We start from the raw sequence: 57,671 nt of genomic DNA, 5'->3' as shown, positions 1-57,671 counted from the left end.
GTCAGACCGGAGGGTAACCTGAAGGCCCAGGAGGTAATGGATGAGGTCTTCTATATCACCGAGAGGGAGTGGAGGGGATTCCCGACCATACCCGACTCTGTATATGAGATAAGGGATGAGTTCTCCCAGTACAATGCAAGGGAGAAATTCGATATAGAAGTTGACGAGGTTGTTGACACACCTTCAGGGTGTATCTGCGGAGCAGTCCTCCGCGGTGTTGCAAGGCCAGAGGACTGCACACTCTTCAGGGACCCCTGCACCCCCACCAACCCTGTAGGCGCATGCATGGTTTCAAGGGAGGGGACCTGTAACATAGCCTACCGTTACAGTTCCCTCTGAGGTGCGTCAGGTTGAAGGCCGTTGCAGTGGACATCGATGGCACGATAACGGATACTGCCAGGAAGCTCTGCCCGGAAGCATTAAAGGCCATAAGGATGCTTGAATCCAGAGGTATACCGGTGATACTCGCCACAGGGAACATCCTCTGCTATGCAAGGGCGGCCTCAGTACTTATAGGCACCAGCGGAGGCATCGTGGCGGAGAACGGTGGAGTCATATACGCTGATGAGGAGGTAAGGGTCCTCGGGAACATCCAGAAGGCGCTGGATGCATATGGGCACCTAAGGCGCTTATACCCTGTCAGGAAGGTTCAGTTCTCTGAACTGAGGGTTTCTGAGGTCGCCCTCACCCGTGAAGTGCCTGAGGAGGCTATAAAGGAGGCCCTCAGGGACTTTGACGTCGAGGTCTATGATACAGGGTTTGCCATACACCTCACCGACCCTGCCGTCAGCAAGGGGTCCGGCCTTGAGATGGTGGCAGCTTCAATGGGGCTGGATGCCTCCAGGATAATGGCCATCGGTGACAGGGAAAATGACATTGAATTCCTTGAAGCGGCAGGGTTAAAGGTGGCTGTTGCAAACGCGGACCCTGAGCTCAGGGAGGTGGCTGATTACGTGACAGCTGCACCCTACGGGGATGGTGTGGCGGAGGCCATCCATAAATTTATACTTAAGGGGTGATCTGATGTTCGAAATCGGAGAAAAGACTCTTAGATTAGCTTTAAGGGATGCTGAAATGGCTGAGGTCTACATTGAAAGGGAGGACGCGGTTGAACTGCAGGTGCAGCGTGAAAGAATAGACTTTGCAAAGACAGAGACCATCACGGGTATCGGCGTGAGGGTCATAAGGGATGGGAGGATGGGCTTCGCATACACCTCGGACCCCTCCGGTGTGGATGAAACGGTAAGAAGGGCCATCGATAACCTCGGCATAGGAGACCCCGATGAAAACTTCGGCATCTCAGAACCATCAGATTACCCCTCGGTTAAGGGGGTCTTTGACGGCTCATTCAGGGACCTTCAGGTTGATGACTACGTGGATGTGGCGCGGAGACTTGTGGACAGGGTCCTTGAGGATGGCTGCGCCCCCACAAGCGGGGGGTTCTCAGCGTCACTGCTTGAAACATTCATCATGAACTCGGAGGGTGTTGAAGCATCATCCAGGTCAACGGGCTTCTCAGCCCACATATCCGTGAATGCAGAGAAGGGCGGTGTGAAGACAACGGCCTATGAATCTGATTCATCATGCAAATTTGACCTTGACCCTGAATGGATAGCCGGGAGGGCCTGCAGGATAGCATGGAACTCACTGGGGGGTGAAGCCATTGAAACAGGGGACATGCAGGCCGTTCTTGATTACCATGCAGCAGCAGGCTTACTCGGGACCTTTGCAGAGTCCTTCAGCGCAGAAAACGTGCAGAGGGGAAGATCCATCCTTGCAGATAAACTTGGATCCAGGATAACATCATCGGGACTCACGGTGTATGATGACGGCACCCTCCAGGGGGGTCTTCGATCAGGACCCTTTGATGGTGAAGGGACGGCCTCCCAGCGAACTGTGCTTGTAGATGAGGGTGTTCTTGCCGGTTACATCCATAACATCTACACCGCGTCCCGTGCATCAGCAGAGAGCACTGGTAACGGCCTCAGGGATTACTCTGACATACCCGGGGTATCGCTTACAAACTTCATCCTTGACTTTGATGATGCTGAACCCCTTGAGGATTGCGGGGGGATATTCGTAACCGATGTCCTGGGGGCCCACACGGCAAACCCCATATCCGGTGACTTCTCTGTGGAGGCAAACAATGCCTTCCTACTGGATGGAGGGGAATACAGGCCGGTTAAGAAGGCCATGATATCTGGGAACATCTTCAGTCTAATGGAGGGGGTCTCATGCATTGAAATGGAGGAGAGGCAGATAGGCCCCTTCATACTGAAACCATTACTTGTTGAGGGTGTGCGCGTGACCGGTTGAGGTGGATTAACCTGTTCCCGTCACTGATTTACGGTCAGCTGCAGGTCTGGTTGAGTGAAATGTCTGTTAGGAGGGTGCTCGGTCACTACTTTGCGGTGAGGGATAACCTTAAGGAGGCAAGGTTCCTTGTTGCAGCAAGGACACCTGCATCATTCAATCCAGATTCGGGTCTTGAAGAGCTCTGGCTTGAACATGAGAGGATAGCCCGCGGGAGGAGGTGCGATGATAACTGCACAAGGTCATTCCTCGACCTTAAAATTGAGATAGCCCGACGAATTTTCAGTAAATGCTCCCTGTGCCCATGGATGTGTGGCGTTGACCGTTCGGTGGGCAGGGGGCACTGTGGTGTTGGAGACCCCCACGTGGCATCCGAGTTCCTCCACCATGGTGAGGAGGAGCCCCTGGTGCCAAGCCACACCATATTCTTCGCCGGATGCACCATGGACTGCGTCTTCTGTCAGAACTGGGACATATCATGGGACCCATCAGCCGGGAGATACATACCGGAGGATGAACTCGCATCAGTCATAGAGGAGAGAAGGCGTGATGGATCAGCTAACGTCAACTTCGTTGGCGGAGACCCCACCCCCGCCATCCCTTACATACTCAGGGTCCTCTCGAGGGTATCGGTCAATGTCCCGGTGGTATGGAACAGTAACATGTACATGTCAGGGGATGCCCTGGGGCTCATCCTGGTGGTGGCTGACCTCTACCTTACCGACTTCAAGTTCGGTAACAGTGACTGTGCAGAGAGGCTTGCAGGGGTCAGGGACTACTTTGAGGTTGTCTCAGGGAATCACCTCATGGTATCATCGGAGGATATGATAATAAGGCACCTTGTACTCCCCGGGCACCTTGAATGCTGCACAAAGCCCATACTCTCATGGATAGCAGAGAACCTAGGGGAGGAGACGGTTATAAATATCATGGCCCAGTACCGGCCCCTCTACCGTGCAGCTGAACACCCTGATATTTACCGTTACCCGTCAATGGCTGAGATAAGGGAGGCCCGGAGATGGGCGCTGAAGCTTGGCTTTGAGAACATTCTATGATGTTTCAGTGTGTATGGAGGTTTCTCTGTGAAGATTGTAATCACCGGCAGACATGGTAGCGGGAAGAGCACGCTGGTTTGGAGGATAAGGAGTTACCTTGAGGAGACCGATAGATCCACAGGGGGTATCATAACACCTGAAATCAGGGAGGGATCCTCCCGGAGGGGATTTGAGATTGTGGATATTAAATCAGGGAGGAGGGCTGTTCTTGCAGCATTAGATATCAGGGGGCCCCGCGTTGGAAGGTATGGTGTCAGTGTGGAGGCGGTTGATGAAGTGGCTGTACCCGCACTGAGGAGGGCCATGGAGGAGGATGAATACGTTATCATTGATGAGATAGCCCCAATGGAACTTAAGAGTGAGGAGTTCAGGGGGCTGGTTGATGAGCTCTTCTCATCAGGGGTTAATGTCATCGCAGCCGTCCACAGGGGCCTCGTTCAAAGTATAAAAAAGAGGGGGACATAAAGTTATTTGTAATAAACCCTGAAAACCGTGATGATATTTACAGGGAGATAATCGATTTACTCGGGTGATGCTCATGGAATGCTCTGATTATGGACTTACAAGGACCCTTGAAAGGGATAATCTCAACCTGAACCCGCTTCAGCGTGGCGGTGTCCTGCCAGCCGCGGCAAGGAAGGCGCTGTATGAGTTTGGTGATGGTTACAGTGTCTGCGATTACTGTGAGGGCCGCCTGGACCAGATCCCAAGGCCGCATGTTAACAGCTTCCTTGATGACCTTGCAGATTTCATAAAGGCGGATGCGGTCAGGACGGTCCACGGTGCCAGGGAGGGAAAATTTGCAGTCATGCACGCCCTCTGTGAGGAGGGGGACACAATCGTGGTTGATGGCAACGCCCACTACACCACCCACCTGGCTGCTGAGAGGAACGGCCTTGAAATTGTGGAGGTGCCGTCAACCGGGCACCCTGATTATGAGATAAAACCTGAAACCTACAGGGAGGTTCTTGAGGAGACCCTTGAGGAGACTGAGGTTAAACTGGCTGTACTCACCCATGTTGATGGGAACTACGGCAACCTCACCGATGCAGCTGCTATTGCGGGTATATGCAGGGAACTGGGGGTCCCCCTGCTCCTGAACTGCGCCTACTCCATGGGCCGCATGCCGGTGGAGCTTAAAACCCTGAAGGTGGACTTTGTTGTTGGCAGCGGACATAAGAGCATGGCGGCCTCCGGGCCCATAGGGGTCCTGGGGATGGGTGCTGAATGGGAGGATCTTCTCCTTAAGAGGTCCCCAAGGCATGAGAAGAAGGAGGTTGAGCTCCTTGGCTGCACCAGCAGGGGGGCGCCCCTCGCAACCCTCATGGCATCCCTCCCCTATGTACGGGAGAGGGTTTCACGATGGGATGAGGAGGTTGAGAGGACAAGGTACCTGGTGTCTGAACTTGAGAAGATGGATGGTGTGAGGCAGATAGGTTTAAGGCCCAAGGAGCATGACCTTGTCAGGTTCGAAACCCCTGTATTCCATGAGATAGCATCTTCACATCCAAGGAGGGGCTTCTTCCTTTACGAGGAACTTAAAAAGAGGAGGATAGTCGGTATAAGGAGGGGTCAGACCAGGTGGTTCAAGTGCAGTGTATACGGGATGACTGACCGGCAGGTCCAGTACATCATAGACTCATTCAGGGAGATCGTTGAGGAAAACAGGGACTGACTGCCGACGCACCTGAAAAGGGAGGGGTTACAGGACCACTGGGAACTGCACTTCCCTTGTCTTTTCATGGTAGATCTCCCTTGGAGCACCTATAACATCAAGTTCATTCTCTTCAACGTAATTTACAAGTTCTTCATATGCACTCTCCCTGTCCTTGGAGTACTCTGTTGAGATAACGGTGTGGCCGGGTACCGTCACGATCTTCACCCTTCCGTCACCTGTGGCTTCTCCCTTCACAGGGAACCCAACATCGTATCTTCCTTCATCCTTCAGGGGTGCTGTGTAGAATATTACGGTGGGATCACCGTCCACAGCGAGTTTCTCTGACTCTATGAACTCTGAGACTTCCTCCAGGAGTCCTTCTGCTTCAACAAGCTTACCTGTGAATGTTATGAGTGCAAGTTTTTCATCATCAATCCTTTTTTTGCTTATCATATCCATCACCATCATCATCCTACAACCATTATAGGGGTCTCCGCTGATCTGAGGACCTTCCTGGTAACGCTCCCGGATATTATCCTGTCAAGGCCATGCTTTCCGGAGCTCCCCATCACGACAAGATCAACCTCCTCGTCCTCCATGACTTCGAGGATGACCTCTGCAGGGTTACCCTCAAGTATACGGGTCTCCAGGCTGCAGCCCACCATGTGGCCTTCCCTCTGCATGGACTTAAATTTATCCATGAGGGTTTTCACAGCATTCTCTGCCTGATTCCTCAGTATCTCCTCGAGCCTTGCATTAACGTTATCTTCAAGTAATTTACGGTAGGATGTGTCAACAACACTTATACCGAGTATCTCTGCATTGCTGTACCCTGCAAGGGTGAAGGCATGGTCTGTTGCCTTTTCAGCGTCCCTGGAGCCGTCGGTGGGTATCATTATCTTCCGGTACACCGCTATACACCTTCACTTTCAAGTATTATTGAGTCGTCCGCCGAGTTCTGCAGGGCCACGCTGAATCCTGGCTCCGCCCCTATTACTATGGTTTCCTTACCGTTCTCCTTTGCTATGTTTATGAGGGGGAGGAAATCCGCGTTTCTTGTCATAAGGGCAACCACATCAATGTTGGGGTTGTGTATCAGTTCAAAGGCCTCCACGGCGAGCTGCACATCAACGTCACCTGCAACTATCATGGGGGAGAACCCCTGGTTTACAACTGCCTCTATCAGTTTGTCTGAGGCGTACTGGTTCAGGAGGACCTTACCTATCTTCAGGTTTCCCCTGTCAACTAGGAGGTTCTTCACCACGTCAAGGTCTGAGCAGAATTCCTTTCTGAGCATGTTCGGGCCGTCCACTAGGAGCCCGAGGTTTTTCATGTCCTTTATACTGTTATGGATTATCACGTATTCTCCGAGTTCATCATGAATCTTCATTTTTTTTCCTCACTTAGATTAGATTTACTTTTAATACCTTTATGTATCTAAAAGTTTATATACTTAAGTCTGTCCAGGGGTTCTTTATGGGCTGACGGTACATTCTGGCGGTACCGTGTTTGAGAACCGGCTGTTATCTTCCATGGCAGGGGGGATATCTGATAAAATTCAGGTCCCTGCGTCCCTATACCTTTTCCCTGCTCCCGGGTCTGAGTGCTGCTTCAAGAAAGAGTTCAAGGTCATCCCAGAACCTGTCCATGGGGATGTTCCTGGCCTTAAGCACCATCTTTGATGGGAGGTCAAGGTTAAGTGCATTTATGGTCAGTGTATGGATGTATATTGATAGCGCCACAGGGTCCAGGTCACTGCGGATGCTCCCATCCTGCATTCCCTCCATTATGGCCTCCACCATGATCCTCCACATCCCTGTCCTGAGGTCCACGATCTCCCTTGCATCGGGGCTTTCACTGAGCTCAAACCTTTCTGTACCGCTGTAACAGTAGATTCGGAAGTAGTCAGGGTGTTCCTTTGAGAAGTCGTAGAGTGCCTTGGTCATGGCCCTGACCTTACCGTATCCGTCGGTGTCGAGCCTTAAACAGTCCCTGTACATGTCGTGGAGTATCCTGACACCGTAGAGGTTCACTGCAAAGAAGAGGGCCTCCTTGTTTTTAAAGTAGTAGTAGAGGAGGGCCTTGTTGACTTCTGCCTCCCTGGCTATCTCGTCCATGGTAACCCTGTCGTATCCCTTTGCAAAGAAGACCTTCTCTGCAGCCTTTATGATTTCCTTTCGCCTTTCTTTTCTTTCACGTTCTCTCCTGGAATTGGTGGACATGCCCGGATTTCACCTCTATGCTGCTGTTCTATGGTATATTCTAATTCTTTTAAAACACTTATTGCATCGAAAACCTTATATAGGATTAACTCCAAGTTAAACTTTAACCATTAGTTAAAATTTAACTGGTGGTTAAATAGGAGGTATTTCTATGGTCAACAAAAGGGAGGTACCAGAGGAATGGCCCCACATAGTTGGAGATTACGAGGTTGGCGACTCAGAAAGCCCGGTTGCAGTTGTAACCCTCGGGTCCCATATGGGTGATTCACCTGTAAAGGCAGGAGCAGCCATTGCAGGACCACTACACACCGAAAACCTTGGCATAGAAAAGGTTGTCGGGAATGTTGTTGCAAATCCAAACCTCAGGTTCCTAGTCGTGTGCGGTGCTGAGGTCCAGGGCCACATAACAGGTCAGAGTATAAAGGCGCTCCATGCCAACGGTGTTGACCCTGAAAGCGGAAGGATAATCAATGCAACCGGCGCCATCCCCTACATAGAGAACATGCCTGATGAGGCAATAGAGAGGTTCCGCCAGCAGGTGGAACTTGTTGACATGGTGGATGTTGAGGACATGGATGCTATCAGCTCAGAAATAAAGGAATGTGTAATCAAGGATTCCGGGGCCATGGAAGAAGAAACCCTGATACTGAAAATCAAGGAAGATGATAAGGATAAAAAGGTGGAGCAGAACACCTAGACCTATTTTTATGGGGTCCGGCCGAATCACTGGTCGGCCTCTTCCTCCTTTAATTGGCCTGATGTCTTATTTTTAACCGTCATGGAATCATAACCAGAACATGATACTGCCTTATAAATCTGATTTTTTACGCCGGGACTGGGATTTGAACCCAGGAGGAGCAAAGCTCCACAAGATTTCCAGTCTTGCGCCTTACCTGGCTAGGCTATCCCGGCACAGGGGAGCATGTTAAACAGTTCAGAAAAAGTTTTAAACGCCGGGACTGGGATTTGAACCCAGGCGGAGAGAATCTCCACGGGATCTCAAGTCCCGCGCCTTACCTGGCTAGGCTATCCCGGCACTCTCGGATAAAAGAGATTGATAAACAGTATCTTATATACTTTTTGGTTTTTTTGGGGTAATTTAGTTATAGGGGGTTTAACCCCAGTTAACTTTTGAGTTCAATTTCAATACTGACATTGTCAGGCACATTCACCTTCATAACCTGGCGCATGGCCCTCTCATCAGCCTCTATACCCACAAGCCTCTTGTGGATCCTCATCTCCCATTTTTCCCATGTTGCGGTTCCCTCACCATCAGGTGACTTCCTTGTCGGGACCACAAGCCTCTTTGTTGGGAGCGGTATCGGGCCTGACATGTCAACGCCTGTCCTCTCAGCGATCTTCCTCAGCTGGTCGCAGACGTATGCCAGTTTTTCAGGGTCTGTCCCTGTGAGTTTAATCCTTGCTTTGTGCATTTAAATCCTCCTAATAAAAAATGGGAAGGGGGTTTATTTTGCTGGCACAAGGTCTATACACATTCCAGCAGCCACTGTCTGGCCCATGTCCCTTATGGCGAACCTTCCCATGTGTGGGATGTCCTTTATCTTTTCGATTACAAGTGGCTTGGTTGGTTTGACCTTCACGACAGCAGCGTTACCTGTTTTGAGGAAGTCAGGGTTTTCCTCTTCCACCTGACCGGTTGCAGGGTTCATCTTCTGCACCAGTTCAAGGAAGGTACATGCAACCTGTGCTGTGTGGCAGTGGAATACAGGTGTGTAACCCACGGTTATAACACCTGGATGCTGGAGGACGACTATCTGTGCTGTGAACTCCTTGGCAACCTTTGGTGGGTTGTCGAGGTGTCCTGCAACGTCTCCCCTTCTTATGTCGTTTTTACCTACACCCCTGACGTTGAAACCTATGTTGTCACCGGGTTCGGCCTGGTCGATCATCTCGTGGTGCATTTCAATGGATTTAACTTCTCCACTGACACCTGCAGGCTCGAATATAACGTTTTCACCCTTCTTGAGGACACCTGTTTCAACACGTCCCACAGGAACAGTACCCACACCTGTGATGGAGTACACGTCCTGGATCGGGATCCTCAGTGGGAGGTCCACTGGTTTTTCAGGTGCTTCAAGGTCGTCAAGTGCTTCAACGAGTGTTTTGCCCTTGTACCATGGGGTGTTTTCACTCTTGCTTGTTATGTTGTCTCCTTCGAAGGCTGAGAGTGGTATGAATTCAACTTCACTTGGCTTGTAACCCACTGTCTTGATGAGTGCTGAGACTTCATCCTTGAGTGCGTTGAATTTTTCTTCATCGTAGTTAACAAGGTCCATCTTGTTGATGGCGACTATGAGCTGGTTTATACCGAGGGTCCTTGAGAGGAAGACGTGTTCCTTTGTCTGTGGCATTACACCGTCATCAACTGCAACAACCAGTACTGCTGCGTCTGCCTGGGATGCACCTGTTATCATGTTCTTAACGAAGTCACGGTGTCCTGGGCAGTCCACAATTGTGAACTCGTACTTGTCTGTTTCAAACTTGGCGTGTGCAAGGTCGATTGTAACTCCCCTTTCCCTTTCCTCGGAGAGCCTGTCCATAACAAACCTGAACTTGTCTTCACCGTCAGCTAACTGCTGTTCGGCGATTGCTCCGGCCTGCAGGAGCAGGTGTCCCACTAATGTGGTTTTACCGTGGTCTACGTGTCCAATAAACGCCAGGTTCATGTGTTCTTTTTCTTTAGCCATTAATATACCTCCATTTTGTATGTGATTAGCCTGATTTCAGTCCAGCACAATGGGTGCTGTTTGTCTAAGGTAATCTCCTATATTGTTTTTAATTATATAAGTTTAATGGGAGGGTTAACCCAGGTAGTGATCTGCCTTGTATGGCTCTGGGCTGAGACCCTTCCTTGTCCTCACTTCTCTTATGATTGTGTGCTGGAGTTCGTTTGGCAGTTTCTCAAATCCAGCGTTCTCTGTTGACCATAGGCATCTTCCTTCTGTGGCTGATCGGATGTCGCCTGCGAATCCGAACATCTCTGCAACAGGCACCGTTGATTCCACCGTTACCATGTCACCCTCCTGGGTCATGTTAACGATCTGTCCACGCCTGTTCTGTATTTCACGTGTCGCGCTTCCCATGTAGTCCTGAGGAACGTTGATGAACACCTTCTGTATTGGCTCGAGTATGGTGGGCTCTGCAGACATCATGGCACCGAAGATACCCTTCCTTATGGCGGGCAGCACCTGTGCCGGACCCCTGTGGACAGCGTCCTCGTGTATCTTGGCGTCCATGAGCTTTATCTTAACACCCATGACCTTTTCCTTTGCGATTGGACCGTTGTCCATGGCGCTCTCAAACCCGTCCATGAGGAGTTCCTTGATCTCGTCAAGGTACTGGATACCACGGGTCATGTTGATGAAGAGGTTTTTCTCATATACATCCCAGACCCTTCTGGCCTCCTCCTTATCCATACCCGCCTCTATAAAGGTCTTGGCCATCTCTTTACCTTTAACACGGCCTTCCTTTATTTTACCTTCCTGTATGGCCTTCATAACAGATTCTTCAACGGGTTCGATTTCTATGTAGAAGCGGTTGTGCTTGTTGGGTGATTTACCCTCAACAGGACCTGCGGTGCCTGAGACAGTCTCCCTGTAGACAACGATTGGCTCTGAGGTTTCTATCTCAACACTCTTCTCATTTATCCTGTAGGCTATGATCTCCAGGTGCAGTTCACCCATACCTGATATGAGGTGTTCGCCTGTCTCCTCATTGATCTCAACCCTGACGGTGGGGTCCTCCTTACCCACCTGTCTAAGCACCTCTATGAGTTTTGGCAGGTCCTTGGTGTTCTTGGCTTCAACCGCAACTGTAACAACGGGTTCTGAGATGTGTTCAAGACCCTCGAAGGCTTTTATCTTCCTTCCGACGTCGCAGATGGTCTCCCCTGCAACGGCATTCTTTGCACCTGTTATTGCAACGATGTTACCTGCAGGGACCTTATCCGTGTTAACCCTTTCAGGCCCCATGTAGACTCCGACCTGCTGTACACGTGCCTTGCTGTGTGAACCCACAAGGAAGACTTCGCTTCCCTTCTCTATGGCACCACCGTAGACACGGCCTGTTGCAACTTCCCCTGCGTGCTTGTCAATACTTACGTCTGTCACCATCACTGCAAGGGGGCCATCAGGGTCTGTTTTGAGCATGGCCTGACCTTCCTCACTTTCAAGGTCACCGGACCATATGATGGGCACCCTGTAGGCCTGGGACTCTGCAGGACTTGGGAGGTGCTCAACGACCATTCCAAGGAGGACCTGGTGCAGCGGGACCTTCTGGGCCAGTTCTTTCTGGTTATCCTCCTTACAGTACTTGTAGATGTCATTGAAGTTTATACCGGTTTCCTGCATTATTGGAACGTTTATAGCCCAGTTGTGGTATGCGGAACCGAATGCAACACTTCCGTCCTCAACACGCACCTGCCATTTCTCCCTGAATTCCTCAGGGGCCATGTTCTTGATGAGTTTGTTAGCGTTTGCAATTATCTTTATGAACCTCTCCTGGAGTTCATTGGCATCCAGTTTAAGTTCATTTATAAGCCTGTCCACCTTGTTTATGAAGAGGACCGGTCTTACGTTTTCCTTGAGGGCCTGTCTCAGCACGGTTTCTGTCTGGGGCATTATACCCTCAACTGCACATACAACAACTACTGCTCCATCCACGGCCCTCATTGCCCTTGTAACGTCTCCTCCAAAGTCAACGTGACCTGGAGTGTCTATAAGGTTTATTAGGTACTCATTTCCCTCGTAGGAGTGGACCATTGATACGTTTGCAGCGTCAATGGTTATACCCCTTGCCTGTTCCTGTTCATCGAAGTCAAGGAAACGCTGATCCCCTGCCAGTTCAGCTGAGATCATCCCTGCACCAGCCAGGAGGTTGTCTGAGAGTGTTGTTTTCCCATGGTCAATGTGGGCCACTATACCGATGTTACGGATATAGTCCGGCTGGTACATGAGCTCCTTAATCTTGCTAATCATTTTTGCACGTCTGCTCACTAAAACCACCTGTAAGTTTAATGTGCGGATCTGGCTATCCTTTCTTTCTCTTCCTTCTTCTGGATTGCGAAGCTCCTTGTATCGTAGTCTGCAGCCAGCATGATTTCATTTGCAAGGCATTCCTCTATGGATTTCTTGTTCTTGAATGCTGCCTGCATGGCGCCCTTGGTTATGAATCCAAGGGATAGGTCCACCCTTCTCTGGGGGGATATGTCCACTGCAACCTGGTACCCTATACCACCGTACTTGATCCTTGTTGTCTCCTCCCTGGGGGATGTGTTTTCAACGGCCTTCACAAGGATCTGAACAGGGTTCTCCTTTGTCCTCCGGTTTATTATTTCGAAGGCCTCCTGGACTATCTTGTAGGCCTTGTTCTTTTTACCTGAATTTCTCTCGGTCCTCATAACCTTGTTTATGAGTCTCTCGACGATTGAGACCTTTGACTTTGCAAACTGTCTCTTCACGTGCCTTCCCATGGTGTGTGGGACGAGGATATCATCAAGGCATATGTACTTGGCGAGGCCCATGTCTTCGACCTTCACCTCGTTAAGTTCCCATCTGTCAAAAACTAAACTCATAGGGATTACCTCACTGGTTTTTCTATTTTTCCTTTAACCATTTCCTGGAGGGACACGTTGTTAACCTTCGTAACCTTCCATCGAACACCAGGGATGTCGCCCATGGACCTCCCTGATGGTCCTCCTATTCCTTCAACAACGACCTCGTCGTGTTCATCGATAAAACCAATGGCGCCGTCTCCAGGTGCGAAGGCCGTGATCTGCTTCCCGTTCTTTATGAGCTGAACCCTCACACACTTCCTTATGGCTGAGTTGGGCTGTTTTGCCTCTATACCCACCTTTTCTATTACGATGCCCCTTGCCTGAGGTGCTCCTTCAAGGGGGTCTGTCTTCACGTCAAGGCGCAGTGATCTTCTCTTGTAATGTGTGTCCTTCCATCTAAAATTCTGTCTTTTACTCTTGAGCTTTTTTGCTGCGAAAAGTCCTGGCAAATGAAATTCCTCCTCTGAAATTTATTTTATTATTATGTTGCTTATGTTATGCTGTCTCCTGGCCAGTAGTCTGGCCCTTTCAATGTTCTGCCCGCCCCTTCCAATGGCGATTCTCTTGTTTTTGGGATCGGTTTCTACTGTGGCTATTTTTTCACCGTTCTCCTTCTGGAGTATCCTTATGCTCCTCACCTTTGCAGGTGCCATGAGGTTCTTTATGAACTCCACAGGGTCGTTTGAGTGTTCGATAACCTCAACGCCCTTGTCAACGGCCTTCTGAACCTTGGCAACTGTGCTTCCCTTTTTACCGATGGCAAGACCCATATCTCCCTTCTTAACAAGGAATGTTATCCTGCCGCTATCGTCGTCAACGATGCAGTCCTTTACCATTGCACCGGTCATGCTTTCAAATAGTGCAATGTACCTTATCTCGTTGGTGGTGAATTTGATGGTCACAGGAACCTACCCCACAATTTCCAGTATTGTTGAATCACCGGGGTCCTTGATGAGGAGGGCACCCACGGTGAATGGTTTACCGCATACAGAGCCTAATTCGACACTGGTGCCTTCATGAGTGTAAACTGGAATCTCTGATAGACCAGCATAGTATTCTATATCCTCCTTCAGGTCCTCTGGAATGTTACTGGCCATTACAACCAGTCTTCCTTTACCCAGTTTAAGGTTCTGGACTGTCTCCTTTGATCCAAGAATAACATTACCAGTATCTACAGCGACTCGTATTCCTCTATCTATGTCCATCTACTGCCTCCTATTTTTTCATTATAACACTAACGGAACCTGTACCCAGGGGTATAGGTTGCCCTATAATAATGTTCTCTATAATACCGGTGAGATGATCGACCTCTCCCCTGATACTTGCTCTTAGAAGGTGTTTCCCGGTTTCTTCAAAAGAAGCCCTTGCAAGGACGCTCGCTTTCTCACCGCTAATACCATGTCTTCCAATGGACTTGACAGAACCATCGGCAGTCATCATATCTGCAACGAGCATTATATGTCTTATGTCCACGGTGAGACCCTGTTCCTCCATGGTTCTCTTTGCTTCGTGAATTATCGCGTTTCTGGCTGCCTCTATACCAAGGACTGTTTCTATCTCATGAATGTCGTTGGTGGTCGTCCTGACCTTATCCACACCCTCTTCTTTAAGAACAGCTCCAAGGTTTGAACCCTCTGTATGGATTACCCATTCATCATCCTCTTTACGGATAACCACCTTGCCTATATTTTTAACCCCGCTTATCTGGAGTTTCCTTACTTTATCTGCAAGCAGTCTGAGCTCCCTTATGGTTGGCTTGGGGGGTTCAAATCTCAGTATGTTGTTATCTATTTCTACTTTCTTAAAAGTTTTTTCCACCTTGGCTATTATATCATCATATTCAAGGTGTTTTTCACGGATTTTCTCATCATCCAGCTCTGCTTCAACTGACATGTCGGCATACTGGATGCTGAAATTTTTAAGGACATCGTTGAGGGTGCTCTTACTTATCTTGTTGGCCTTTTTCCTCACGAACTCCTCATCGTATTTCCTGTCGCCTTCAAAGTATATGCTCATTGTTGGGGTGGATATCTTCTTCCTGGCATCCACTATCTCGATGAGCCTGGGGAGACCAAGTGTAACGTTGAGCTCAGTCACCCCTGCATAGTGGAAGGTACGCATCGTCATCTGGGTACCTGGTTCACCGACTGACTGGGCGGCCACTGTACCAACGGCTTCACCGGCCTCAACCATGGCACGTTCATAGGCCCTTCTGACACCCCTTACAAGTTCATCGAGTTCATCGTCACTGAGGCCGTGCCTTTTAATTGCTTCAGCTATCTCTTCAATGAGCCTCGGGGGGAACTTGGCCCTCTTCCTTTTGACGAGCTCCCTGACCTTCAGTATCCTGAGGTATTCATCCTCCACGGCCTTTAACAGTTCTTCTCCTTCAAGGCCCCTGTTTCTCTCACATATCCTGCTGAAGAGCCTTACAAGGTCATGGAGCTCGGGGTCCTTCAGTTTTTCCTCCTCAGCAATCCCTGCCACGTATTCGGTGACAGGGTCCGGGAGCATAATCCCGTTCCTGGAGGAGTAATCCTCTATCTTTTTAATAACGTCCTGCACAGAATCACCTTACCCCTTCACTTCCCTGATTTAAGCCTTATCTCCTGCACGAGTTTGTCAAGGTCAACTATCTTACCGTAATCACTCTTCGCCGGGTCCACGCCATCCTCACCGAAGCGGGTCTGTATGATAACTCCCCTGTTGTCAACGACCCTTCCATTCTCATCCACCGTGAGGTCCTGGAGGGCGTTCACAAGACGCCTCTGCATGTAACCGCTCTGGGCTGTACGGATGGCGGTGTCCACAAGACCTTCCCTTCCACCCATGGCATGGAAGAAGAATTCAATGGGGTCGAGTCCCTCCTTGTAACTTGAGTGCACGAATCCACGTGACTTAGCACCGAGTTCTCCCTTCTTGAAGTGGGGAAGCGTCCTGTTGTCGTACCCCCTTGTTATACGACCACCACGGACAGACTGCTGACCGACACATGCGGTTATCTGCGTCAGGTTAAGCATGGAACCCCTTGCACCTGTAAGTGCCATTATAACCGCGTGGTTCTCGTCCATGTCAAAGTAGCTCTCTGCAATCTCCCCTGACTTGTCCCTGGCCTCACCGAGGACCTGCATTATCTTCATCTCGAGGGTTTCCTCAAGGCTCCTTCCGGGGTGGGGTTCGAGTTCACCGTTCTCATATGCCTCGATGAGCTGGTCTACACGGGCCTCGGCATTCCTGAGATGGGCTTCTATGCGTTCCCTGGCCTCCTCAGGGATCTCCTCATCGTTGGTACTGGTGGTGAAACCTGCATGCATTATACCGGCAATAGCCAGTTTTGTGGCGGAGTCGAGGAATTCCCTGGCGGCTTCGCTTCCATACTCCTTCACTATCTGGTCAAGTATCTTACCTGCAAATGCTCCGTAGGCCTTCTCGTCAATGACACCTGTTACCAGCTGACCGTTCTCTATGACAACGTAGGCGTCGTTTTCACAGTCCATCTCAAGGCATTCGTCACATTTCCTGCAGATCTCCGCACGGTAAACCATGTTGAGGTCGTCCGGGAGGACCATGCTGAATATTTCCTTACCTGTCCACTCGCGGCCCTCCCTGTCGGGGAGGGGGAGCCCTGCCTTCTTGAGGATCTGGAAGGCCTGCTCCTCACTGAAAACAGCCTTTTTCCTTGTGAGGAGGTATGCTCCTGAGATATGGTCGTGTATACCCCCGATGATGGGTCCGCCGAACCTTGGTGAAAGGATATGCTCCTGGACACGCATGAGGGTCTTGGCCTCTGCACGGGACTCCTCTGTCTGGAACACGTGCATGTTCATCTCGTCACCGTCAAAGTCAGCGTTGTATGGGGGGCAGACGCAGAGGTTTAGACGGAAGGTCTTGTAGGGGAGGACCCTGACCTCATGGGCCATCATGGACATCCTGTGGAGGGATGGCTGACGGTTGAACAGGACTATGTCACCATCCTTGAGGTGCCTCTCGACTATGTACCCTGGTTTGAGGTTCTCAAGGACAACATCCTTGGTTTCATTGTATATCCTTATTTTGCGGCCGTCTGGTCTTATAACGTAGTTGGCTCCGGGGTGGATGTCGGGGCCGTTTTCTATGTACTCCCTCATCTGGTCTATGTTCCATTCTGTAACGTAGACCGGTACTGTGACCTCCCTGGCTATGATCTCAGGGACTCCCACCTCATTTATGCTTATGTTGGGGTCAGGGGAGATGACTGTACGGGCAGAGAAGTTAACCCTCTTACCTGAGAGGTTGCTCCTGAAACGCCCCTCCTTACCCTTGAGTCTCTGGGCGAGGGTTTTGAGGGGTCTTCCAGAGCGGTGCCTTGCAGGCGGGACACCTGAGGCCTCATTGTCGAAGTAGGTTGTCACGTGGTACTGGAGGAGTTCCCAGAGGTCCTCGACGATTAGCTGGGGTGCCCCTGCCTCCATGTTCTCCTTGAGGCGCTGGTTTATCCTGAGGATGTCCACGAGTTTGTGGGTCAGGTCGTCCTCTGATCTTTCACCGGTTTCAAGTGTTATCGATGGCCGTACAGTTACCGGGGGAACAGGCAGGACTGTGAGGACCATCCATTCGGGCCTTGCAACCTCAGGGTTGACTCCAAGGATGAGGGCGTCGTCGTCGGTTATCCTCTCAAGCCTGTCCCTCACCTCGCTGGGTGTTAGCTTGTAATCTATTCTGTCAAGAACCCTTCTAACATCTCTTATATTAATACGGCAGAATTTGTCGGAGGTTTTGGTGTACTCTTCTATTTTTTCCAGTATTTTGTCGATTTCTTTTTGAGTTAGGTCACATTTGTTTTCAACTAGTTCCCTTACTTCTGGAACCATTACACTCCGCAAAATATTCTCTATTTTTCCCACGAGGTCTTTGGTTTTTTCGATGGACAATTTCTCTTTTTTATTAAGGAGATTCCTGATATTATCAATTAAATTTTTGTCGTTTTTGTCAGGGAATTTTATACAGTAGCATTTTGCTAATTCTTCTATTTTTTTTAGTATTTTTTCGATTTCTGCTTTTGTTAGGTTATATTTTTCCATTATTTCTTTTATTTTTTCTAGGAGTTCTTTGGTTTTTTCGCCGAATTTGTTGAGGATGTTTATGATGTTATTGATAGAATCTTGGTCTAGTTCTAGTATTTTTTCGATTTCTTGTTTTGTTAGGTTATATTTTTCCATTATTTCTTTTACTTTGAGGGTATCTGTTTTGTTTATTTTTTCTAGGAGTTCTTTGGTTTTTTTGGCGGATAATTTGTTGAGGATGTTTATGATGTTATTGATAGAATCTTGGTCTAGTTCTAGTATTTTTTCGATTTCTTGTTTTGTTAGGCAATAATATTCTTGGTCTAGTTTTATACAGTAGCATTTTGCTGATTCTTCTATTTTTTTTAGTATTTTTTCGATTTCTTGTTTTGTTAGGTTATATTCTTCTTTTTCTAGGAGTTCTTTTGCTTTGCCGATTTGCTTTTTGTTTATTTCTTCTAGCAGTTTTTTTATGTCTCCGCTTTTAAGTTTATAGTCATTTTCAACAATGGAGACTGGTTTATCGAGTTTTATATCGCCTTGTTCCTCTTCACAATGGGGGCACTCCTCACGTCTGGCCTCTGCGTATATCTCCTTTATTATGGGTGTGAGGCTCTCCTCCTTCTCCATCGCCTCGAGTATCCGCTGTCTGTACTCTTCAATCTCCACCTCTGTGAGCAGGACCCTGCCGCATTTCCAGCAGATTGACCTGAGGATCTTGTGTATTGTATCCGCGAATCCCACGTGTATAACGGGTCTTGCAAGGTTTATGCTTCCAAAGTGCCCGGGGCACTCACCACCCTTGGCACCGCAGCTTCTGCACCTCAGACTTGGATCTATAACCCCTAACCTTGGATCCATGAGTCCGTTCTCGATGGGGTACCCGTCCTCGTCATAGGTGTCCGGTGTCACTATCTGGGCCACGGACATCTTCCTTATATCCTCAGGGGACATGAGCCCAAAGTTTATCTGGGAAATTTTCTTTAAAATTCCTCTCAAGGTATTCTCTCCTTTGGTTTATTCCCTTAAATCCATTATCATGCCTTATCTTCAAGTACAAGCTTTGGGAAGATGCATAGACTTTTAAGCTCGTCCAGGAGTAATTTGAATGCGTATGAGATCTCCACAGGGAATGATTCAGAGTCCTCACATATTGGACAGTACTTCTTGTCCCTGATCTTGTCGTAGATGGCTATCATACCACATTCCGCACATACGAGGGCCTCGTACTTGTCTGATTCATCAAGAAGCCTCTCTTTCAGGGCCAGAGCTGCTCCATGGGCGATCAGACAGTCCCTTTCCATTTCACCGAATCTGAGACCTCCTTCCCTCGCCCTTCCCTCTGTGGGTTGTCTTGTAAGGACCTGCACCGGACCCCTTGAACGCGCGTATACCTTGTCTGTTGTCATGTGGTGGAGTTTCTGGTAGTATGCAACGCCTATGAATATCTCCGCCTCTATCCTTTCCCCGGTTATGCCGTTGTAGAGTGTTTCAACACCTGCACTTTCAAATCCGTTGGCCTTCAGGGCTTCCTTCAGGTCCTTCTCTTCCTCACCGGTGAAGGGTGTTCCGTCCACGCGCCGCCCCTCCATGCAGGCGGCCTTACCTGCAAGCATCTCAAGGACATGTCCCACCGACATCCTTGAGGGTATGGCGTGGGGGTTCACTATGAGGTCGGGTACAACACCGTCCTCTGTGAAGGGCATGTCCTCCTGTGATACTATGAGGCCCACAACCCCCTTCTGACCGTGCCTTGATGCGAACTTGTCACCGAATTCTGGCTGTCTCTGTTCACGCACCCTTATCTTGGCAAGTCTGCTTCCCTCAACGGTTTCTGTGAGGAGAACGGCGTCAACGATTCCCTCTTCCCCGTGCCTCACGGTTACCGATGTTTCACGTCTTCTCTCTGCAACCGTTCCAAATTCATCGATCTCTTCAAGGAAACGGGGCGGTGATGTTTTACCGATGAGCACATCGCCTGATGACACCTCTGTTTCTGGGTTGATTATACCGTCCTCGTCAAGGTGCCTGTAGTCCCTCTCTGAACGGTAACCCCGGACACCCTTCTCAGGTATCTCGAAGCGGTCCTCCTGCCCCCCGGGGTATCTGCGTTCCGTTGCCTCATATGACCTGAAAAATGATGACCTTGCAAGGCCCCTTTCAAGGGATGCCTTGTTGAGGATGAGGGCGTCCTCCATGTTGTAGCCCTCGTAGGACATGACTGCCACCACGAAGTTCTGACCGGATGGCCTTTCATCGTAGCCTGTCACGTCGATTATCCTTGTCTTGACTATGGGGACCTGGGGGTGGTGGAGGAGGTGGGCGCGTGTATCCGTACGGAGGTCATAGTTTGATGCGTAGAGACCAAGGGCCTGTTTTGTCATCCCCGCCTCCATGGTGTTCCTTGGGGATGAGTTGTGGTTTGCGAATGGTATGATCCCTGCACAGATACCCAGCATGGTTGACGGGTCAATTTCAAGGTGGGTATGTTCCTCTGTGACCTCCTCGGGGCTCATTGCTATGTAGGTGTTCTCCTCCTCCTCGGCGTCAAGGTACTCTATAATCCCCTGTGATATGAGGTCGTCCCATTCCATTTCACCGGAGCTGAGTTTTTCAAGGTGTTCCTCCTTGAGGAGGGGTTCGCCGTCCTCCACGATGATCAGGGGTCTTCTGGCCCTCCCGGGATCCGTGAAGATGTATATCTCATGGTTTTCAGGGTAGTGGGTTATGTTCATTTCATGGGATACTTCTCCGGACCTTCTCTTAGCCCGTATCTCCTCAACAAATTCTTCAGGATTGTCGCAGGTCCCTATAAGTTTTCCATTAATGTAGATCTTGGTTTTATTCACGTAACAGCCTCCCGGTGGAAAAAATTAGTTAATAACCCCCATTTTTTTGATGACTTCTTCAATTTCATCAGGGTCTGAGCCCTCGGATATCTTGGCCATGAGGGCGAGGTTCTTGACAAGACCACAGTTCGGACCTTCAGGGGTCTCGTTGGGGCAGATCTTACCGAACTGTGTCGGGTGAAGGTCCCTTGCCTCGAAGTGGGGCTGGCTCCTGCTCAGTGGTGATACAACCCTCCTCATATGGGAGAGTGTACCCATGTAACTTGTCCTGTCCAGTAGCTGGCTCACACCTGCCCTTCCACCGACCCAGTTACCTGTTGCGATGGCGTGCTTCAGGTTTTCGCTCAGGACGTCGGATCTCACGGCCTGCTTTACAGAGGGTTCCTTTCCCCTTGCAAGGCTCCTCTCGAGCTGGTAGCTCATATCCCTGGTTAGACTTGTGAAGGCAACCCTGAAGAGGTCCTCCATGAGGTCTCCTGATACCCTGAGGCGCTTGTTTGTGTAGTGGTCCTTGTCGTGGGGTTTGCGCTCCCCTGAGATGACCTGCAGGAGCATCTCTGTCATCTCAGCAAGGTACACTGCCTTTTCAAGTCTCTTATCGGGTTCTGTTCCTATGTGCGGTAAAAGATAACGGTCAATAACATCCTCGGCCCTTTTTATACGGTAATCCTCGGTCATGCCCTTGGCAACGCGGTTACCGATGTATTTTATGGCGCTTCTTATGAGGTATTCCCTTCTCTCTTCTTCATCCATTTCTTCCATTTTATCGCTGTCAAGTTTCAGCTTGTCAAGGGATACCTGGATGTCGTCTGCAGCTATCATCTGATAGTTGAAGTCATCTGATATGCTTGTGATGATCTCCTGGTCGGTTGCAAGGCCCAGTGCCCTCAGGAGGATTACAAGTGGAAGTTCTCCTGGGACGTAGGGGAACGATATCCTCAGGAAGACGCCTGTCTTCCGGGGCTTCCTGTACTCGAGGGATATTCTTGCCCTGAAACCGCTCCTTAGGGATGTGACGATGGCCCTCGCCCTGTTCTCATCCTCTTCACCTATCCTTTCAAGGATTATCTTGTTGGGGGCTATCTCCTCCATTGTTACAATGGACCTCTCTGATCCATTGACGATGAAGTAGCCTCCAGGGTCTGCCGGGTCCTCGCCCTTTTCAATGAGTTCATCTCTTCCGAGACCATGCAGGTGGCATATCTCTGATTTGAGCATAACAGGCAGTTCACCGATGTAGACCTTCTCGAATTCTGTCTCGGAGCCGCCCTCCTTGAGGAGCCTCATTTCAAGGCTCATATGGGCGGAGTAGGTCAGGTTCCTTAGCCTTGCCTCTGTAGGGTATATCTTGCTCTTGGAACCATCAGCCTCCTTTATGAAGGGCTTTTCGATGGTAACCTTCCCGGTCTCAACGGTGTACTGGCCCTGTTCAAGTTCTATAGGTTCGCTGGTGTCTATTATTTCCTGTATCCTGTTACTCACAAAGTCGTTGTATGAATGGATGTGGTGGTCCACCAGGTCGTACTTATCAAAAAACGCGTCTACCAATCCCCATGCACTTTTTTTCATGGACTTCCTCCAAAACAAATTAAATGATGAATAATTATCATGCAGGCCCTATCTTAATCTGGAAAATCAGTCCTGAACGAGCCTGTATGTAATGAATTCCTCTGCAGTTGCACTTCTACGAATTATCTTCACTATATCCCCCCTTTTAGCACCTATGGCCTTCACCACAGGGTCAGTTGTTTTTATCTTGGGCAGCTGTTCTGGATGCACATCCAGCTCCTTCAGCACCCTTTTTGCTTCAGAATCATTCAAAACAACATGTTCCGGAACCAGCTGGTGTTTCAAGATATCCTTCTTCACAATTCAGTCCTCCAGATAAAAAATCACCGTAAAATTAGATAGCGGGCCCGACGGGAATTGAACCCGCGACCACTTGGTTAAAAGCCAAGCGCTCTGCCAGACTGAGCTACGGGCCCTGAAGGAACGCCCTGGCCGGGAATTGAACCCGAGTCGCGGGCTCGACAGGCCCGCATGATAGCCCCTACACCACCAGGGCAGGTCTCTAGAATGAGAGCATTCCATTGTTCTCTTGTTACCTGCTTATATACTTTTCCATTGCTATATGACATGCATGCTATGAGTTATATTTTTCTAGTATTTAAAGCTTTCACACCATTGGTGGAGTCCCGCCTGCCGGACTTGAACCAGCAACCCTCGGATCTACAGTCCGATGCTCTGCCAATTGAGCTAAGGCGGGTTGATATACATCATTGGGCATGATGTATATTTAAGCTTTGTGGATGGGACCACCCGGATTTGAACCGGGGTCTCAGGCTCCCAAAGCCCAAAGGATCGACCAAGCTACCCTATGGTCCCTTTCTGAAGCCCCGGACGGGAATTGAACCCGCGACCACGAGATTACAAGTCTCGCGCTCCACCAGACTGAGCTACCGAGGCATTTCCAATGTTAGTAACTACTCATTTATATAGTTTGTGGTTATGGGTGCCTGGATTCCTCAAGCACCCTGACTGCTGGAAGCTCCTCACCTGCAAGCAGGCTTATGCTGGCACCGCCGCCACTGCTGATATGGTTTATGCTGTCCTCAAAGCCCATCTTCACTGCTGCAGCAGCAAGGTGACCCCCGCCAATTATTGAGAAACCCTCTGAAGAGGATATTGCATTCAGTATGTCCTCGGTTCCTATGCTGAAATCAGGGTTCTCAAATACGCCTGCCGGGCCATTGGCAAAGAGGGTCCTTGCCTCACGTATCCTCCTGGCGTAGAGCTTTATGGTTTCCATTCCGATATCCTGTATCGGATGGTTGGGTATCTTTTTCACAGGAACATCAACCCTCTTGCCGTCCCTGCATACAGCCACATCCACAGGTACAAGTATCCTTTCAGGGAAGCGCTTCTTAAGTTTCTTTGCCACCTTGATGAAGTCACAGTATCCCCTGCTCCTGATGAAGTCCATGTTCACCTTACCGATCTTAACCCCGCATCCCGCCAGGAAGATGTTGGCAACAAGGCCCGTTGTCAGCACAAGGTCCGCGCTACCGTTTTCAAGGACGTTCTTCATGACCATGATGGAGTCATCAACCTTCACCCCGCCGAGCACATAGACACAGGGCCTTTCAACATTCTCAAGGGCACCCTGAAGTGTTCGAAGTTCCCTTTCCATTACACGACCCGCAGCTGACGGTACCCTGAGGGCGAAGCCAACAAGGGATGGCTGGGACCGGTGGGCTGCCGCGAAGGCGTCGTTGATGAAGTAGTCCAGGAGTGGTGCCAGTTTTCTAACCAGGTGTGTCTCTGCCTGTTCCTCCGGGTCTCGCTTGAGCACCTCCTCGGAGTAGAAGCGGACGTTCTCGAGGAGGATTATCTCACCATCCCCCAGTCCTGAGATGCTCTCCCTTGCCGCGGATCCGAATATGTCCTCAACATACTTAACGGGCCTCCCGAGTATCCTGGAGAGTGCCCTGGCATGCTGCTCCAGCGTTGTGAAGTCATTCTTCCCGGGTCTGCTCTGGTGGGCCATCACAACTGTCCTGGCCCCCCTATCTGAGAGTTCCCTTATGGTCTCTGCATGGAGCCTCATCCTTGTGTCATCGAGTATGGTCCCATCATTGGGGTCCACAGGCGAATTTATGTCCACCCGGACAAGGACTGTCTTTCCTGTGACTTCAATGTCATCCATGGTTTTAAATTTAAAGGACACCGGGATCACCATCAAACCTTACTTACAAGATCCAGAAGGGCATCCCGTGGGCTGTCAGCCAGGATGATACCTGATGCAAGAAGAACACCCTCGGCCCCCAGGTCAACAGCAGCCTTCATGTCGTCTCCTGTGGATATTCCGGCGCCGCAGAGTACGCTGACCTCAGGGTTCACCTTCTTCACAGCATCAACACTTCCTGTTATAACCTCAGGTTCGGCCTTTGACACAGGTATCCCGGATCCTATGAGTTCAGGGGGTTCAACCGCCACGAAGTCCGGGCCCAGGGCGGCAGCAGCAGCAGTGGTCATGACGTTGTTTGTGCATACCACGGACATCATCTCAAGTTCCTTCATCCTTGATATCACCCATTCGATGTCTGCAAGCTGCATCCGCTTCTCTGAATGGTTTATGAGGGTCCCCGCTGCACCTGCGTCCCTGGCGCACTCTGCAAGGATGCTCCCTGTGTGTCCACCAGCATCAACGGCGTCAATGTGCTGTGCCAGCACAGGTATTTCCACAGCATCACTCACCAGGTGGAGGTCCATGTGCTGCGGTGCCACAGCCATGTTAACACCGGTCTCATCTGCGACATCCTGGCATATTGATGCAAGTTCGAGGGCTCTCTCACCTGTTGATTCGAGGTATGTTTTAAAATTCAGTATGACGATGGGTGTGTCCTTCAACTCCAAATCCTCCAGCATGATTAATGGGATATCTCATAGTATGGTTGAGGTGTATTATAAAATATGCTGTGACATCCGCGCGGGAGTTCTTGAAGGGGGTTTGTGAATGAATTTGCCTTTTAATATCCGGCGCATCCCACAGAATAGGGTTACATGCATAAAGCTATTAGATGATGGCAAAACAGTGAAAAATTAAATTGTAAACATTATACTACATGTTGTAGGTCTTCACAACGCTTGTTGCGCGACCGCAGGTTGCAGTATAATGTTTACTGCCGTAACGCTTGGTTACCAGTGACGGTTCAAAGCTCGTCCATCTGCCCTCTGAATACACGTGAAGCCATCGGTGTCTTGATGATGCCGAGGTGGCACCCTGCACGACCTTCACCTTGTAGCCGTTTGCTGCAAGTTTCCTGGCAGACCAGTCAGAGAGTCCCCAGCAGTCCCCGTAGCCTGTCTTCTCAACGCCTTCAGCTGTGTGTGGGCCGCCTGATCTGTGATTAAAGTTTCTGTTAATGTAGGATGCAAGCTTCTCAAGGCCCTCATCGCCCTGGAGATTGTTAAGCTCATCAGAGCTTACAGCCCGGGTGTATGCTTTTCTTGAGGTTGTCCTGTAGGTAGCATGGCTCCTGTATTTCTTCTTTGTCTTTGTCTTATAGGCAGCCTTTGTCCGGTACGTGTACTTCTTTTTTGTCTTTGTCGTCCGGTAGGTTTTCTTCACGGTACCCCTTGAAGCATGGACCTTGCTGTATCTCTTGTACTTTTTGTACTTGGATGCTGCATCAACCTTTGGCAGGGATGTGGACTTTGCTGTTATCTTATCGCCACTGGAATCCTGAAATTCCAGCTGTCCGATGGGTATGGTACTCACTGCTACTGCAAGTGCAAGTAGAGCGAGGTAACGCGAGTGTCTCTTAATCTTACCGCCTCCACTGATGGCAGGATCTACCCGCCGACCTTACCATGAACCTTAATCACATCACCACTATATATAAACCTTTGTTTCCGGAATAAGACAAAAAGGCTTATATAATGCTTTTTTCAGCATTCAGAGGATTCTAATCATGAATTGATAATGGCGCCCCAATACTCTGTTAAAAGGTTTTATTTTTTCTAAAGAAGGAATATGGGACCCTAAAAAAAGCCTAAAAGCTTTTAAATTAAATCAGCACTTCAAGCACATCCAGGCACATTTTAGGGGATTCAATTCCATCATGGACTTTTAAGAGAGCTTATATGACAAAACCGGGGATTATAAGACAGTTTAAACAAAGCATTTTTAATAATTATTTTGAATTTATTATTATAAATTCTCTGGCTGATGTGGCTCATGCGAGATGGCTTAACCTGGGCTCATGTAATCCCCGCTGCCCCTGTCCCGGCACTATCGTTTGAATAAGACATACCACCATGTCCACTGAGAGGACATGCGGGCATATATTTAAATGTAGCTGCAGAAATCATATCAAGGGCAGAACATCTGAAGAAAATATTAGAGATGGGTTGGCCATGTACCTGGAAGAATCTCAGAGAAGAATGGAGAGGATGGGATACCGCTTCGTGGGAGAGCACAGACATTCAGCGGTTAAAACCTGCCTCTGGACAAAGAAGAGCATAGTCAATGAGGGAGTATGCTACAAGGAAAAATTCTATGGAATCAGGAGCCACAGATGCCTCCAGATGTCTCCAAGTGTGCCATTCTGCCAGCAGAAATGCCTCTTCTGCTGGAGGGACCTCTCATCAACAGGGACAGCATGGGAGGGCCCCCATGATGAACCCGCAGATATAATTGATGGGGCCATAGAGGCACAGAGGAAACTGCTATGTGGATACCTCGGCAATGAAAGGGCAGATAAAATCAAGGTGATGGAGTCACAGGACCCAACAAATGCTGCCATATCACTTGCAGGGGAACCAATGCTCTACCCTGACATGGATGGTCTCCTGAGGGAATTTCACAGGAGAAACTTCACAACATTCCTTGTAACCAATGGCCTGGCACCCATGAACCTTGAAAAACTTTCAGAGGAACCCACACAGCTCTACATATCCCTGGACGCCCCTGACAGGGACACCTATAAGGAACTCTGCAGGCCACAGATACCAGGGGCCTGGGATCTCCTCAACAGCTCACTTGAACTCATGCCATCCTTCAGCTGCAGGAAGGTCCTCAGGATCACCGCAGTAAGGCATATTAACATGAAGGATCCTGAGGGGTTCGCCAGGATGATCGAGAGGGCCAGACCCGACTTTGTTGAGGTAAAGGCCTACATGTACATAGGCTACTCAAGAAGACGCCTTGATATAGAGAACATGCCCCTCTTCTATGAGGTCCATGAATTTGCAGAAGAACTTGCGGCTGCATCTGGGATGGAGATCGTGGATGAATCACGGGAGAGCAGGGTTGTTCTTCTGGCTTAGGGCGCCGGATTCTGGATGACCAGACACCACCCTTAAATAATTCATCCACGATAATTATTAAACAGGTGGTAATTATGAGGCAAATTCTTCCATTAATTCTAATTGCATTCCTTGTGGCCGCCCCTGTATTTGCAGTTTCAGGGTTCTCTGTGACACTTGGGGAGGCCACCAGCAGCAATCCATCATACAAAAGCGCTGTGATGGACTACTTCAAAGCAAAGACAGATAAGGACCTTCAGAGTGCTGATATTAAGATTGTAACAGCATCAGAGGTCAACGAGGTTTCACGGGGCGTCACAGGCCGTGTGTACTCACCATCGCAGATACTGTCCTGTGCAATGGTGGACCTTTCCTACAGTGACGGGATCAAGGTCTCGGTTGATACCAGCAAGATAAGGGTTGTAACACCTGAGATGTATGCAAGCGCCCTCAGGTCCTCAGGGATAGATCGTGGCTACGTAGTAGTGACTTCACCGGTACCTGCGTCAGGGGAGGCTGCACTTGCAGGGGTCCTGAAATCATATGAGATCGCCGTCGGAGAGCAGATACCCGAGGAGGCCAAGAGGGTATCTGTTGAGGAGATATACCTCCAGAGCAGGCTTGTTAACGAAACAAACGCCACAGGGGATAGGGTGGCTGAACTCTTCGATGAGGTCAAAAACAGGACCCAGAGTCAGAACCTCCAGGACCCCGCTGACATACAGCGGGTCGTGGTTGATGTATCACAGCAGATGAACATCAACCTCACAGAGACCCAGGTCCAGCAGGTTGCCGATTCGGTTGCAGCATCCCAGAGGGTCCAGGGAAGCCTCACAGAATTTAAACAGAGGCTGGAGGGTGTTAGCCAGCAGGTTGGAGGATCAGGTATACTGGACCAGATATATGCGTTCCTCCAGAGCATCTACAACTACATCATGGGGATTGCATCCCCATAGATTATTTTTAGAGTGCCGGAGTTCCAGGGGATTCTAGTGGTGGCATACCTTCCAGCCTGGAGTGGTTCATGGGGTCCCCTTATTCAGGGGCATCCTTTTCGGTGACCGGTCTTCACATCAGACCATAATATATATTGAGGATTATTACAATATCTCCTAATCATGTTGATAGCTCAGAATAACCTTCAGTTCATCCTGGAAGTTGCAGTGATAATCCATGTTGGCATAATTCTGCTCTTCAATGTGGTGGCGGCACCCCTCAGTCTTGTGATGTTCCTGGGGACCGTGCTGACAGTCGCACTTGCACTTATATTCTCACTGGATGCAGCTTTTCTTCTGCTACCCTTCCTATCACACCATGAATTCACCCACCCCTTCGGACCCTTCGCGGTTTTATTCTGGGTTACAATGGTTGCATCCTCAAACCTCCTCACCGAGGCAGGTATAGGATCAGCATCCGTTAAGAAACTTTCACTTCTACTCTTCTTTGTAATAGCCATCTCCGGGGGGCTGATGCACAGGTCATTCCTGGTGCTCTGGCTCCTGGGATGGGCCTTCGGTTATCTCCTCATGTCAAAGAGTTTCAGGAGGAGCACAAAGATAACCAAAAAATCGGTCCTATCATTCATCCTCGCCGGTGCTGGAGCTTTCGCCCTCATGGAGTTCCTCTCGAAGGTCCTCAATAAGAGCGTTCTGAGTCCAATGCTGAGGATCACAAGGCTTGAGGAGAACACGGTTCCAAGCCTTTCACTGGTCCTTAAAAATACGACCTTCTGGGGACATGTGCAGGGTTCCTGTTACTGGAAATCAGCCTGCCTGGGGGGCGCCGATGGATATATCACCCTCCCCATCACCATGATCCAGAACCTGGGGCTTCCATACCACATATTCTACGGGGTTCTGGTGGTTAAGAAGGACTACATCGACTACATGCTACCCGGGATCTTTGCGGTGGCCTTTGACGCGGGCTTCTTTGGGCTGCTCTTCCTCCTCTTCTGGGTTATGATAGTCACCTTCTGTGGGCTCAGTGTTCTCAGGAGGTATCAGGAGCAGAGACTCAACGGTAGCAGGATGTACCTTGGCCGGGAGGCCCTCCTTATAGGGTCCCTTGCAGCATTCCTGTCACAGAGCCTGATGGGCCTCTTCATATTCAACAGGTCATTTAACTCATCAGCCCTTCTCACATACATAATAATATCCGCCCTGGTGATGGCCCACACCGTCACCATCAAGAGGACAATCTCCTGATACTGGTGTGCATTAACCCGACGTTTCAGGGTTTGTTATAAGGAAACAGAAAAAGGGAAGCTGGCTGGAGGTTTTTTCTATTTCCAGAAAAAAGAGAAGGGGAGCTGGAGGTTTAGAGGTTTTTTGCTATCTCAACGGCCTTCTCAGCAGCCCTCTCAAGGGACGTCTCAAAGGGGATTCCTGCCTCCCGCAGGATCCTCTGACCCTCCTCCTCATTGGTTCCGGTAAGGCGTATCACAAGGGGCACGTCTCTTCTGGCATCCCTCAGGGCGTTCACAACACCCCTGGCAACATCATCGGCCCTGGTTATACCGCCAAGGACGTTGAGGAATACAACCCGGACTGAGGGATGGGATATGACGAGGTCAAGGGCCCTCCTTATGACGTCCTCTGAGGCACCGCCACCGATGTCGAGGAATGTGGCGGGTTCCCCGCCCTTCAGTTTTATGAGGTCCATTGCGGTGAGGGTTAACCCGGCACCGTTACCTATAACCGCAATATCTCCGTCGAGCTTCACAAAGGCAAACTCCTCGGGTTCATACTCCTCCATTTCCATAAATTCCCTGTGGCGGTAAATGGAGTCGTCATCCACCTCAAGCTTTGCGTCTGCTGCGATGACACTGTCCCCTGAGATGACCAGGGGGTTTATCTCTGCAAGCCTGGCATCGTACTTCCTGAAGAGCTGATATAACTTCCAGATCACTCCACCGACAGAGGGTATCAGTTCACTTTCAAGACCCATCTTCCTTGCAATCTCCCTGGCCTCATAGGGAAGAAACTCATCGAGGGGGTTGATGTGGTAGCGCACGATCTTTTCGGGGGATCTGGCTGCCAGTTCCTCTATATCAACCCCTCCCTCGGCACTGGCCATTATGAGGGGCATCTTCGCTGTCCGGTCAATGACAGCACTCACGTAGAGCTCCCGGTCTATGGGTATCTTCTCCTCTATGAGGACCTTCTCAACGGTTTCACCACGGACCTCTGAGGAAAGGAGGTCCCCGGTAACTTCAGCGACACCTGAGGGGGATGCGAACCTTATACCACCGGCCTTTCCCCTTCCACCTGTAAGGACCTGGGATTTAACTGCAACATCACACCCCAGTTCCGCAGCTATCCTTTCAGCTTCTTCAGGGGTCTCTGCAACACCTCCACGGGGGGTGCTTATACCCTCAGCCCGGAATATCTCCTTGGCGCTGTACTCATAGAACTTCATCTGCTTCCCTCCATTATAAGTTCGCGACCGGCCTGGAATGCCATGAGGTTCTTCTCCTCTGTACCTGGGGGTACGCTGTCCTTTATGGCCTCCTCAGCGGCCCTGACACTCACAATCCCTGTTGCCTCGGTGAGGGCCCCGATCATGACCATGTTGGCCACTATGGTTATGCCAACCCTTTCCTCGGCTGTTCTTGTTGCGGGGGCCCTGAAATATTTAACCTCCCGCGCCCTGATGAAATCCTCTATTTCAGCCTCAACAACCATATCAGGGTCAACTATGAGGGCCCCTCCCCTTTTGAGGTCGTCCATGTATGTCAGGAGGGCCTGATGGGACATTGCAACGAGTATATCCGGGCTCTGAACCTTGGGGTAGTCTATCTCATGGTCACTTATCACGACCTCCGCCCTTGAAGCCCCTCCCCGGGCCTCAGGGCCATAGGACTGGGTCTGAACAGCGTATAGACCATCATAGAGACTTGCAGCCTTACCAAGGACTATGCCTGCAAGTATAACTCCCTGTCCACCGAATCCAGCTATTCTGATTTCCTTTCTCACTTCAATCATCCCGGTAAGCTGATCTGATCATATCAAGGGCCCTGCCTGACTTCTCATCAACCATACTGCAGATCTTTTCGCAGAGTTCAGGCTGTGGCCTGTTTGCAAATTCTCCAACTATGATTTTACCCTCAACTTCATCTGGTTCCATCTTAAGGGCCTTCCTCCTGTTAAGGCTGTTCTCCTTCATGAACCTCATCATCTCCACCGGGGAGCGCATCCTGTTTTTCCTCCCGAAGTAGGTGGGGCACTGGGATATGGCCTCTATGAATGAGAAACCCCTGTTCTTCAGCCCCTTCTTTATGGAGTTTGCAAGCTGGAGGGGATGTGCGGTGGTCCATCGGGCCACATAACTTGCCCCGGCAGCGGTTACAAGCTCTGCAAGGTCAAATGGATCCTCAAGAGCTCCATATGGTGCGGTACTCCCATAGCTACCCTCCGGGGAAGTTGGGCTTATCTGACCGCCTGTCATCCCATATATGCTGTTGTTGATACAGATCACCGTCATGTCGATGTTCCGCCTGGCACCATGGATGAGGTGATTACCTCCTATGGCTGCGGCGTCACCATCCCCTGTGAATACAACCACGTCAAGTGAGGGGTTCCCTAGCTTGAGACCGGTTGCAAAGGATATGGGCCTTCCATGGGTTGTGTGGAGTGAGTCACAGTTAACGTAACCTGGAATCCTTGAGGAGCAGCCTATACCTGAAACCATTGCAATGTTATCAAAGTCAATGCCGGCCATCTCCATGCCCTTGAAGAAACTGTTGAGGACTATTCCATTACCACATCCTGCACAGAATATGTGTGGAAGCCTCTCCCTTCTGAGATACCTGAGGTAAGGGTTTTCTCTTTTTTCCATCTAAACACTCCTATCTGTTCATCTTCAAGATCATGTTGAGGATCTCCTCTGGCCTGTGGATCTCCCCACCAATCTTCGGGAGGAGTTCAACCTCAGCCATTCCAGCGGCAACACGCTGGACCTCATAGAACATCTGGCCGAGGTTCATTTCAACCACAAGCAGCTTCCCGGACCTCTCTGCGGCAGCCCTCACTTCGGTTTCAGGGAAGGGCCACGGTGTGTTGATCTTCAGGTACCCTGCCCTGACACCATCCTCCCGGGCCATCTTGACGGCCGTCGCAACTGAACGTGAGGGGGCTCCGTAGGAGATAACAGTTATATAGGCATCCTCTGTCAGTTCCTCCTGGACATCGCTTATCCTGTCCCTGTGCCTGAGTATCTTGTCACAGAGCCTCTTAACCAGCCTGTGGTGTCCCTCGGGGTTTGATGCGTCAGGGTAACCCCCCTCATCGTGTGTCAGTCCAGTTACGGGTATCCTGTAGCCATCACCAAAGGCCGGCATCTCAGGGACACCATCCTCAGGGGCACTGAAGGGAAGGAACTCCTCCGGGGGAACTGAGGGACCTCTCCTTTTTCTGATCTTCACACGGTCGGGGATGGTTATCTTCTCCCTCATGTGGCCCACTATTTCATCGCCCATGACCATCACCGGGACCCTGTATTCCTCTGCAAGGTTGAAGGCGCGGACCGTGAAATCGAAGCACTCCTGCACCGATGATGGGGAGAGTGCTATGATCTCGTAGTCCCCGTGGGAGCCCCACCTGGCCTGCATCATATCGCTCTGGGAGGCCATTGTGGGCTGTCCTGTGGAGGGGGAACCCCTCTGTACATTCACGATTACTAGGGGTGTTTCTGTCATGGCGGCGTATCCCACGTGCTCCTGCATGAGGGAAAAACCGGGTCCTGATGTGGCGGTCATCCCCCTGACACCACTCCAGACAGCACCTATAACAGCCCCCAGGGCCCCTATCTCATCCTCCATCTGCACAAAAACACCACCCTCCCGGGGGAGGAGGAGGGCCATTTCCTCTGCTATCTCGGTTGATGGTGTGATGGGGTAACCCGCGAAGAACCTGCACCCTGCCTTGATGGCTCCGCGTGCGCAGGCATCGTTTCCCTGGATAAAATACTCCTCAGTCATCTTCATACACCACTATCGCCTGATCTGGACACAGGAGCATGCAGAGCTTGCATCCCGTGCATTTTTCCAGATTTTCCGGGACTGGCTCATGCACACCCTTCCTGTTGAGTTCCTCTGATCTAACATAGACCCCTTCGGGGCAGAACTCTCTGCATATGTCACATCCCTTACAGAGATCTGAATCTATCTTTATCATGGTCATCTTCCATCGTGGTTCTTATCTTAGCTTTGCCTTCAGAATTTAAATAATTAATCAAGAATAATATTATTCAGAACTCAGATTATAATAAATTATCAGGGTGTTCCCTTCACCAGAGGTTTTCAGCAAAATGCCCTGTCAGTCCCGGGGTAAAGATGTGTATATTCCGGTTTTCAGGTTTTCCGGGGCCTATGTAAATCAGATACCTGAGATTCTCCATTTCATGGTTTACTCAGTCTTCTATGTACATCAGAGGATACCTGAGTTCCTCCAGGTACTCCATGCGGACGGTTACCCTTTCTGAACCATGCTCCACGGTCAACCTCACACTCAGCATGTCCCCGGTGAGGGAGACGTAACCGAATTCCCCCGCGGTTTTTCTGATCATCTCCCTGTCTATATGGACCTCAACGTCCATGATGGCTGGCTGAAGTTTTATGGATTCACTGATGGCACTCTCAAGTCCATCGGCTGTCTCGAGGCTGACAGGCGTCCCGGTGAACTGGTGGAAGAGGGCCCCCATACTTATGCCACCCTCGAATATGGCCCTCTCACGGTCTGACAGGTTTGAAAAGTACTTCTCTCCAGGTTCATTCATATCAAACACCACCAAAATCTTCAGTTTCACTCATTCCATTAAAAGCTTTTCTCCAGGGTACTGTCAATCACTTAAACTTCACTCTTTATCAAATGCCGAGGATGTTATTGAATTCCATTAACTTATCAGAGATGAATTCTGGAGGTATCGGGAACAGGTATCCCAGCACAAGGAATACAGTCAGTCCGATGACCGCTGCAAGGAGAAACCTCCTATCCTCCTCAACAGGATAGAATCGTGTAACCAGAAGTCCAGCAGAGAGGAAACCCAGGATTATTGGAATCGAGTAGTAGCTCTTCGGGTTATCGACCCTGACATTCCTCTGGTAGGGTCTTATACCCTCCAGGTGGCACTCAACTATCAGCCGCTCCCTGGTGGACCCCAGGGGGTGGCAGGTTATGAGGAAAAGCTTCGCACCCTGATTCACCGGCATCTGGTAGGAGGCCGGCACAATGAATGACCTGTTAACACGGTATTCAGCAAATCCTACGCCCGGCCAGTTCAGGTATACACTGTCCCCTGCCCTGAGTTTATCCAGGTGAAGGAAGGGGGAACCATAGAGGGTCCTGTGCCCGAAGAGTATAACCGTCCGGTTTCCGGGAGGGTAGGACATGGGTTCATGGTACACCCCGTAGAAGACTGACCTGTTGTTGATGGTCTCTGTGAGGTTTATGGAGGGTACTTCAATGACAGGGGCCCTTACATCAGGACGGTGTACTGTTACCTGGGATGAATAAAAACTCACCTCAATGAGGGCGTAGAGGGATACTATGAACATGCCTGCGATTATCAGAAGAGTTGATGCTCTCATGTCCCTGAAAATAAAAAAATGGTTGGTGGATCAGCGCATGATCCTTGTGTATGCAACTGCGGCTGCTGTCACCAGCACACCGATCACCAGGGGCCCGTAGGGCGCACCGGTCTTAGCCCCTGAAGTGGATGCTGCTGATGTTCCAGTGGCTCCATAGAGGGTGCCTGGAGGGTAGTATCCGCTGCCCCTTGAGCCGTTACCACTGACCTTGGCTGGCCATTCGTAGGTATAGACGAACCTCTGTGATGTCTCGGGCTCCATTGTGACATCCCAGGCAGCCACCTGTGTGCTCACAAAGAGGTCATCATCCACGAAGGCCTTTGGACTGCTGTATATGAGCTTGGAGTTTGCAGGGGCTATTGGGGCCCTCACGATTCCAGAGACGGATTCCTCATCCAGGTTTATCAGTGTGAATCCGAAGGTCCCCTTCCAGTACTTGAGGTCAAGTGAGGGGTTCAGCACCTCTATCTCATTTGGCATGAACCATGAAGCCATGAGGCCTGGCTCGTTTATGAGGGGCCAGTAGTTGCTGTCATCAGATTCAACGTTAACGATGTAGCTGGGTATCTCCCCCATGTCACCTGTGGCCTGAAGGCCGAAGGACACGGTCTTTGTCTCTCCAGGCTTAATCTTCCATCCATAGTCCCCTCCAAGTTCAGGGCTCCTTGATTTAACCATCTTAAGCGCTGCAGGATCTGTCCACTGAATCAGCCATTTTATGGTGCTGTTCTCAGTCAGACTTCCCTGGTATACATGCCCTATCTTGAAGTACTGAACATTGTTATCATTGTTCTTTATCTTAACGGTGATAACAGCTGTGAGATCCTTCAACCTGAAACTTGTTGCTTCCGGCTTCTCCTTGACCCAGGTCTCCTTTGCAGCGGAGCCTGTATCTGAAACTCCCAGGACAGAAATAATAAATATTGCCATTATAGCCGTATACACCAATTTTTTCATAAGCATCCCCACATAAAATATTAAATAAGAAATTAATTAATTTTTTGTTTTGGTTAACCGTATATTCTCTGCAGCTCCTGTATCATCCACTGGGGCGCGTTCTGTGTTGGTACTGTAAGGATTATGCTGTTCATGTTCTGTATCAGGAACAGGACATCTTCCCTTGGGACCTCCAGTATGATGAGGTAGTTGGTGTCCAGCTCACCCAGATTTGATGATCTTTCGTAATCTGAGAGTCTTATACCGTAATTCTGGAGTATGGCGTTGATCTCTGCCTCATTGAGTCCTCCTGATGCTGCAGCCCTCAGCAGCTGCTCAACATCAGTTGATGATGCCCTCTCATTTTCGCTCTGTGAGGTTATACTGTTCAGTGTAAGTCTCTGAGTGTTAAGTATTCGCGCATCAACGGCTCCACTGTCCTTTGACCGGAGAATTGCAAGTACGGTGGCGCCACTTATACGGGGTGTTGATGTCGCTGCTGATGTGTTGTTGCCGGTCGCATTCTGGTTGAGGTAGACGTCCACCATATCCCCCACACTTATAAGCCCACCGGCGGCCTGCAGTCTTGTTATCATGATGGGCACGGCAACTGTATCCGGGGTCTGGATCTGTGTGTTGGCAAGCACGGTTGCATCCGCCTGGCTCACGAATTTCTTGGCATCATCAACCTTCATTATCACACGTTTCTCCTGGTTGTTATCGGTGTAGTTCACCATGACCCTGCCTACCCGGTCCTTCTTGATGTTAATCTGCTGGTTCTGGTAGGTGCGCCAGGACTGTGTGGCTGGCCCCACAACATCAACTGCAAGGGCTTCCTCCGGCGTCACCGCGGCGTCTATCTGGGCAAGTATGGCCTGTTTCTGGGGATCCGTTGCAAGGGGACCCTTGAAGAGGGCGTCGACCTCGGCGATCTTTGTGGCCTTGGCATTCTGGAGGGTCTCCTGGTATGGCTGGTAGACCAGGAAGTAGTACCCTGCCCCTGCAAGCACAAGGATGATAAGGCCGAATACAAGGGCACCTATTATGGTTCTCTGTTCCTCCTCAGGGATTCTCCTCCCTATACCACCCGAGGGACCCTCTGGCTTCTTGGGTGGTGGTGTGAGCCTTGGCCTTGGCTTTTCACTGCCTAAACGCGGCTTTGGTTTTTCCCCACCTTTAAGTGGCTTCCGGTTTTCTGAATTCTCAGGAGGTTTAAGTCTTGGGCGGGGTTTGGGCATGGGGCGGGGTTTTTTCTTATCAGAACCACTCCCACCACTGAATTTGCCCACAAGTCCCTTCAGTTTACCCCCAATGTCAGAATCGCCTTTATCGTTGTTTTTACGGAGGTCAGGAGGATTATTCTTTTTATCCCTATCATTACCCTTAATCTTGTCCAGCATTCAGATCACATCTCTTTTAGGTAGTATGGGCACTGCAATATAGGTCAAAGTAGCGATGAAAAGTATTATCGCCACGGGACCTGCTACAACACTGGCGGCCTGGAGGATTTCTACGGCTGCAACCGAGATTATGGTCGCGATTATCAGTATGAGGGCTGTAGAGGCCCCCATACCATCCACCCGCGGATATTCTATGCTGCTTATCATCAGAACTGAAACTGCAATCATTATGAAGGCAGCACTCAGTTCGCTATAAAATCCCGTGAGATAGAATGATGATATTGTAACAGCCGCCACGGGTATTGGCAGACCCGTGAAGTTCTTCCCACCCCCTGTGAGAACATTGAACCTTGAAAGTCTCAGTATACCACATAATACTATTAAGGGACCCACTAATATATTAATATATCGAAAATCAACGGCCGCTGAATAGATGAGAATTGCTGGGGCAACACCAAAGGAGATCACATCCGAAAGGGAATCCATGTTTTTGCCGAATCCATGGATATCAATTCTTCCTGTTTTTCGCGCAACCCACCCGTCAAGGGAATCAAATAATACTGCAAGAAGCATAAGTATGCATGCGGCGTTAAGGGAACCGTCAATGGATAGCAGAATGGACAGATAACCAGAAGATGCATTTAACATTGATAAAAGATCTGGAAGAGCTATAAATGAGGTTATTTTTTTATCGTTCATCAACCGCCACCTGTTTTACTTATAATCTGGTGTAGTCATCATTCACTGCACATTAACCCTTTTTTTGCCTGGATTGAACCTTGCCACCACTGTCTCCCCGGCCATGGGTCTTGAACCGGTTTTCACAAGCACCTCACAGTTCTCAGGCAGTACCAGGTCAACCCTGGAGCCGAATCTTATCATACCTATACGGTCGCCCCTCTCCACATATTCGCCTTCTTTAACGTACTGAACGATTCTCCTTGCAACGAAGCCCGCTATCTGGATAACACCAACGTTCCCATAATCTGTTTTTATTACAATTAAGTTTTTTTCGTTTTCAGTGAGTACCCTTGAACGGGCCACCTGGAATCTCCCATCAACATGCTCGGTGTATATCACCTTCCCGGAGACAGGGGCCCTGTTAACATGGACATCGAAGGGTGACATGAAGGTACTTATGAGGATACCACCACTCCCATCAGGGAATATCCTGTCAATGAGGGGGTAGTCTGATCCCACCCGTTCTATCCTGTCTATCTTACCTGAAAGGCGCCTTCCATCTGCAGGGGCAATGATGAGGTCCTCATCAGAGGGGGGATCCTGTCAGGGTCCCGGAAGAACTGCATCATGAAGGCTATAACCGTGAACATGAGTATGCCTATGGCATGGTAACCAAATAGCAGAGGAATTGTGGCCACACTCACGAGGAAGCTGGCCCTCTTTGCAACACCCTTTACAAACAAATAACTCACCTGTTCCCATTACCGGTAATATGATCTGATAGGTTTCTTCTCACATGGAGTTCACGGTGACATGAACATTTCACATGGAGTTCACAGCGATATGAACACCATATGATGAACCTCAGAATGTGATATGCCGGTGAAAGATATATATACTCATGTACTGAAGATTAAATGTAATCCAAGTTAAAAGAGTAGCTTCCCTCTGATGGGGGAACTTCATTCTACAAGTTCCTTCTGGCAGATGTGATGGTGATGATAGAAAGCAAGATAAAGGTCCTCAGGAAGGCCGCGAAGGTTTCAACGACCCAGAGTTCAGATAAACTGTGGGCGGTCATTGCAGGTAACGAGGACATGGTTAACTCGGTTGCCTACGAGTCGATTGCTTCAAAGGATCTTGTGAAGATACTTTTCAGAGAGCACGTTACCATCAGGGATTCCTTTGTAAGAAAAAGATTTGATTTTATAATGGTCTATGGTGACAGTAACAAGATAAGGGACCTTTCACTTATCTGTAAGGATAACGGGGGCGCCTTCATCAAGATAGCCCCCTACTATGTTGAGAACGAACCCAACCTTGTACTTCTAGTAGCACCAGAGGATGCAATGAAGAAATTTGCAGGGGAAGCTGAAAAAAACAGCATAGGATTCTCATTCATCCTTGAAGACAGGACAACGGGTTTCATAGAAACTGATGTTTATCTGACAGAGAAACTCTCAGGCTTCATAAGGAACATAGTAGACCCCCTATTCAAGGTCACCGATGTTGTCCTTGTAACACTTCTCATCTCTGTCCATGAAAGGGAGGACGTCAGGAGGATATGTGAGATAGCATCAAGAAATAACATATTTGCAGTTGACTTTAAAGACATATTCGAGGAGGAGTAGAATGTTTTCATTTGGAAAGAAGAACGAGGAAAAAAAAGATGAAAAAAGGGCGGCCATTGCCAACACCCTTGGCATAGACCTCGGTACCCTCAACACAGTTGTTGCCAAGCCAGCAGGGGACAAATTTGATATTTACAAGATTCCTTCAGTCGTGGCCGTGAAGAAGGATGACCCCTCATATGTCCTTGCAGTGGGTGAAGAGGCAAAGATGATGCTCGGAAGGACCCCTGAAGACATCATAGCAGTAAGACCCCTCAGGAAGGGTGTCATTGAGAGTGTGGCCCAGGCGGAGGCCCTGCTTGTATATGCAATGGAGCTCGGTGCAGGGGACTCTGAATCCATAGATAGGATTGTGATAGGCATACCTGGGGATGCATCAGAGGTTGAGAGGAACGCTGTGGAAGAGATAGGGAGAAAGGCAGGGGCAAATTATGTTCTTGTCATAAGTGAGGGTCTGGCAGCCGCCATAGGTGCGGGTCTACCAATAGCAGAGGCCTCAGGTACCATGGTGGTGGATATAGGTGCGGGTTCAAGTGACATTGTTGTAATATCCCTTGGAGGAATCACCGACATCGAGACCATAAGGATTGGCGGTGACGATATAGACAGCAACATAGTTGAACTTGTAAAGGAAAAATTCAACGTGGAAATAGGCATACATGAAGCAGAGAAGGCCAAGATAGAGGTTGGAATGGTCAAATGCAGCGAAGACCTTGAGAATCTCAAGACGGTAGTTATAGGGAAGTGCATGGAAACAAACAAACCCAAGAAGGTTGAAATAGATTCTGAAATGGTTGCTGAGGCCGCCGAACCACTTGTTAAAGGTATAGTCAACTCCATAGCCGCCGTGCTTGAAAGGCTCTCACCTGAACTGATCTCTGGTGTCTACAATAAGACCGTGGTTGTGGGTGGAACCTCACAGCTCAGAGGCATTAAGGAGAGGATATTTGAAGAGGTGGGCATCCCTGTTGAGATATCCGACGACCCCATGACCGTGGTTGCAAAGGGAGCCGCAATTGTCGCAGCTGAACCAAGGGCCCTTGAGCCGGAGGTAAGGCTGAAGGCCATGAAATAAAATTATTTTTTTGATTGCATGAAGGTCCTTGGAATTGATGAAGCAGGCAGGGGCCCGGTCATAGGACCCCTTGTGGTTGCCGGGGTGATGGTTCCTGAGAGGAAATTCTCGATACTCAGGAAGATGGGTATAAAAGACTCGAAGAAACTCACCCCTGAGAGGAGACGGTTCCTTGCAAGGAAGATACAGAGAATCGCAAGGGTCTTCACGGTGAAAATCAGCGCCTCAGATATCGATGCGATGCGTGCCCGTGGATTCAACCTCAATGAAATAGAGAAGATAGCAATAAGGCGGATAATCATGGAGGCCCAGCCGGACCGTGTCATAATAGACTCGGTTGATGTGAAGCCCTCAAGGCTTGAGGATGAGATCAGGGCACACTTCAAGGATATGGAGGTGAAGGCCGAGCATGGTGCAGACGCCCGCTATTACCCTGTTGCAGCAGCATCAATAATAGCCAAGGTTGAAAGGGACCTTGAGATAGAGAAGATAAGGAAGAAAAACCGCAAACTCGGGGATATAGGTTCAGGTTACCCAAGCGATCCAAGGACGAAGAGGTTTCTTGAGGGATTCAGCTACGATGAACTGCCTGACTTTGTCAGGAAATCATGGGCAACTGTTAAGAAAAAGAAGGAAGGCCATGATTAACACTTTCCAGGTACATGTGATGAAGACCACTATTTTTAAATATCCCTGTTTCGCAAATACCCTTCCAGGTGATGTTTAACATGTTCCCTGATCAGATCATCAACTTCTTCGCCACCATCCTTGAGATGTTCAGGAGCGGCGGTGCAATAACATATATAATAGCCATCATGGGAATCTACGGCTTCATAACATCAGTTGAGAAGATAAACTACCTCAGAAGGATTTCACGGATAAGCACACCCCAGATAATAGGGACAGTCAACGATTCAATGGAGAGGGGCGGTGCCCTCGAGGCCCTCAGGGAGATCGGCCAGTACCAGAACCCTGTCTCCAGCATCATCTCCGAGGCCCTAAAGATAGGTTACAGGAACCGGTCAGAGGTTGAGGATGCCATGGAACGCGTCTTCATCGTTGAGATGAGCAACATGACAAAGGGCCTGGGAACCCTCAGGACCATCATAGAGGTTGCCCCGATGCTGGGACTCATCGGGACCGTGATAGGGATCTGGTACACCTTCAGGGCCCTGGGTGTGAATGCTGACCCCGCTGCAATGGCTGAGGGGATCTACGTGGCCCTCATAACAACAATACTTGGACTTGCAGTTGCAATAATCCTCATGCCGCTCTACTCCTACATAACATCACGGATAGATGATGAGATCGATAAGATTGAACTCATAAAGAAGATGACAAACTGGGGATACGCCGTCATGAGGATAAGGGTCGATGGAGACGTTGATGAGGTCGTCGAGGCCCTGATGGAGTCTGATGGGGTGGTTAGTGTAAGGAAACTGGATGATGATGATGCCAACCTATCAGTGGCATTCAAGCCGAGCATGCTTGAGAAGAGCATAAACAATATAATACTTGAAAGGTGCGGTAGAAGCGCCGAGATAATTGAAAGCAAGCTGAGGCAGTGATCAGATGCCCCTTGACACGGACAGGTACAGGCGCAAAATCCACGGGAAACCCCGCTTTAACATGGTCCCATTCATCGACATACTCTTCACAATACTGATTTTCCTTGTTGTCACCGCAACCTTCGGTGGTGGAGGGCAGGGATCCTCAGGAAAACCCGAGATAGCCGAGAACACAGGACCATCAGAGTATTACCTCATACCTGTTGCAGGTTTAAGTAAGGTTACCGTAAACGGGGTTGACATGTCAGGGCACATAAAAAACAGTGCCGTGGCGGTCCATACAAGGGTTATTGATGAGGGCGAGATAATCATAAGGCCGAAGGAAGGAGCTATAATCATAACGACCCCTCCAGACCTGCCTGTTGAGAGGGCTGTGAGAACACCATCATGATCATCAACGGATTGCTCAGGGGGATTTAACTCTTTCGGCGGGAAATCCCTTCCATCAGGAGGGATAGTTCACATAAGGTCATCAAATGACAAATAAAACTGGAGGTTGGTTTATGTATCTTGGAAGAATTCTTGCAGCTGGAAGGAACAGTGAAGGAGCCTTTGTGGCCTACAGGGTTTCAAGCAGGTCCTTCCCCAACAGGACCACGAAGGTCTTTGAGGACAGGGTGTCCGTGATACCCGTTGAGGGACATGAGGGTGATGTCTTCAGGAACCCCTACATAGCATACAACTGCATCCGCATAGTGGATGATACGGCGGTTGTTTCAAACGGAGCCCACACCGATACCATTGCAGATAAGATAGCCCTTGGAATGAACCTCAAGGATGCAATGGGATTCTCCCTCCTTGCAATGGACTATGAGAAGGATGAACTCAACACACCAAGGATAGCAGCGGCCATCGATGCAAGGGAGGCATTCATCGGTATAGTAACGGCCGACGGCATCACCGTTAAAAGGATCCCTGATAATGAATCAATGTACATCTCCACCTATGAACAGATAGAACCGGCACCCACACAATTCGAGGCTGCTGATGCAGACGAAGCAGCAAAGTTCATACTCGAAGGGGGTGAATTCGCAGGCTTCACCCACCCGGTGACAGCCGCGGCAGCATTTAACAGTGGAGACGGATGGAAACTGAGCAGGGTCTGAACTTTACTCCCTAAAAAATCAGGTGCTTGAATGGAGATCAAATTAATCGGTATTCAGGGCATGCCACTTGTAGAGCGCGGGGATGATATCCCTGAACTCATAGTCAGGGCCCTTGATTTCAGCGGCCAGGAACTCATGGACGGCGACATCATAGTAATAGCAGAAACCATAGTGTCCAAGGCAGAGGGCAACACCATTGATCTGAATAAAATAAGTCCATCAGAGAAGGCCCTTGAGATGGCTGAGAAGACAGGGAAGGATCCGCATCTGGTGGAGGCCATCCTCTCAGAGTCCGCTGACGTGATAAGGGTCGGCCATAACTTCATAGTATCAGAGACCCGGCATGGTTTTGTATGTGCAAATGCAGGTATTGATGAATCAAATGTTAGTGAGGGACTTGCAACGCCACTGCCAGCGGACCCTGATCTTAGCGCAGAACGGATACTGAGGGGTTTAACTGAAAGGTCAGGCAGGGAAATTGCTGTGATAATCTCGGACACCCAGGGAAGGCCCTTCAGGGTGGGAGCCGTGGGGGTTGCCGTGGGGGTTGCAGGCATGGCTCCCCTCTGGGACCGTAAGGGTGAGAGGGACCTCTATGGTCGGAGATTGCAGACAACGGAGATTGCAGTGGCAGATGAAATGGCGGCGGCAGCATCAATGGTGATGGGGCAGGCAGATGAGGGTGTGCCTGCAGTTATTATCAGGGGCTACAGATGGGACCACCTCAAGGCTGACGGGGGGATCAGGGACCTCCTGAGACCCAGGGAAATGGATGTTTTCCGGTGATCTGCAGGGTGTGAATTCATGATAACTGTACTGTCGGGCGGAACAGGAACACCCAAGCTCCTCCAGGGACTTGTAAGGCTCGTTGACCCTGAGGATATCACTGTTGTTGTAAACACGGTTGAGAACGGTTATTTTTCAGGGGTATACGTTGCACCAGATGTTGACACGGTCATCTACACCCTTGCAGGCATCATAAACGAGGATACATGGTACGGTGTGAAGGACGATACATTCATAACCCATGAGACACTCTCGGAACTCGGATGCCCTGAACTCCTGAGGATCGGTGACAGGGACAGGGCATTCAAGATTCAGAAAACACTTCTCCTTGAGGACCATCCACTTCACAGGGCAGTTGACGTACAGTGCAGGGCCCTGGGTGTGAGGTCAAGGGTCCTCCCCATGAGCAACCAGGACTCGGATATAACCATAGTTACGGATGAGGGTGAAATGGGGTTCCACACCTTCCTCATTGAAAGAGGTTCGGAGCCCCGGGTCCTTGATGTGAGGTTCAGTGAGGTTGAACCGGCACCGGGTGTTATTGATGCAGTGGAATCTGCCGACCTGGTCATAATAGGACCATCAAATCCCGTCACATCCATCGGACCGATAATAGGTACCTCAGGCGTGAGGAAGGCCCTTAAAAATTCCCCTGTTTATGCAGTATCCCCCTTTGCAGGGGATAAGCCCTTCAGCGGTCCTGCAGGTAAGTTCATGAGGGCATGGGGTTACAGTGCGTCAAGCCTGGGTGTTGCAGAAATCTACAGGGACTTCCTTGACAGGCTCATAATAGATGAAGTTGACGCTCACCTTAAGGGAGAAATAGAAAAACTAATAAAAGATGTGGAAATAACAAAGACCATCATGAAAAACATAGGGGATAAAATAATGCTGGCCAGAATACTTTTGGGTGAAATATTATGATACAGATGACCTTAATTCAGATAGACAACTACGGGCCATGGACGGTCACACCAGCTCCACGAAATGAGGCGGATCTCCAGATACTCCAGGCAGAGCTTTACGCTGACCTCCAGCGGCAGTTTGCAGCCCATCAGGGGCTTGTTTTCTTCACAAGGTTTGACAACATGCTGGCAGTCACAAATGGTATGGATATTGAGGACCACAGGAGGATACAGAATTCAATAGCCAACCGTTACCCCATAACCGTAAGTATGGGTGTGGGTGCGGCTGAGACACCCTACGATGCCCAGAAGAACGCTTCAAGGGCCCTGCAGAGTCATGGGGGGGCTCAGTCAGAGGAGAGAAAAGAGGTGCTCGCCATAGACGGTCTTGTGGATGAGGGATACGTTCAGATCGCCCACCTTGATATAAACGGTATAACCGAGACAATGACTGACATCGTCCCTGCCTATGACACTTCCTTCATTGTGAACAGGGTTCAGCACTTCTTAATGAAGAAGCTCATCAAGGAGGGGGCTCTTCTCTTCTTTATAGGTGGAGATAACTTCATGTCACCCTGTAATGGTCTGGAGCCCCAGGGACTACTGAGGATAATCAATGAGATAGATGATGAGATAAACGTTGCGCTTAAAGCAGGGATCGGTAAGGCCCCAACCGCCGAGAAGGCAGCAAACCTTGCTGATCTGGCCCTTGAGGAGATCAGGGGTGGATTCACCTACGACCTTGTCCATGTGATTAAGGAATGACCCGTGAGAACTGTCTGAGGGTACTGGCACCCATGGCAGGAATCTCTGATGCAGAGTTCTGCCTTAAACTCATCCCCTATGGCTTTGACATGGTCACCCTCGGAGGATACAATGCAGACATGGAGACCTGCAGGGCAGGTAGACTCATAATTGGGAGGGGCAGACCAGAATTTGATTTTGACTTCAATGAACTACCCGCGGTGGTTGCTGAAGAAGCATCAAAGATAAAGGACAGGTTTGATGTCAGGGTTTCCGTGAACCTCAGGGCCACAGAACCTGAGGGGATCATAGAGATATCCAGACTGGATCCGGTTGATGTTGTTGAGATCAATGCCCACTGCAGGCAGCCCGAGATAACCCGCACCGGGGCGGGTCAGGCAATGCTCCTTGAACCCGAGTTCCTGGGCGACTTCACCCGTGAGGTTGTAAGGAAGGCGGCCTCAGAGGTGTCGGTGAAGATAAGGGGAAACGTTCCAGAGGCAGATACGGTCCTGATATCTGAGATCCTTGACCAGGAGGGCTGCAGCTACATACACCTTGATGCCATGAAACCCGGTGTTGATAGAGCCGACCTTGAACTGGTATCGCGGGTTTCAGGGGCGGTCAGGAGGGCAAGGATTATAGGCAACAACTCAATAAGGGACCTGAGATCTGCAAGGGCAATGCTTGATGCCGGGGCAGACGGCGTATCGGTTGCAAGGGCAGCCCTCTCAGGGAGACTATCCTTCAGCCTCAGCAAACTCTGAAAATTTAATTTCGACTAAAAATTTAGGAAAATTTTAATAGGGATTTCCATCAAAGGAATATACAGTTCATGTTTAATGGATCATATTGATTCTGGTAGCAGAGGGTGAGCAAATGTTTTTTATAAAGCTGGAAAACGTCACAAAGAAGTTTAAGGATGTTGAGGTTCTCAGGGATATCAGCGTTGAGATCGAGGAGGGCAAGGTCCTCGGTATACTCGGCAGGAGCGGTGCGGGAAAGTCTGTGCTCATAAACATGCTCCGTGGTATGAAGGACTACCGGCCCGACAGCGGACGCGTAATCTACAGGGTGGCGGTGTGCCCTGAATGCCTCAGGGTGGAGCCACCATCCTTTGATGGAAGGCCCTGCCAGTGCGGAGCAAACTTCGCCCTCCAGGAAGTGGACTTCTGGAACTGCGATAAAAAGACATTTGCGGCTGTGAGGAGAAGAATAGCCATAATGCTCCAGAGGACCTTCGCCCTCTATGAGGATGACACGGTAATCGATAACGTCATAAAGTCAATGCCTGAACTCGAATACGAGGAGGCCCTCTACCGTGCACTGGATCTACTTGAGATGACCCAGATGAGCCACAGGATAACCCACATTGCCAGGGACCTCAGTGGTGGTGAAAAACAGAGGGTTGTCCTTGCAAGGCAGCTTGCCAAGGAACCGATGCTTTTCCTTGCAGATGAACCAACAGGTACCCTTGACCCCAGGACAGCGGAGCTCATACACGACGCCCTCATTGAGGGTGTTAAGGATAAGGGGATAACCATGATAATAACCTCCCACTGGCCCGAGGTCATGAGCGACCTTTCTGATTATGCCATATGGATTGATAAGGGCGAAATAGTGGAGGAGGGGGATCCTGAAACCGTAGTTGCCAGATTCATGGAGCAGGTCCCGGCTCCTGAAAAATCAAAGGAATTTGAACAGAAAAACCCCATAATAAGGATGGTTGATGTTAAGAAGCACTACTACTCCATTGACAGGGGTGTTGTGAAGGCCGTTGATGGTGTGGACCTCACCGTATATGAGGGTGAAATCTTCGGAGTGGTGGGCCTGAGCGGCGCAGGCAAAACAACCCTCTCCAGGATAATAATAGGTATAACTGAGCCAAGCAGTGGAAAGGTCTGCGTCAGGCTCGGTGATGAATGGATCGACATGACAGAGAAGGGACCCCTTGGCCGTGGCAGGGTAACACCCTACCTTGGAATACTCCACCAGGAGTACAGCCTTTACCCCCACAGGGACGTCCTGGGCAACCTCACAGAGGCCATAAGCCTTGAACTCCCTGCAGAGTTCGCCAGGATGAAGGCACTCTATGTACTCAGGGCCGTTGGATTTGATGAGGAGTATGCTGAGAACATCCTCGGCAAGTACCCTGATGAACTTTCAGGCGGAGAGAGGCACAGGGTTGCACTGGCCCAGGTACTTATAAAGGAGCCACGGATCATAATCCTTGATGAACCAACAGGTACCATGGACCCCATAACAAGGGTCCAGGTCACGGACTCAATTCTTAGGGCCAGGGAGGAGCTTAACCAGACCTTCCTTATAATATCCCATGACATGGACTTTGTCCTGGACGTCTGCGACAGGGCATCCCTCATGAGGGGTGGCAGGATCCTCAAGACAGGCGACCCTGAGGAAATTGTCGGTGAACTCACACCCGACGAGAAGATGAAGATGCTTAAGGAATAAACCCTATTCTTTTTTAAATTCAGAACCACAATTTATTTATTGCCAATCCTTATATGGATTAAAAGGATTCTCATGAACTGTTATTAACATATTTGGTATAATTAATAAAGGAGGATTTTGTTTGGTATGGAGCGATGCACCATCCCATGTATGCAGGGGTGGCGATAAAAGGGCGCTCACATTCTGCTGCCCACCAGTAAAACCATGTCCAATAACCATAGCCCTTGAGGAGGCTGATTTAACACCGCAGGATTACATTGAAATAAAGGAGGAGTTCGCCAGGAAGACAAGGCTGGGTGAAGGTCAGGGCACATGTTTCGGGTCCCTTGTATGGTGCTGCAAGCCGTCAAAACCATGCCCCCTCAGGGACATGGCAATGAAGAGGATCAACATGACGGTTGAGGAGTACATGGAACTAAAGAAGAAGCTTTCAGAGGCACTTGTTGGAACAGCAGGACCCGACACTGAAAGCGTGAAGGCCCTTGCAGAGGCCTTTGATGTATCCATGGATGAGGCAATGGATGCCATCAGGGAGGCTGACAACGACCTCAGAACAGCCATGAAGATACTGCGGATGAAATCCCTCTGATGGATGGTAAAAATGGCATGGACTCCCCTATACATGGACATGGACGGGAAGAGGGTCTTCGTCCTTGGTTCAGGGGAGGTTGGAATCAGGAGGGCCAGGAGGTTCCTTGAGGCAGGTGCAGAGGTGGTTGTGGCGGGCCCGCCGGCAGAACTTGAAGGAGCAAGGTTTGTTGAAATGGATAACCTTGAGTACTGGGTTGAATGGGCGGACCTGGTGGTGGTTGCAAGTCCTGACAGGGAACTGAATGATAGGGTGGCATCCTTTGCAGGTAAGAGGCTCCTGAACCGTGCAGACAGTCCACTGGAGGGGGATGTGATAGTCCCGTCAACCTTCATGGTGGGGGATGTTTCCATTTCAATATTCACGGGGACAAGGAGTCCCCTCATGGCAAGATACCTCAGGGAGAGGATTCAGGATGCCATCCAAACTGAGGATCTACTGATGATAGAGGTCCAGGATAGGGTCAGGAGGAAGATCCGGGAAGAATTCGATGATCACAGGGTCAGGAGGAGGATACTCTACAGGATATCAGAGGACCCTGAGTTAAAGGAGTATCTGAAGAAGCAGGACACCGAAGCAGCCCTTGAAAGGGCTTACACCATGATAGATGAATTCAGGAGGGGGGTTTTAAGATGATTCTCAACATAAGGGTGGATCATAAGACCTCGGATGTGGAGGAAATGGAACATGCATCGGGGGATATCCAGGAACTTGTGGCTGAACTGGAGGCTGCAGGGGTCGTTAAGGAGAAGATCCCCCTGGTGACCTGTAACCGTGTGGAGTACTATCTCTCTGCCGATAACATCCCTGAGGGATTTGATTTCAGGGGCTTCACCGTTGAAACCGATGAGGATGCCCTGAGACACCTCCTGAGATTGTCTTCAGGCCTTGAATCCATGATAATAGGTGAGGACCAGATACTCGGCCAGATAAAGACCGCCAGGATCAGGGCCCTCAGGGATGGTACCTGCGGCCCCCTCCTTGACATGATCTTCACCAAAGCCATTCATGTTGGACAGGCAGTAAGGCGGAAGACGGAGATAAACAGGGGCTCTGTGTCCATAGGATCCGCAGCAGTTGAACTTGCAGAATCCATACATGGAGACCTTAGGTGTAAGAAGGTCCTTGTTATCGGGGCCGGGAAAATGGGGACCCTTGTTGCAAGGGCACTTGCAGAGAAGCACCTGAAAGCCATAATGGTTGCAAACAGGACCTATGACCGGGCATATAACCTTGCATGTGAACTTGGAGGCGAGGCAATACACTTCGACCGCCTTAACGAGTCCCTCAGGGATGCTGATGTTGTTATAAGCGCCACCGGCTCACCACACCACATCCTCACCCTTGAACGTGTAAGGGAGGCTGTACCCCCTGAGCGCAGATCCAGGGTTGTCATGGTTGACATTGCAAACCCAAGGGATATAGAGGACTCTGTAAGGGAACTCGGGATAAGGGTTTTCAGTATAGATGACCTCAGGGGTGTGGCAGAGGAGAACAGAAGAAGAAGGGAAGCCGAGGCCCGGGAGGCCGAGAGAATAGTTGAGGACGAACTTGAACTCCTCCTGAGGTCCCTTAAACGCATGGTTGCAGACCCCCTGCTTGCTGAGATAAGAAGCCGGATGGAGGAGCTCCGCAGGAGGGAGCTTGAGAAGGCCGTGAAAATGATGGAAAATTCTGATGCTGACAGGGTTATGGATGACCTCACAAGGTCAATAGTTGATAAGATCTTCCATGATGTCGCCATCAGCATCAGGGAGGCTGCTGAAAGGGATGATGTTGAGTTTCTGAGGGCCTGTGCCGATATATTCGGCTGTGATTCTGTTTAGCCTCCTGGTGTGACTGCTGATATAGGTGTTCTTTGATCGGCATCATGATCTTCAGGCGAACATGTGCCTGGGTTCATCTGATTTTTTACGCTCTTTGAGTGAGTATTTAATATGTTCAGGTCGCACGGTTTCACTGTCCTCTGCAATGGCCCTGTGGAGGGCTGTTTTAAGCACCCGCTCCCTGATGTCCCTTCCTGACATGCCGCGGGTCAGTTTCACCAGACGTTCAACCGGGCACTCAACCCTCAGGGGCATGGTTTCAATGCATTTCTCAATCATAAGCCTTCTTTCATCATCCCCCGGGAGTTTAAACTCTATCTCCTCTTCAAAGCGACTTCTTATAGCATTATCAAGGAGTTCGGGGTTGTTGGTGGCCCCGATGGTTACAACACCCCAGTTATCATTTATACCATCCATCTCGGTTAGAAGGGCGTTTACAACCTCTGAAACATCCCCCCGGAGGGACTGGTACTTCCTGTCAAGGCCCACAGCATCCATCTCATCAATGAATATCACTGAGGGGGCTGTTTTTGATGCCAGTTCATAGAGTTCATGTATCTGCCTGGCACCATCACCCACATGTTCACCGATAAGACTCGTTGCCTTTATGAGGTAGAGGGGGACCTTTAACTCGTTTGCAAGGGACTTTGCAAGCATGGTTTTACCTGTACCTGGATGCCCGTGGAAGAGGACGTTTCTGGGGGCCCAGTCCCTGAAGCGATCAGGGTCCTCAAGGTACTTCATGATTATCCGGCACTTTACCTTGGCGTCCTCCTGTCCGATGACATCATCCATTCTTATGTTGCTTCTGACCTCATGGAACTCCTCCTTCTCATTCTCAAGGAGTATTATTGAGGTGTTCCCTGTGATCTTTGAACCGTCAGGGTGGGCCCTTATAATCTTGAATGCATAATCAGGGAGTAATTTCTGGTCAAAGAGGTAGGAGCCCTCCCTTGCAGTGAATCCCTCCCACTGGTCCCTGGCATAGAGTTCAAAGAGTTCCTTGTTAACCACGTCTATCCTCGGGGCCTCCATAAGGTTGCATACAAAGGGGTATCCAACCGGTTGAAGCACAATCAGCTTGGCCTCCCTTTCAGGTTCAGGGGCCATAACAGGGAACTTTTTATCAGATAGCTGGGATTCATGGATTATGTTATTGAATTTCACCACATCACCTGTTCTTCAGAAGAAGCTTCTGATACTGTGATATCCTCAAGAAATAGACTCATCATATAGAAATTGTTGCTGGTGGTGTATAAAGTTTTAGGTAATGGAGAGATTCATGCCGCAATTGCTGCAGTCACAGGTCGGGGCACGGCTCTTAAAATTAAACATTAAGGTTGGATGTTGGGGGTGTTATTTCTTATTGGAGGTTTTTTGTGAGGGTTTCTATCTGGTGGCATGGTTTTATCTTTTATCAGAGGTATCCGCCCAGGATCTCCTTTATTCTAACAGCGTCCCTGTCCTTCTGGGGTGTCTCTGAGATTATGGTGGCATCCCATCCGCACTCCACCAGGACCCTGATGAGGGGCTCTACCGGCGGACCGAAGTCCTCTCTGAGTGTATGGTGCCTCCTCTCCCCGGCGTCGGTGTACTCTATTGCCGTGAAGTGACAGTGGAGGTGATCCATGCCGAGGCGGTCCTCTATCGTATCAAGTATCCTGAGGTAATCTGAGGCACCCTCTATACAGCCACCACCCCTTGCATGTATATGGGCGAAGTCAACTGTGGGTTTTATGTTATCGAATTCTTCAGAGAACCCTATTATCTCACCGAGACTCCCCACCTGTGATTTCTTACCGGTGGTTTCAGGTGCAAGGGTGAAGTCCCTTAGACCGGCATCATGGAGTTCATCGATGAGAGTCCTTAGGGATTCCCTGCACATTTCAAGGGCCTTCCTTCTGCCATGTTTACCGTAGAACCCTGCATGGAACACAACCCTGTAGGCACCCATCCAGTCAGCTGCAACCACGCAGTCAAAGAGCCTTTCAATGGATTTTTTAACGGTTTCCTCCTGGTGGGAGGACAGGTTGATGTAGTATGGTCCGTGCATGGAAACAAGGACATCATTCCTTCTGGAGTTCTCATGGATAAGGAGCGCATTCTTTTTCTTTAATCTGAGCCCGTAGGTGGCCTGGTATTCATAGGCGTCCAGTCCCATTGACCTTAGCCTTCTGAAAACATCCACTGCACTGCCCCGGTAACCTACAGGGTTTCCTGCAGGCCCTACTCTTATCAAAACAGACACCAAAAAAATTAGGGTGGTTAGAGTATGCCCATGGCCCTGTTGGTCTTTCTGATGGACTTCATGTTGTCATCTTCAACTTCAAGGAGGGCCCTTATGGCATCCACGCTCTCAGGGACGGCATCTGATTCCTGGTGGACCGCCTGCATGTAGAAGAGTTCGCCGTCCACAACGTTTATGGATTCCTCCCATACAGGTATCTCGAAGAGGTCGTTCCTGGACCTTCCGAGTTCCTTGGCGTACTCCATTATCTCAGCAGTTGATGCAAGACCCTCGGATGTCCGTACGAGCATCACCCTTGTTGTTTCATCGAGCCGGGCCTTTATCTCATCGGCATCCACAGGGTCTTCCAGTTCCACCATTATGTTGTGCTGGTGCATGAGTGTGGTTGGAACCAGGAGGGCCACTGTGTGGATGTTCACGCCCTTCATGACGGTTTTAAGGTCTGGTCCGTGGTGTGATGGCACTGTTGGAGGGTTGGGTACTATGGCATTTATGGGTCCCTTACCCACCTGCACAGGGTCAGCCCCCCTTCGCACCATGACTGCGCGGACCTTCTTTATGCCGCAGAGGTCGTCTATGGGTTTGAGTGTCCTGCAGAGTCCTGTTGTGTTGCATGAGACCACACGGGTGTATTCGGCGCCAAGGGAATCCTCATAGTTCGCAAAGGAGTTGAAGGAGAGTCCTATGGCATCATGTTTTTCACCGCCCTGGAATATGGCCTTTATACCCTTCTTACGGTACATCTCAAGGTTCTTTGCACCTATACCCTCGGGTGTTGCATCCACGACGATGTCGGCTTCCTCAAGCATATCCTCAACGGTACCGCTTACAGGGATCCCTGCCTCATCAAAGAGCTTTTCACGTTCAGGGATGCTTATGTAGAGGTCGTAACCCTTCTCAACTGCAACCCGTGCCTCAAAATCAGGTTTTGTCTTGCTGACACCCACAACCTTCATATCGTCCTGGGCAGCTACGGCATCAGCAACTCTCTTTCCTATTGTCCCATACCCGTTAATGGCTACAGATATCATTTAAAAAAACCTCCTGCCTCCTGAAACCTCTCTGATCCCAGGAGAGCCTCTTTCAGTTTAAAGGTTCAGTTTAATAAATATTTGGACGGGTTCTTTTATATAATTTTATCTCAGCGGCAGCTGCCTTATGGATACCATACATGCTGTTTGAATGTTGTTATCTCGGGTGTCGGCTGCCCTTATACCATGCTGATTCTTCCCCTAAATTATACTTCAAAAAATAGCGCCAGGGTTCTGATGGGTTACATGCTGTTCGGGATGTAACCGTGCACCCTTTTAGAAAAAAAATAAAGGGTGGGGTTGTGGATGGTTACTGGTTCTCCACGGCTTCAAGTTTCTCGGGGAGATATGTGTCCACAACGTACTCAAGACCGTACTTTGAGAAGGACTGCTGTTCCGCCTTCTTACCTATCTTGAGCATCTTCTTGATCTCAACCTTCCAGAAATCATCCCTGTACCTCGGATCCTTGAGGAGTTCCTTCAGCCGCAGGACATCGATGTCCTTGAGGGGATCGGTTGGAAGGTCATAGTTTATTATGTCACTTGCTGTAACACCGAGGAACCTTGCATCGGGTGTTGCAAGCTGATGGTTGACGTGGGCAAGCTTCGCACTCCCTGAGATGATAACCATTGCAATATGGAATCCCCAGGGGTCTCCGTCGTTACAGATGTATACCGGGAGGTTGAGTTCCTCGTTGACCCTCTTGATGAACCTCCTTGTTGCCCTTGCAGCCTGACCCTTGAGTCCGACTATGAGGGCATCGAACTTCTTGTAGGCCTTCTCCTGGACCAGACGGTGGAACATACCCATTGTCTCCACTGCAATCACACGTTCCACGTCATGGTCAACGAATTCAACCTCATCAATTGTCGGGGATATATTGTAACCTGACTTACCTGACCTGAGGGCGTTTATCTCGATATCGCCTTCACGGACCGTTAGCTCCCCGTAAACTGATGCCCCGTCCTCTTCCGGCATGAGGCCCAGGTCCTCCCTTGTCATCCCCAGGGTGACCTCCAGGTCCTCACCGACTATGTTTGACTCCTGCTGGTCTGCGAAGTCCACTTCCCATCCCTCTGAGATGTAGTAGAGCTCCCTGAGGGTTGCGGTCTTCTGCCTGGCTACAAGGTCCTTGCAGAAGTTTGCAGTGTAGAGCATCTGACCTATCTTCTTTATCTGCTTAACGTTACCAAGTGACCTTGTACCGTAACGGTCTCCAAGGACGTAGTGTCTCCTGTTCTCATCATAGATGATGTTTGATGTGCCCCTTGAGGGGACCTTTATCTTTGGAATCTTTCCAGCCTGGACATCCTCAAGTATCATGTCACCGAGGCTTTTGAGTTTGTTAATGGCAATTTCACGTCTATTCATTCAGTGATTCCCCCAGTATTTCCAGTTTTGCTCTTCTTGTAACCTTATCAAGGAGTTCCCTGTAATCGGGTGCTTCACGTTCTGCAAGGAGCGCTGCCTGCTTTATTATAACGGGGACGTAGGTCTCGAAGACCCTGGCCCTCTGGGCCTCCTCCTTGGCTGCCTTCTTCTTCCTGAGGTACTTCTGCAGTTTCCTTGCAACGATCATGGTGGCCTGCCTGATCTCATGGAGTATCTCAGGCTCGGGTGCTATGCTCTGTTTACCTGTTGAGAGGTAGGGGACGTTGGTGGAGACAACGTTCACAAAGATGGTGAGGGGTGTGCTCTCAAGGTCCCTTATACCGTACCGTTTCCAGTCAAGGCTCTTGATACCCTCTGTTATTGCACAGCTACCCGCATCAAAGGTGAGGGGCACCCTGTTGGCGAACCTCATTATCTCGGCCTTCCTCTGGTCACCCACAAGCCTTCCTGAGTTACCGCCGTAGGCTATACCCGCCTCGACTATGAATGCAATACCACCCCTGTAGGTCTTGGGTTTCCTTGTTACTGTGGCCGTGAATTCAGGGTCCAGTATCTCACGCATACCCTTCTCAATCTGGTCCTCACCTATGGGTATGAGGCCTGAGGTCGGAGGGGCCATGAAGTTCATCTTCTTGAAGGCCTCAACTATCCTCTCGGCCTCCTCCCACTTCATGTCCTTGGGCCTCTTGTTGAGGTCTATCCCTGTCAGCTCCTCAAGTTCCTTCACCTTCTTGGCAGACATCCTTGAGAGGTTGCTTGTTAGCATGCTCCTGAATCTTCTCTTCTCGGTGTGCTTTGCCATGAATATGAGGTCGTCTGCGGTCACACCCCATGGGTGCGGCAGGACCTCCTTGGGGAGGGGTGGGACGATGTCTGATGCCCGGTTGAAGACGTAGCGGTTTCCTGCTGGGTCATTGAACACTATCTTTGCATGGGGGTTGGCTATCATTGTCCTTCTTATGTATTCATATGCGCCCTGCTCTGATAGTGAATATGAAACGTCCTTGAAGTGGAGTTCTATGCACACACCCGTACCTTCAACCTCCACATCCTCCCTTTCAAGGATGAGTCCCTGGTTCTTCTTCACATCCATCTTGAGGGACATCTTGACCCCGCGTAGCTCCCCGTTTTCCCTGGTACCTGATATGACCTTTACCGGTTTACCTGTGGTCATCTGGGACAGGAGGACGCATCCACTGCACCCGAGCCCCTGCTGTCCCCTTGACTGGATGTTACGGAACTTTGACCCGGCGAACATGGTACAGAACACCTTTGGTATGTACTTCTCGGGTATTCCGGGTCCGTTGTCCTGGTGTCTGAGGATGTAGTGATCTTTACCCACCCTTTTGAGGTCTATTTTTATTTCAGGGAGTATACCTGCCTCTTCGGCAGCATCAAAACTGTTTGTTATCAGTTCATGGAACACTATCGTCAGTGACCTTATTTTACCGGAGAATCCAAGCATCTGCTTGTTTTTCCTGAAGAATTCTGATGGTGTGAGTTCCTGAAAACCTTCATCAAAGAGATCTAAAGCCTGCCTAGCCAAAAAGCTGCCTCCTTATTATTTTTAAAACTGTTAATACTTGCAGTATGCACTCTTCATATGTATATCTCTGTAGCATGTAACATATAAACTTATACCTATATATGGGGCTGTTTAGGTTGTGGCATTCTGGAGGTGTCGATTAAAATTATTGAAGATAACCTCCATGAAAATAGAAGTTTCACATGAACTTAACGCCTTCCTGAAACTCCTTCATCTTCATTTCCTGTTTCTTCTTTTCAAGGAATGCGTAGACAGATTTGTGCCTGGCCCCATTGAGTATCATTTCAACGGCTTCCCTTGCAACTGAAAGCTTTTCAAACTCCCCTATCAGTGCAACGGTTTTTCCATAGACCGACATGTCCACGCCTGTCATATCATGAATTATCTTCCGTGTTATACCACCACGGCCTATAACACGCCCCTTCTGCCTTGCTATGGCCTTCTTTGACTTACCCACATAGTCGGTGATTTTTATGATGTCAAGTGCAACGTCATCATCAAGGAGCTTGAGGGCTATTTCCGGGTTGAAACCACGGCCTATTGCCTTAACGATGTTCCTGGCCTTCCAGGGTGATAGGGGATCTTCGAGTTCATCCTGGGGTATGAGGGTAACCGCACCGGTTTCG

60 protein-coding genes, 7 tRNA genes and 1 pseudogene (2 of these 68 only partly in view) are annotated in these 57,671 nt (G+C 49.7%); 24 read left to right on the top strand and 44 right to left on the bottom strand.

Translation table 11 applies throughout. The features are described 5' to 3' along the window. From hypD to pscS, 6 genes are all read left to right on the top strand, one after another. On the top strand, positions 1-339 hold the 3' portion of the coding sequence (gene hypD / locus FZP57_RS07035; protein ID WP_191216135.1) for a hydrogenase formation protein HypD. 708 nt of this gene lie to the left of the window's left edge; only the last 339 of its 1,047 coding nucleotides appear in the window; its start codon lies off the left edge, out of view; its stop codon occupies positions 337-339. Between the two features lie 11 nt (positions 340-350). Next, positions 351-1,019 carry a phosphoglycolate phosphatase gene (locus FZP57_RS07030; protein WP_191216134.1) on the top strand — a complete coding sequence of 223 codons (669 nt, stop codon included), beginning with the start codon at positions 351-353 and terminating at the stop codon, positions 1,017-1,019. A gap of 4 nt (positions 1,020-1,023) precedes the next feature. Continuing rightward, on the top strand, positions 1,024-2,316 hold the full coding sequence (locus FZP57_RS07025; RefSeq protein ID WP_191216133.1) for a TldD/PmbA family protein: 1,293 nt from the start codon (positions 1,024-1,026) through the stop codon (positions 2,314-2,316). Between the two features lie 59 nt (positions 2,317-2,375). Further along, positions 2,376-3,368 (top strand): radical SAM protein, encoded by a 993-nt coding sequence (locus FZP57_RS07020; protein WP_191216132.1) that lies wholly within the window; start codon positions 2,376-2,378, stop codon positions 3,366-3,368. A gap of 27 nt (positions 3,369-3,395) precedes the next feature. Beyond that, positions 3,396-3,833 carry a nucleoside-triphosphatase gene (locus FZP57_RS07015; RefSeq protein ID WP_238337881.1) on the top strand — a complete coding sequence of 146 codons (438 nt, stop codon included), beginning with the start codon at positions 3,396-3,398 and terminating at the stop codon, positions 3,831-3,833. A 73-nt stretch (positions 3,834-3,906) separates the two neighbouring features. Next, positions 3,907-5,043, top strand: a complete 1,137-nt coding sequence (gene pscS / locus FZP57_RS07010; RefSeq protein WP_191216131.1) for an O-phospho-L-seryl-tRNA:Cys-tRNA synthase — start codon at positions 3,907-3,909, stop codon at positions 5,041-5,043. A 27-nt stretch (positions 5,044-5,070) separates the two neighbouring features. On the opposite strand, the gene FZP57_RS07005 is transcribed toward pscS, so the two are convergent. From FZP57_RS07005 to FZP57_RS06990, 4 genes are all read right to left on the bottom strand, one after another. Continuing rightward, the gene (locus tag FZP57_RS07005) at positions 5,071-5,478 is read right to left on the bottom strand and encodes a GyrI-like domain-containing protein (protein ID WP_074359807.1); all 408 of its coding nucleotides are present in this window, start codon (positions 5,476-5,478) and stop codon (positions 5,071-5,073) included. A gap of 14 nt (positions 5,479-5,492) precedes the next feature. Next, a complete protein-coding gene (locus tag FZP57_RS07000; RefSeq protein ID WP_074359346.1) occupies positions 5,493-5,936 on the bottom strand; it encodes a universal stress protein in 444 nt (147 codons plus the stop codon). 2 nt (positions 5,937-5,938) lie between these two features. Further along, positions 5,939-6,415 (bottom strand): TIGR00288 family NYN domain-containing protein, encoded by a 477-nt coding sequence (locus tag FZP57_RS06995; RefSeq protein ID WP_074359345.1) that lies wholly within the window; start codon positions 6,413-6,415, stop codon positions 5,939-5,941. Positions 6,416-6,599: 184 nt separating this feature from the next. Beyond that, entirely contained in the window at positions 6,600-7,247 is a 648-nt protein-coding gene (locus FZP57_RS06990) for a TetR/AcrR family transcriptional regulator (protein WP_191216130.1), read from the bottom strand. A 151-nt stretch (positions 7,248-7,398) separates the two neighbouring features. Between FZP57_RS06990 and mtrA the strand changes: the two are divergent. Further along, a pseudogene (gene mtrA / locus FZP57_RS06985) lies at positions 7,399-7,935 on the top strand (tetrahydromethanopterin S-methyltransferase subunit A); the annotation flags it as partial. A 139-nt stretch (positions 7,936-8,074) separates the two neighbouring features. On the opposite strand, the gene FZP57_RS06980 reads toward mtrA, so the two are convergent. The 22 genes from FZP57_RS06980 to FZP57_RS06870 all read right to left on the bottom strand — a co-directional run bounded on the left by FZP57_RS06980 (position 8,075) and on the right by FZP57_RS06870 (position 25,994). Then, positions 8,075-8,159, bottom strand: a tRNA-Ser gene (locus FZP57_RS06980). A gap of 39 nt (positions 8,160-8,198) precedes the next feature. After that, positions 8,199-8,283: transfer RNA gene (locus FZP57_RS06975), tRNA-Ser, on the bottom strand. Between the two features lie 88 nt (positions 8,284-8,371). Then, positions 8,372-8,680 (bottom strand): 30S ribosomal protein S10, encoded by a 309-nt coding sequence (gene rpsJ / locus FZP57_RS06970; protein WP_074359342.1) that lies wholly within the window; start codon positions 8,678-8,680, stop codon positions 8,372-8,374. A gap of 33 nt (positions 8,681-8,713) precedes the next feature. Next, positions 8,714-9,955 (bottom strand): translation elongation factor EF-1 subunit alpha, encoded by a 1,242-nt coding sequence (gene tuf / locus FZP57_RS06965; protein WP_074359341.1) that lies wholly within the window; start codon positions 9,953-9,955, stop codon positions 8,714-8,716. Positions 9,956-10,069: 114 nt separating this feature from the next. Beyond that, entirely contained in the window at positions 10,070-12,262 is a 2,193-nt protein-coding gene (locus FZP57_RS06960; protein WP_191216129.1) for an elongation factor EF-2, read from the bottom strand. Between the two features lie 17 nt (positions 12,263-12,279). Next, entirely contained in the window at positions 12,280-12,840 is a 561-nt protein-coding gene (gene rpsG / locus FZP57_RS06955) for a 30S ribosomal protein S7 (RefSeq protein WP_191216128.1), read from the bottom strand. A gap of 5 nt (positions 12,841-12,845) precedes the next feature. Then, positions 12,846-13,271 carry a 30S ribosomal protein S12 gene (locus FZP57_RS06950; protein WP_191216127.1) on the bottom strand — a complete coding sequence of 142 codons (426 nt, stop codon included), beginning with the start codon at positions 13,269-13,271 and terminating at the stop codon, positions 12,846-12,848. 21 nt (positions 13,272-13,292) lie between these two features. Then, the gene (locus FZP57_RS06945; protein WP_074359337.1) at positions 13,293-13,724 is read right to left on the bottom strand and encodes a NusA-like transcription termination signal-binding factor; all 432 of its coding nucleotides are present in this window, start codon (positions 13,722-13,724) and stop codon (positions 13,293-13,295) included. A 6-nt stretch (positions 13,725-13,730) separates the two neighbouring features. Continuing rightward, on the bottom strand, positions 13,731-14,027 hold the full coding sequence (locus FZP57_RS06940; RefSeq protein WP_074359336.1) for a 50S ribosomal protein L30e: 297 nt from the start codon (positions 14,025-14,027) through the stop codon (positions 13,731-13,733). Between the two features lie 10 nt (positions 14,028-14,037). Further along, positions 14,038-15,387: a DNA-directed RNA polymerase subunit A'' gene (rpoA2, locus tag FZP57_RS06935; protein WP_191216126.1), complete on the bottom strand. Its 1,350-nt coding sequence runs from the start codon at positions 15,385-15,387 to the stop codon at positions 14,038-14,040. Between the two features lie 17 nt (positions 15,388-15,404). Beyond that, on the bottom strand, positions 15,405-18,863 hold the full coding sequence (gene rpoA1, locus FZP57_RS09520) for a DNA-directed RNA polymerase subunit A' (protein WP_238337880.1): 3,459 nt from the start codon (positions 18,861-18,863) through the stop codon (positions 15,405-15,407). Between the two features lie 38 nt (positions 18,864-18,901). Then, positions 18,902-20,713 (bottom strand): DNA-directed RNA polymerase subunit B, encoded by a 1,812-nt coding sequence (gene rpoB / locus FZP57_RS06920; protein WP_191216125.1) that lies wholly within the window; start codon positions 20,711-20,713, stop codon positions 18,902-18,904. A gap of 24 nt (positions 20,714-20,737) precedes the next feature. Then, positions 20,738-22,282 (bottom strand): DNA-directed RNA polymerase subunit B'', encoded by a 1,545-nt coding sequence (locus tag FZP57_RS06915; protein ID WP_191216124.1) that lies wholly within the window; start codon positions 22,280-22,282, stop codon positions 20,738-20,740. 66 nt (positions 22,283-22,348) lie between these two features. Next, on the bottom strand, positions 22,349-22,582 hold the full coding sequence (locus FZP57_RS06910; protein ID WP_074359332.1) for a DNA-directed RNA polymerase subunit H: 234 nt from the start codon (positions 22,580-22,582) through the stop codon (positions 22,349-22,351). A 42-nt stretch (positions 22,583-22,624) separates the two neighbouring features. After that, a tRNA-Lys gene (locus tag FZP57_RS06905) sits at positions 22,625-22,698 on the bottom strand. A gap of 8 nt (positions 22,699-22,706) precedes the next feature. Further along, positions 22,707-22,778, bottom strand: a tRNA-Asp gene (locus FZP57_RS06900). A 128-nt stretch (positions 22,779-22,906) separates the two neighbouring features. Next, positions 22,907-22,979 (bottom strand) — tRNA-Tyr (locus FZP57_RS06895). Between the two features lie 44 nt (positions 22,980-23,023). Continuing rightward, positions 23,024-23,098: transfer RNA gene (locus tag FZP57_RS06890), tRNA-Pro, on the bottom strand. 7 nt (positions 23,099-23,105) lie between these two features. Then, positions 23,106-23,179, bottom strand: a tRNA-Thr gene (locus FZP57_RS06885). A gap of 40 nt (positions 23,180-23,219) precedes the next feature. Next, entirely contained in the window at positions 23,220-24,440 is a 1,221-nt protein-coding gene (locus FZP57_RS06880; protein ID WP_191216123.1) for a phosphoglycerate kinase, read from the bottom strand. Positions 24,441-24,451: 11 nt separating this feature from the next. Beyond that, positions 24,452-25,141 (bottom strand): triose-phosphate isomerase, encoded by a 690-nt coding sequence (gene tpiA, locus FZP57_RS06875; RefSeq protein WP_191216122.1) that lies wholly within the window; start codon positions 25,139-25,141, stop codon positions 24,452-24,454. 193 nt (positions 25,142-25,334) lie between these two features. After that, on the bottom strand, positions 25,335-25,994 hold the full coding sequence (locus FZP57_RS06870) for a transglutaminase domain-containing protein (protein ID WP_191216121.1): 660 nt from the start codon (positions 25,992-25,994) through the stop codon (positions 25,335-25,337). 638 nt (positions 25,995-26,632) lie between these two features. Here FZP57_RS06870 and twy1 point away from each other — a divergent pair. The 3 genes from twy1 to FZP57_RS06855 all read left to right on the top strand — a co-directional run bounded on the left by twy1 (position 26,633) and on the right by FZP57_RS06855 (position 29,727). Further along, positions 26,633-27,544: a 4-demethylwyosine synthase TYW1 gene (gene twy1 / locus FZP57_RS06865; protein ID WP_191216120.1), complete on the top strand. Its 912-nt coding sequence runs from the start codon at positions 26,633-26,635 to the stop codon at positions 27,542-27,544. A gap of 74 nt (positions 27,545-27,618) precedes the next feature. Next, a complete protein-coding gene (locus tag FZP57_RS06860; RefSeq protein ID WP_048060958.1) occupies positions 27,619-28,479 on the top strand; it encodes a DUF1002 domain-containing protein in 861 nt (286 codons plus the stop codon). Positions 28,480-28,641: 162 nt separating this feature from the next. Further along, positions 28,642-29,727 (top strand): hypothetical protein, encoded by a 1,086-nt coding sequence (locus FZP57_RS06855; protein WP_010876668.1) that lies wholly within the window; start codon positions 28,642-28,644, stop codon positions 29,725-29,727. A 112-nt stretch (positions 29,728-29,839) separates the two neighbouring features. Here the strand turns inward: FZP57_RS06855 and sucC are convergent, their stop codons facing one another. The 12 genes from sucC to FZP57_RS09515 form a co-directional block, all read right to left on the bottom strand. Beyond that, the gene (gene sucC, locus FZP57_RS06850; RefSeq protein WP_115892012.1) at positions 29,840-30,940 is read right to left on the bottom strand and encodes an ADP-forming succinate--CoA ligase subunit beta; all 1,101 of its coding nucleotides are present in this window, start codon (positions 30,938-30,940) and stop codon (positions 29,840-29,842) included. Beyond that, positions 30,937-31,497: a 2-oxoacid:ferredoxin oxidoreductase subunit gamma gene (locus FZP57_RS06845; protein WP_048060957.1), complete on the bottom strand. Its 561-nt coding sequence runs from the start codon at positions 31,495-31,497 to the stop codon at positions 30,937-30,939. The genes sucC and FZP57_RS06845 overlap by 4 nt, the downstream gene beginning before the upstream one ends. Position 31,498: 1 nt before the next feature. Then, positions 31,499-32,359 (bottom strand): 2-oxoglutarate synthase subunit KorB, encoded by an 861-nt coding sequence (gene korB, locus FZP57_RS06840; RefSeq protein ID WP_191216119.1) that lies wholly within the window; start codon positions 32,357-32,359, stop codon positions 31,499-31,501. 10 nt (positions 32,360-32,369) lie between these two features. Next, positions 32,370-33,500: a 2-oxoacid:acceptor oxidoreductase subunit alpha gene (locus tag FZP57_RS06835; protein ID WP_191216118.1), complete on the bottom strand. Its 1,131-nt coding sequence runs from the start codon at positions 33,498-33,500 to the stop codon at positions 32,370-32,372. Beyond that, complete coding sequence (locus FZP57_RS06830) at positions 33,493-33,696, bottom strand: ferredoxin family protein (protein WP_048175649.1); 204 nt, start codon at positions 33,694-33,696, stop codon at positions 33,493-33,495. The genes FZP57_RS06835 and FZP57_RS06830 overlap by 8 nt, the downstream gene beginning before the upstream one ends. A gap of 235 nt (positions 33,697-33,931) precedes the next feature. Then, entirely contained in the window at positions 33,932-34,297 is a 366-nt protein-coding gene (locus FZP57_RS06825) for a dihydroneopterin aldolase family protein (RefSeq protein WP_048060955.1), read from the bottom strand. Positions 34,298-34,385: 88 nt separating this feature from the next. Beyond that, positions 34,386-35,108 carry a class E sortase gene (locus FZP57_RS06820; protein WP_010876661.1) on the bottom strand — a complete coding sequence of 241 codons (723 nt, stop codon included), beginning with the start codon at positions 35,106-35,108 and terminating at the stop codon, positions 34,386-34,388. A gap of 30 nt (positions 35,109-35,138) precedes the next feature. After that, positions 35,139-36,065: a hypothetical protein gene (locus FZP57_RS06815; protein ID WP_048060954.1), complete on the bottom strand. Its 927-nt coding sequence runs from the start codon at positions 36,063-36,065 to the stop codon at positions 35,139-35,141. A gap of 53 nt (positions 36,066-36,118) precedes the next feature. After that, a complete protein-coding gene (locus tag FZP57_RS06810; protein WP_010876659.1) occupies positions 36,119-37,444 on the bottom strand; it encodes a DUF515 domain-containing protein in 1,326 nt (441 codons plus the stop codon). Continuing rightward, on the bottom strand, positions 37,445-38,143 hold the full coding sequence (locus FZP57_RS06805; RefSeq protein WP_048060953.1) for an archaetidylserine synthase: 699 nt from the start codon (positions 38,141-38,143) through the stop codon (positions 37,445-37,447). A 42-nt stretch (positions 38,144-38,185) separates the two neighbouring features. Further along, positions 38,186-38,662, bottom strand: coding sequence for an archaetidylserine decarboxylase (locus tag FZP57_RS06800; protein WP_238338022.1), 477 nt, complete (start codon positions 38,660-38,662; stop codon positions 38,186-38,188). Further along, positions 38,659-38,868, bottom strand: a complete 210-nt coding sequence (locus FZP57_RS09515) for a hypothetical protein (RefSeq protein ID WP_238337879.1) — start codon at positions 38,866-38,868, stop codon at positions 38,659-38,661. Before FZP57_RS09515 ends, FZP57_RS06800 begins: the two co-directional genes overlap by 4 nt. A gap of 255 nt (positions 38,869-39,123) precedes the next feature. On the opposite strand from FZP57_RS09515, the gene FZP57_RS06795 reads away from it, so the two are divergent. The 14 genes from FZP57_RS06795 (at position 39,124) to hemA (ending at position 50,827) form a co-directional block, all read left to right on the top strand. Continuing rightward, entirely contained in the window at positions 39,124-39,756 is a 633-nt protein-coding gene (locus FZP57_RS06795) for a hypothetical protein (RefSeq protein WP_191216117.1), read from the top strand. Between the two features lies 1 nt (position 39,757). Next, complete coding sequence (locus tag FZP57_RS06790; protein WP_191216116.1) at positions 39,758-40,831, top strand: rod shape-determining protein; 1,074 nt, start codon at positions 39,758-39,760, stop codon at positions 40,829-40,831. 18 nt (positions 40,832-40,849) lie between these two features. Then, positions 40,850-41,479 (top strand): ribonuclease HII, encoded by a 630-nt coding sequence (gene rnhB, locus FZP57_RS06785; protein ID WP_074359313.1) that lies wholly within the window; start codon positions 40,850-40,852, stop codon positions 41,477-41,479. 80 nt (positions 41,480-41,559) lie between these two features. After that, positions 41,560-42,399, top strand: coding sequence for a MotA/TolQ/ExbB proton channel family protein (locus FZP57_RS06780; protein WP_191216115.1), 840 nt, complete (start codon positions 41,560-41,562; stop codon positions 42,397-42,399). 4 nt (positions 42,400-42,403) lie between these two features. Further along, on the top strand, positions 42,404-42,790 hold the full coding sequence (locus FZP57_RS06775) for a biopolymer transporter ExbD (protein ID WP_074359311.1): 387 nt from the start codon (positions 42,404-42,406) through the stop codon (positions 42,788-42,790). A 112-nt stretch (positions 42,791-42,902) separates the two neighbouring features. Continuing rightward, a complete protein-coding gene (gene purO, locus FZP57_RS06770) occupies positions 42,903-43,505 on the top strand; it encodes an IMP cyclohydrolase (protein ID WP_074359310.1) in 603 nt (200 codons plus the stop codon). 30 nt (positions 43,506-43,535) lie between these two features. Continuing rightward, the gene (locus FZP57_RS06765; protein WP_074359309.1) at positions 43,536-44,291 is read left to right on the top strand and encodes a coenzyme F420-0:L-glutamate ligase; all 756 of its coding nucleotides are present in this window, start codon (positions 43,536-43,538) and stop codon (positions 44,289-44,291) included. An 18-nt stretch (positions 44,292-44,309) separates the two neighbouring features. Next, on the top strand, positions 44,310-45,215 hold the full coding sequence (gene cofD, locus FZP57_RS06760; protein ID WP_074359308.1) for a 2-phospho-L-lactate transferase: 906 nt from the start codon (positions 44,310-44,312) through the stop codon (positions 45,213-45,215). After that, positions 45,212-45,961 (top strand): GTP cyclohydrolase III, encoded by a 750-nt coding sequence (locus FZP57_RS06755; RefSeq protein ID WP_074359307.1) that lies wholly within the window; start codon positions 45,212-45,214, stop codon positions 45,959-45,961. The genes cofD and FZP57_RS06755 overlap by 4 nt, the downstream gene beginning before the upstream one ends. Next, on the top strand, positions 45,958-46,707 hold the full coding sequence (locus FZP57_RS06750) for an MJ0144 family RNA dihydrouridine synthase-like protein (RefSeq protein WP_238337878.1): 750 nt from the start codon (positions 45,958-45,960) through the stop codon (positions 46,705-46,707). Before FZP57_RS06755 ends, FZP57_RS06750 begins: the two co-directional genes overlap by 4 nt. A 112-nt stretch (positions 46,708-46,819) precedes the next feature. Further along, entirely contained in the window at positions 46,820-48,412 is a 1,593-nt protein-coding gene (atwA, locus tag FZP57_RS06745) for a methyl coenzyme M reductase system, component A2 (protein WP_074359306.1), read from the top strand. Positions 48,413-48,533: 121 nt separating this feature from the next. Next, positions 48,534-49,001, top strand: coding sequence for a methanogenesis marker 9 domain-containing protein (locus FZP57_RS06740; RefSeq protein ID WP_074359305.1), 468 nt, complete (start codon positions 48,534-48,536; stop codon positions 48,999-49,001). A 12-nt stretch (positions 49,002-49,013) separates the two neighbouring features. Then, entirely contained in the window at positions 49,014-49,637 is a 624-nt protein-coding gene (locus FZP57_RS06735; protein ID WP_191216114.1) for a bifunctional precorrin-2 dehydrogenase/sirohydrochlorin ferrochelatase, read from the top strand. Continuing rightward, entirely contained in the window at positions 49,634-50,827 is a 1,194-nt protein-coding gene (gene hemA, locus FZP57_RS06730) for a glutamyl-tRNA reductase (protein ID WP_074359303.1), read from the top strand. The genes FZP57_RS06735 and hemA overlap by 4 nt, the downstream gene beginning before the upstream one ends. Positions 50,828-50,878: 51 nt before the next feature. Here hemA and FZP57_RS06725 read toward each other — a convergent pair whose 3' ends face one another. From FZP57_RS06725 to FZP57_RS06700, 6 genes are all read right to left on the bottom strand, one after another. Continuing rightward, positions 50,879-51,994, bottom strand: a complete 1,116-nt coding sequence (locus tag FZP57_RS06725; protein ID WP_074359302.1) for an AAA family ATPase — start codon at positions 51,992-51,994, stop codon at positions 50,879-50,881. A gap of 250 nt (positions 51,995-52,244) precedes the next feature. Then, a complete protein-coding gene (locus FZP57_RS06720) occupies positions 52,245-53,075 on the bottom strand; it encodes a deoxyribonuclease IV (protein ID WP_340222330.1) in 831 nt (276 codons plus the stop codon). A gap of 17 nt (positions 53,076-53,092) precedes the next feature. Then, positions 53,093-54,106, bottom strand: a complete 1,014-nt coding sequence (locus tag FZP57_RS06715) for a phosphorylating glyceraldehyde-3-phosphate dehydrogenase (protein ID WP_074359300.1) — start codon at positions 54,104-54,106, stop codon at positions 53,093-53,095. Between the two features lie 310 nt (positions 54,107-54,416). After that, positions 54,417-55,478 (bottom strand): DNA topoisomerase IV subunit A, encoded by a 1,062-nt coding sequence (locus FZP57_RS06710; protein ID WP_074359299.1) that lies wholly within the window; start codon positions 55,476-55,478, stop codon positions 54,417-54,419. Then, positions 55,471-57,045, bottom strand: a complete 1,575-nt coding sequence (gene top6B, locus FZP57_RS06705) for a DNA topoisomerase VI subunit B (RefSeq protein ID WP_074359298.1) — start codon at positions 57,043-57,045, stop codon at positions 55,471-55,473. The genes FZP57_RS06710 and top6B overlap by 8 nt, the downstream gene beginning before the upstream one ends. Before the next feature lie 178 nt (positions 57,046-57,223). Then, positions 57,224-57,671, bottom strand: the 3' portion of a protein-coding gene (locus FZP57_RS06700) for a KH domain-containing protein (RefSeq protein WP_074359297.1). It continues 119 nt past the right edge of the window; the window shows 448 of its 567 coding nt (coding positions 120-567); the start codon falls outside the window, past its right edge; the stop codon is at positions 57,224-57,226.

Source organism: Methanothermobacter sp. THM-1, from assembly GCF_009914355.1.
Taxonomy (GTDB): Archaea; Methanobacteriota; Methanobacteria; order Methanobacteriales; family Methanothermobacteraceae; genus Methanothermobacter; species Methanothermobacter wolfei.
Note: the sequence above shows the minus strand (reverse complement) of the source record. Positions and strands in the feature narration are given on the sequence as shown.

What these genes read in the sequence shown, in the direction of transcription:
- FZP57_RS06780 (WP_191216115.1), top strand. Translation starts at nt 41,560, where the DNA reads ATGTTCCCTGATCAGATCATCAACTTCTTCGCCACCATCCTTGAGATG.
- rpsJ (WP_074359342.1), bottom strand. Translation starts at nt 8,680, where the DNA reads ATGCACAAAGCAAGGATTAAACTCACAGGGACAGACCCTGAAAAACTG.
- tpiA (WP_191216122.1), bottom strand. Translation starts at nt 25,141, where the DNA reads ATGCTGGAGGATTTGGAGTTGAAGGACACACCCATCGTCATACTGAAT.
- FZP57_RS06825 (WP_048060955.1), bottom strand. Translation starts at nt 34,297, where the DNA reads ATGAATGAACCTGGAGAGAAGTACTTTTCAAACCTGTCAGACCGTGAG.
- FZP57_RS06990 (WP_191216130.1), bottom strand. Translation starts at nt 7,247, where the DNA reads ATGTCCACCAATTCCAGGAGAGAACGTGAAAGAAAAGAAAGGCGAAAG.
- FZP57_RS06830 (WP_048175649.1), bottom strand. Translation starts at nt 33,696, where the DNA reads ATGATAAAGATAGATTCAGATCTCTGTAAGGGATGTGACATATGCAGA.
- FZP57_RS06755 (WP_074359307.1), top strand. Translation starts at nt 45,212, where the DNA reads ATGATACAGATGACCTTAATTCAGATAGACAACTACGGGCCATGGACG.
- FZP57_RS06750 (WP_238337878.1), top strand. Translation starts at nt 45,958, where the DNA reads ATGACCCGTGAGAACTGTCTGAGGGTACTGGCACCCATGGCAGGAATC.
- FZP57_RS06710 (WP_074359299.1), bottom strand. Translation starts at nt 55,478, where the DNA reads ATGAATAGACGTGAAATTGCCATTAACAAACTCAAAAGCCTCGGTGAC.
- FZP57_RS06795 (WP_191216117.1), top strand. Translation starts at nt 39,124, where the DNA reads ATGATAGAAAGCAAGATAAAGGTCCTCAGGAAGGCCGCGAAGGTTTCA.
- FZP57_RS06715 (WP_074359300.1), bottom strand. Translation starts at nt 54,106, where the DNA reads ATGATATCTGTAGCCATTAACGGGTATGGGACAATAGGAAAGAGAGTT.
- FZP57_RS06790 (WP_191216116.1), top strand. Translation starts at nt 39,758, where the DNA reads ATGTTTTCATTTGGAAAGAAGAACGAGGAAAAAAAAGATGAAAAAAGG.
- FZP57_RS06810 (WP_010876659.1), bottom strand. Translation starts at nt 37,444, where the DNA reads ATGCTGGACAAGATTAAGGGTAATGATAGGGATAAAAAGAATAATCCT.
- pscS (WP_191216131.1), top strand. Translation starts at nt 3,907, where the DNA reads ATGGAATGCTCTGATTATGGACTTACAAGGACCCTTGAAAGGGATAAT.
- hemA (WP_074359303.1), top strand. Translation starts at nt 49,634, where the DNA reads ATGATTCTCAACATAAGGGTGGATCATAAGACCTCGGATGTGGAGGAA.
- FZP57_RS06805 (WP_048060953.1), bottom strand. Translation starts at nt 38,143, where the DNA reads ATGAACGATAAAAAAATAACCTCATTTATAGCTCTTCCAGATCTTTTA.
- FZP57_RS07020 (WP_191216132.1), top strand. Translation starts at nt 2,376, where the DNA reads ATGTCTGTTAGGAGGGTGCTCGGTCACTACTTTGCGGTGAGGGATAAC.
- FZP57_RS06860 (WP_048060958.1), top strand. Translation starts at nt 27,619, where the DNA reads ATGAGGCAAATTCTTCCATTAATTCTAATTGCATTCCTTGTGGCCGCC.
- FZP57_RS07025 (WP_191216133.1), top strand. Translation starts at nt 1,024, where the DNA reads ATGTTCGAAATCGGAGAAAAGACTCTTAGATTAGCTTTAAGGGATGCT.
- purO (WP_074359310.1), top strand. Translation starts at nt 42,903, where the DNA reads ATGTATCTTGGAAGAATTCTTGCAGCTGGAAGGAACAGTGAAGGAGCC.
- FZP57_RS06995 (WP_074359345.1), bottom strand. Translation starts at nt 6,415, where the DNA reads ATGAAGATTCATGATGAACTCGGAGAATACGTGATAATCCATAACAGT.
- FZP57_RS06735 (WP_191216114.1), top strand. Translation starts at nt 49,014, where the DNA reads ATGGCATGGACTCCCCTATACATGGACATGGACGGGAAGAGGGTCTTC.
- tuf (WP_074359341.1), bottom strand. Translation starts at nt 9,955, where the DNA reads ATGGCTAAAGAAAAAGAACACATGAACCTGGCGTTTATTGGACACGTA.
- FZP57_RS06835 (WP_191216118.1), bottom strand. Translation starts at nt 33,500, where the DNA reads ATGACTGAGGAGTATTTTATCCAGGGAAACGATGCCTGCGCACGCGGA.
- FZP57_RS06765 (WP_074359309.1), top strand. Translation starts at nt 43,536, where the DNA reads ATGGAGATCAAATTAATCGGTATTCAGGGCATGCCACTTGTAGAGCGC.
- FZP57_RS06820 (WP_010876661.1), bottom strand. Translation starts at nt 35,108, where the DNA reads ATGAGAGCATCAACTCTTCTGATAATCGCAGGCATGTTCATAGTATCC.
- korB (WP_191216119.1), bottom strand. Translation starts at nt 32,359, where the DNA reads ATGGAAAAAAGAGAAAACCCTTACCTCAGGTATCTCAGAAGGGAGAGG.
- FZP57_RS06940 (WP_074359336.1), bottom strand. Translation starts at nt 14,027, where the DNA reads ATGGACATAGATAGAGGAATACGAGTCGCTGTAGATACTGGTAATGTT.
- FZP57_RS06855 (WP_010876668.1), top strand. Translation starts at nt 28,642, where the DNA reads ATGTTGATAGCTCAGAATAACCTTCAGTTCATCCTGGAAGTTGCAGTG.
- sucC (WP_115892012.1), bottom strand. Translation starts at nt 30,940, where the DNA reads ATGAAGTTCTATGAGTACAGCGCCAAGGAGATATTCCGGGCTGAGGGT.
- twy1 (WP_191216120.1), top strand. Translation starts at nt 26,633, where the DNA reads ATGTACCTGGAAGAATCTCAGAGAAGAATGGAGAGGATGGGATACCGC.
- rnhB (WP_074359313.1), top strand. Translation starts at nt 40,850, where the DNA reads ATGAAGGTCCTTGGAATTGATGAAGCAGGCAGGGGCCCGGTCATAGGA.
- FZP57_RS06775 (WP_074359311.1), top strand. Translation starts at nt 42,404, where the DNA reads ATGCCCCTTGACACGGACAGGTACAGGCGCAAAATCCACGGGAAACCC.
- cofD (WP_074359308.1), top strand. Translation starts at nt 44,310, where the DNA reads ATGATAACTGTACTGTCGGGCGGAACAGGAACACCCAAGCTCCTCCAG.
- rpsG (WP_191216128.1), bottom strand. Translation starts at nt 12,840, where the DNA reads ATGAGTTTAGTTTTTGACAGATGGGAACTTAACGAGGTGAAGGTCGAA.
- FZP57_RS06815 (WP_048060954.1), bottom strand. Translation starts at nt 36,065, where the DNA reads ATGAAAAAATTGGTGTATACGGCTATAATGGCAATATTTATTATTTCT.
- FZP57_RS07005 (WP_074359807.1), bottom strand. Translation starts at nt 5,478, where the DNA reads ATGATAAGCAAAAAAAGGATTGATGATGAAAAACTTGCACTCATAACA.
- atwA (WP_074359306.1), top strand. Translation starts at nt 46,820, where the DNA reads ATGTTTTTTATAAAGCTGGAAAACGTCACAAAGAAGTTTAAGGATGTT.
- FZP57_RS06915 (WP_191216124.1), bottom strand. Translation starts at nt 22,282, where the DNA reads ATGAAAAAAAGTGCATGGGGATTGGTAGACGCGTTTTTTGATAAGTAC.